Source organism: Nocardioides faecalis (assembly GCF_018388425.1).
In the GTDB taxonomy this organism is placed as follows: domain Bacteria; phylum Actinomycetota; class Actinomycetes; order Propionibacteriales; family Nocardioidaceae; genus Nocardioides; species Nocardioides faecalis.
This window is the reverse complement of record NZ_CP074406.1, coordinates 1,193,627-1,249,986: the sequence shown is the minus strand read 5'-3', so window position 1 is coordinate 1,249,986 and position 56,360 is coordinate 1,193,627. Positions and strand designations below refer to the sequence as shown.

Below are 56,360 nucleotides of genomic sequence, written 5' to 3'. Positions count from 1 at the left end.
CGGCGTAGCCGGCCCGCACCCCGCGCAGCTCGACGCGCCCGCGCACCGGCCGGGCGAGCACCGCGCTGCCCGCAGGCACGGTGACCGGCTCGTCGAGCAGGCCCAGGATGCGGGCGGTGGAGGCGCGGCCGCGCTGGTAGAGGTCGAGCACCTCCGCGACCGCGGTCATCGGCCACAGCAGGCGCTGGGTCATGAAGACCAGCACGGAGTACAGGCCGAGCTCCAGGTCGCCGTTCAGCGTGGCCCAGCCACCGAGCAGCAGGGTGCAGGTGAACCCGGCGAGGATCGCCATCCGGACCAGCGGCACGAACGCGGCCGAGGAGCGGATGGCCGCGACGTTGGCCTCGCGGTAGGCGGTGGAGAAGCCGGCGACCCGGTCGCGCTCACGGTCCTCGGCGGTGAACGCCTTGATGGTCGCGATGCCGGAGAGGTTGGCGCCGAGCGCGCCGGAGAGGTCGGCGACGGCGTCGCGGACCCGGGCGTAGAGCGGCTCGAGGCGACGCTGGAAGACCAGCGAGCCGAGCACCACCAGCGGGATCGGCAGGAACGCGTAGAGGGTGAGCTCCCACGACGCCGCCGCGAACACGGCACCGACCAGCACCACGTTGAGCGCGGTCTGCAGGATGGCGGGGATCCCGACGTCGAGCAGCCGCTCGAGCTGGTTGACGTCGTCGTTGAGCGTGGCCAGCGTGGAGCCCTGCGGCCGGGTCTCGTGCCAGCCCAGGTCGAGGTGCTGCACGTGGTCGTAGGCCTGCACCCGCAGGTCGTGCTGCAGCCCCTGGGCCAGGCCGCGCCACGTCACCGCGGCGGCGTACTCGGTGAGCGACTCCACGATCCAGACCACGACGTTGATGGCCGCGAGCCAGCCCAGCTGGGCGTGGCGGGACTCCACCCCCAGCAGCTCCCCGACGAACGAGTCCGCACCCCGGACCACGACGTCCACGGCCGCGCCGATGAGCAGCTCGGGCACGATGTCGGCGACCTTGTTGATCGTCGACAGCACGACCGCCAGCACGAAGCGGGAGCGGTAGCGCCGGTAACGCTGCCACAGCTCCCGCATGGGTCGATCAGATCGGGTCAACGGTGCTCCTCCAGAGTTTGTTAGGTTCACCTTAGTGATGCCGGACCGCTCTGCGATCCTCGGCCACCACCGCTCTCGGAGCGGCTACGTTGAGCCGCATGAGCCTCAACGACCTCTTCCGTCTGGACGGCAAGGTCGCCGTCGTCACCGGCGCCAGCTCCGGGCTCGGCGTCGACTTCGCCCGCGCCCTGGCCGAGGCCGGCGCGGACGTGGCGATCGGCGCCCGCCGCGTCGAGCGCCTGGCCGAGACCGCCGCACTCGTCGAGGCCACCGGGCGCCGGGTGGTCAGCGTCGCCACCGACGTCTCCGACCCCGCCTCGTGCCAGGCGCTCGTCGACGCCGCCGTGGCCGAGCTCGGCCGGGTGGACATCCTCGTCAACAACGCCGGCATCGGGACCGCGGTGCCCGCCACCCGGGAGACCCCGGAGCAGTTCCGCGAGGTCGTCGACATCAACCTCAACGGCAGCTACTGGATGGCCCAGGCGTGCGGGCGGGTGATGCAGCCGGGCTCCAGCATCATCAACATCTCCTCGATCCTCGGGCTCACCACCGCCGGGCTCCCCCAGGCCGCGTACTCCGCCTCGAAGGCCGCGATCATCGGCCTGACCCGCGACCTGGCCCAGCAGTGGACCGGCCGCAAGGGCATCCGGGTCAACGCGATCGCCCCGGGCTTCTTCGCCTCCGAGATGACCGAGCAGTACCCGCCCGGCTACCTGGAGTCGCAGCAGGGGCGCATCCCCGCCGGCCGCAAGGGCGACCCGCGAGAGCTGGCCGCGACCGCGGTCTTCCTGGCCTCCGACGCGGCCGGCTACATCACCGGCCAGACGATCGCCGTCGACGGCGGCATGACCATCACCTGACGACCACCCCACCCGCGCCGGACCTCTCCGCGGACCTCCGCGCCGGGTTCGCCCAGGACGCCCGAGGAGTGCCGTGAGCCCCCACGACCACCCGGCCGAGCGCCCGCTGCGCGAGGTCGCCCTGGTCTTCGGGCACCTGGGCGTCGTCGCGTTCGGCGGGCCCGCCGCGCACATCGCGCTCATGCGCGAGGAGCTGGTGCGGCGCCGTGGGTGGGTCGACGACCGCCGGTTCGTGGACCTGATGGGCGCCACGAACCTGCTCCCCGGGCCTAACTCGACCGAGCTCGCCCTGCACCTGGGCCACGAGCGCGCGGGGTGGCGGGGCCTGCTGCTGGCCGGGGTCTGCTTCATCCTGCCCGCGGCACTGATGGTCACCGCGCTGTCCTGGGCCTACGTCGAGCACGGCCAGGCGCCCGCGGTCACCGGGCTGCTGTACGGCGTGGTGCCGGTGGTCGTCGCGATCATCGCGTGGTCGGTGGTCGGGATGGCCCCGACCGTGCTGCGCTCACGCTGGCTCGTGCTGCTCGCCGTGGCCGGCCTGGCGGCGTACCTGGCCGGGGTGAACGAGCTGGTGGTGCTCTTCGGCGGCGCGGGGGTGGCGGCCGTGGTCCGGGCGGCCCGCTCACTGTACGAGCGCCGGGCCCGCGGCGAGCGGCTCGGCGCGCTCGGACTGCCGGTGCTGCTGGCGTCGGCGGTGCTGGGCGAGGCGAACGGCGCGCAGCTGACGCAGCTGTTCTGGACCATGTTGAAGATCGGCTCGCTGCTCTACGGCGGCGGCTACGTGCTGCTGGCCTTCCTGGAGGGCGACTTCGTCGACCGGCTGGGCTGGATCACCCAGCAGCAGCTGCTCGACGGCATCTCGCTGGGCCAGGTCACCCCCGGCCCGCTGTTCACCACCGCCACGTTCGTGGGATACCTGGTCGCCGGGCTGCCCGGCGCCCTGGTCGCCACCGTGGCGATCTTCCTGCCGTCGTTCGTGCTCGTCGGTCTGCTCACCCGGCTCGCCGGCTGGCTGCGCTCACGCACGTGGACCTCGGCGCTGCTCGACGGGGTGAACGCGACCGGGCTGGCGCTGATCGTCGGCGTCTGCGGCGAGCTCGCCGCGAACGCCCTCGTCGACCCGCTGACCCTCGCCCTGGCCGCGCTCACCCTGCTGGTGCTCTGGCGCACCCGGTGGAGCAGCACCTGGCTGATCCTGGCCGGCGCCGCGGTGGGCATCGCCCACGCGTTGGCGACCTGAGCGGCTCAGCGCACCGGGTGGTGGGAGGTGATCGAGACCCGGTTGAACGCGTTGATCGCGATCGCCGCCCAGCACACGGCCACGTAGGCCGCGTCGCCGAGCACCGCGCGGGCCAGGTCCTCGGCGTAGCGCCGCTCCTCGGGCTCGGGCAGCCGGGTGATCGACTCGGCGAGCAGCAGCGCCGCCCGCTCCTCCTCGGTGAACAGCTCGGTCTCGGACCAGGTCTCGAGCAGCAGCAGCCGGCGCTCCTCCTCACCGGCCTCGAGTGCCCGCGTCCGGTGCAGGTCCAGGCAGTAGGCGCAGCCGTTGATCTGCGAGACCCGGATGTTGACCAGCTCGAGCAGGACCCGACTGAGGCCGGCGGCCTCGGCCGCCGCGCCGACCGACTCGGCCAGCCGCCCCGCCGCGGCGTACGACGTGGGGTCGGCCTTGTCCAGGTAGAGCGGCCGGTGCTCGGGGACGCTCACGCCGGGAAGTCGGCGAGGTCGGCGTACTCGTCGTGCTTGCCGATCCACTTGGCGACGTAGCTGCAGTGCGGGATGGCGCGCTTGCCCTGCTGGCGCACGTCGTCGAGGGCGAAGCGGACGAGCTCGCCGGCCAGGCCGCGTCCGCCGTAGGACTCGTCGACCTCGGTGTGCACGAAGTCGAGGTGCTTCTCGTCGGGGACGCGGTACTCGGCGAAGCCGATGACCTCGTCGCCGTCACGGACCTCGTAACGGTGGGCCTGGGGCGCGTGGGCGTAGCTGATGGTGCTGTTGTCGACGGCGTCGCTCATGGCCCCATCCTGCCGGGCGCCTGGTGGAAAAGGCACGGAGGCCGCCCGTTGCCGGGCGGCCTCCGTGGTGGTGCGGTGGTGCTGCAGTGGCGCTGCGCTGGCTCAGGCCAGGTCGAAGCGGTCGGCCTCCATGACCTTGGTCCACGCGGCGACGAAGTCCTCGACGAACTTCTCCTGCGCGTCGTCGGCGGCGTAGACCTCCGCCAGGGCGCGCAGCTCCGAGTGGTGACCGAAGGTCAGGTCCACCGCGGTGGCGGTGGCGACGACCTCGCCGGAGACCCGGTCGCGGCCCTCGTAGACACCCTCCTCGTCCTTCGACACCTTCCACTCGGTGGACATGTCGAGCAGGTTGGCGAAGAAGTCGTTGGAGAGCACACCGACGCGGTCGGTGAACACGCCGTGCTTGGTGCCGCCGTGGTTGGTGCCGAGCACCCGCATGCCGCCGACCAGGACGGTCATCTCCGGCGGGGTCAGGTCCAGCATGTAGGCCTTCTCCACCATCAGGATCTCGGCCGGCACCTTGTCGCCCTCACGGACGAAGCTGCGGAACGCGTCGGCGCGCGGCTCGAGGACCTGGAACGACTCGACGTCGGTCTGCTCCTCGGTGGCGTCGGTGCGGCCCGGGTGGAACGGCACGGTGACCTCGACGCCGGCGTCGGCGGCGGCCTTCTCGACCGCCGCGTTGCCCGCGAGGACGATCAGGTCGGCCAGCGAGATCTTCTTGGCGCCGGCGTTGAACTCCGCACGGATGCCCTCGAGGGTGTCGAGGACCTTGCTCAGCTGGGCCGGGTTGTTGATCGCCCAGTCCTTCTGCGGGGCAAGGCGGATCCGGGCGCCGTTGGCGCCGCCGCGGTAGTCGGTCTTGCGGAACGTCGAGGCCGAGGCCCATGCCGTGCTGACCAGCTCGGAGACGCTCAGGCCGGACTCGAGGACCGCGGCCTTGAGGGCCGCCACGTCGGCGTCGTCGACCAGCTCGTGGTCGACGGCCGGCACCGGGTCCTGCCAGATCTGCGCCTCGGGCACCCAGGGGCCGAGGTAGCGGGTGACCGGACCCATGTCGCGGTGCAGCAGCTTGTACCAGGCCTTGGCGAACGCCTCGCTGAACTCCTCGGGGTTCTCCCAGAAGTGGCGCGAGATCTTCTCGTACTCCGGGTCGAACCGCAGCGCGAGGTCGGAGGTCAGCATCCGGGGCTCGCGCTTGGTCGAGGGGTCGTGCGCCATCGGCACCATGTCGGAGCCAGCGCCGTTCTTCGGACGCCACTGCTTCGCACCGGCCGGGGACTCGAAGAGCTCCCACTCGTAGCTGAACAGGATGTGGAAGAACTCGTTGTCCCAGCGGGTCGGGTGGTAGGTCCAGGTGACCTCCAGGCCCGAGGTGATCGTGTCGTCGCCCTTGCCGGTGCCGTACGTCGACTTCCAGCCGAAGCCCTGCTGCTCGATCGGGGCCGCCTCCGGCTCCGGGCCGACGTTGTCGGCGGGGCCGGCGCCGTGGGTCTTGCCGAACGTGTGGCCACCGGCGATGAGCGCCACGGTCTCGTAGTCGTTCATGCCCATGCGGCGGAAGGTCTCGCGGATGTCGCGGGCCGAGGCCTGCGGGTCCGGGTTGCCGCCCGGGCCCTCGGGGTTGACGTAGATCAGGCCCATCTGGACCGCACCCAGCGGCTCGGCCAGGTCGCGCTCACCGCTGTAGCGCTCGTCGCCCAGCCAGCTGTCCTCGGGACCCCAGAAGACCTCCTCGGCCTCCCAGACGTCCTCGCGGCCGAAGCCGAAGCCGAAGGACGGCAGGCCCATGTCCTCCATCGCGACGGTGCCGGTGTAGACCAGCAGGTCGGCCCACGAGATCTTCTGGCCGTACTTCTTCTTGACCGGCCACAGCAGGCGGCGGGCCTTGTCGAGGCTGACGTTGTCGGGCCAGCTGTTGAGCGGGGCGAACCGCTGCTGGCCGGTGCCGCCGCCACCGCGGCCGTCGTAGATCCGGTAGGTGCCGGCGGCGTGCCAGCTCATCCGGACGAAGAGGCCGCCGTAGTGACCGAAGTCGGCCGGCCACCAGTCCTGGGAGTCGCGCAGCACGGCGACGATGTCGGCCTTGAGCGCCTCGAGGTCGAGCTCGGCGAACTTCTCGGCGTAGGTGCCGGGCTCGACGGGCGCGCTGACCGGGGTGTTGGAGCGCAGCACGGACAGGTCGACCTGGTTGGGCCACCAGTCACGGTTGCTGTGCGGGCGCGGGGTGACCGGCTGCGGCGACGGGATCGCCGGGTTCTCGCTCTCGCTGCCGTGGGCGGCGGCGGAGTCGTGCATCACCGGGCAACCGCTCTCAGCCTTGCGGTCCATCCCCTGGGGGTCGCTTCCCTCGGTGGTGTTGTCGGTCATGTGTTTCCTTCCGGCGTGCGGTTGTACTTCTCAGGAACTCGTGGAGCAGTCGGGGCAGGTGCCCCAGTAGATGACCTCGGCCTCGTCGACGACGAAGCCTCGGGAGTCGGAGGCGGTCAGGCAGGGAGCGTGACCCACGGCGCAGTCGACGTCGCCGATCACGCCGCAGGAGCGGCACACGACGTGGTGGTGGTTGTCGCCGATCCGGGTCTCGTAGCGGGCCACGGAGCCGGCGGGCTTGATGCTGCGGATCAGCCCGGCCTCGGTCAGCGTGTGCAGCGAGTCGTAGACGGCCTGGTGCGAGACCTCCGGCAGGAGCTCGCGGGCGGTGGCGATCACGGTCTCGGTGTCGGCGTGCGGGGTGGCGTCCACTGCCTCCAGGACCGCCAGGCGGGGCCGGGTGACCCTCAGGGAGACGTCCCGCAACCTCTGTGGGAAGTCCGGTGTCTGCATACGGACAGTCTCCCCACTATTCTTGAATGAGTCAAGACTCGGGGACCGCGAGAGGTGCGGTGCGAGGCCGTTCGGTCCCAGCATCTACCGTCGCCCCATGGCAGTGACAACGAGGGTCCGTCGCGCGTTCGCGCGCAGCGTCCTGCGCCTGACGAGGTGGCGGCTGGTCGGCGAGGTGCCGCGCACCGGCATCCTGGTCGGAGCCCCGCACACCTCCAACTGGGACTGGGTCGCCACCCTGCTGATCGCCTGGGCCAACGGCGTCTCCCCGCAGGTGTTGATCAAGAAGAGCTTCTTCAAGCCCGGCATCGGGTGGGTGCTGCGCCGTACCGGCGGGATCCCGCTGGACCGCGCCGACCCCGGTGCCACCATCCGCGCCCTGCTGGCCCAGGCCGAGGCCGACGAGTCGTTCCTGCTGGTGATCGCCGCCGAGGGCACCCGCAGCAAGGGCAAGTACTGGAAGTCCGGCTTCTACCGGATCGCGCAGCAGACCGGCCTGCCCGTGGTGCTGGGCTTCGTCGACGGCCCGAGCCGGACCCTGGGCATGGGTCCGACCCTGCGCCCCACCGGCGACGTGCGGGCCGACATGGACCTGGTCCGGGCCTTCTACGCCGACAAGCGGGGCATCCGGCCGGAGAAGCGCACCGAGCCGCGACTGCGCGAGGAGGAGGCGCCGACCTCCTGAGGAGGTCGGCGCGGGGCGCCTCAGCCGTCGGCCGCGCGCGTGCCCTGGGACAGGGCGTGGTGCACGTGCTCCTCGGCGACCCGGCGCGCCCGGGCTCCGTCGCGAGCCTTGAGCGCCTCGATCAGCGCCTGGTGCTCCGCGTGCGCGGTGCGCCTGCGCTCGTCGTCGGCCACAGCATCGGTCCGGAACCGCTCGAAGGCCCCCTTGATGTCGTCGAGCATCCGCTCGAGGTGCCGGTTGCCGCTCGCGGCGGCGACCGCCCGGTGGAACTGTCGGTTGAGCCGGATCAGGGTCTCGTCGTCGCGGCGCTGCACCGCGACGTCCATCTCGTCGTAGAGGTCCTCGAGCTGGGCGATCGCCACGCGGGTCGAGCGCGCGGCGGCCGTCTCGGCGGCGAGCCCTTCCAGGACGGCGCGGATCTGGTAGAGGTCGTTGACGTCCTCGCTGCTCAAGGTGACGACGGCGTAGCCACCGCGCGGCAGCGCCTCGAGGAGCCCTTCGGCCTCCATCCGGTGCAGCGCCTCACGCACCGGGGTGCGGCTCATCTCCAGCACCCGCACCAGCCTCGCCTCGACCAAGGTCGCGTCGGGCGGGATCGAGCCGTCGTAGATCAGGGCACGGATCCGGTGGTAGGCCTCACTGGCCCGGGAGTCCCAGCGCCTCGCGCCGTTCGCGTCGAGACCTGCGATGTCATCCACCGCCGGAGAATACCACGTATCCCGTCCCTGGTCGGGCCTGCGAAAAGACGCCTTCGAGGTGGGCGGGAACGGCGAAGCTCCCCCTGGCCGGCGAGGCCAGGGGGAGCTCATGAGGAGGGCGGACGCCGTGGGTCACACGAGCGCCGAACCACCCATCCCCGACCACAGGGAGTCCAAGGACGGGGCCTCGTCGAGGTCGTCGATCGTGGACATGAGAGCGGCCGAGCGCTCCGCCCCGACCAGGTCCTGGGTCAGCTTGTCGAACTTGGCACGCAGCTCGTCCTCGGTCATCGGCCGCCGCGAGCTCCCCCGGGCGAAGGCGCGGTCGTCCGTCAGCACCCGGCCGTCGCGCAGGTGCACGGCGATCCGGGTGTGGTGGCGGCCGCCGTCGCCCTCGGCGTCGATGTCCGGCGCGATGGCGACGTGCACGCGGTGCGCGAAGGAGACCAGCTCGGGGTCGACGATCCGCTCCGGCGAGAACTGCCGGACGAACGCATCGCCGTCGGTGAGGACGGCCGCGGCGATGTAGCCCAGGTTCATCTGGGCCGTGGTGACGCTGCCGGGCGTGTACTCCCACCCGACGTGCGCCTTCGTCGCGGTCGAGGCCTCGATGCGGATCTCCCCGACCATCTCGGGCCGCAGGCCGTGCTCCTCCCGCATCGCCAGCAGCGCGTCGATGGTGGGGTGGCAGCTGCCGTTCGTGGAGTAGGGCTTGAACCCGACCAGGCGCGACTCCCACGTCTCCCCCAGCCCGCGGGTGAGCTCGGTGTCGTCGTACTCGGGCGACATCGTGGGGCCGTATCCGCCGTACTCGGCCTCGAAGAGGTTGTCGATCCCGGTGTAGCCGTTCGCCGCGAGGAGGGCACCGTAGACGCCGCTCTGCGCCGCGCGACCGGCGTGGAACCGCTTCACCATCGAGGAGTACTGCGCCGCCATCAGGCCGGCGGCCTGGGTGCCCGCGATGCCCATCGCGTGCACGGTCCGGTCCGCGTCGAGCCCGAGGATCGACGCCGCCGCGACCGCGGCGCCGATGGTGCCGTGGGTGGCGGTGGGGTGGTAGCCCTGCCGCAGGTGCGCCGCACCGACGGAGTTGCCCACCCGCGCCGAGACCTCGTAGCCGGCCACCAGGGCCGTCACCAGCTCCCGCCCGGTGACCCCGCCGCGCACGTCGGCCGCCGCCAGCGCCGCCGGCAGCACGACCGAGCCGGGGTGCACGATGGAGCGCGGGTGCAGGTCGTCGATCTCGAAGGCATGGATCGCGGAGCCGTTGACGAGGGCGGAGTGCGGAGCGCTGAGCAGTCCCTCCGCGCCCAGGAGCCTGCCCACGCCGGTCCCGTCGACCTCGAGCAGGGTGGAGCGCAGGATGCGGCTCCACTCCAACGAGGCGCCGTAGACCCCGCACCCGACGGTGTCGAGCACGCACCGCTTCATGTGGGTCACGAGGTCCGCGGGGATCGCGTCGAACGTCAGCCCGGCGGCGAACTCACCGAGCTCGGCGGTCAGCGGGCCTGCGGTGGTCTCAGCCACGGTCGGCACCCTCGGCGACCAGCAGGTCCATCAGCTCGTCGACGGAGTCGACCTTCTCGAAGGAGCCGACCACGCGGGCGATCTCGGCGAACCGGTCGGCGCCGACGACCGGCGCGCCCAGGGAGGTGCTCTTGGCGAGCAGGGCCTCGTCGTCGAGCGGGTTGGCCAGCGAGCCGCGGGGCGAGTCGACGACCGACTCGTGCACGGTGCCGTCCGTCAGCTCCAGCTGCAGGTGGCAGGAGACGCCTCGGGCCAGCGAGTCGTCGGGCTCGACCTCGACGATCGCCGACAGGTTCTGGACCCGCTCGTCCTCGAGGATGGGCGAGGAGAACTGGGCCGGCAGGGCCTGGCCCTCGATCAGCGCCACGGCGACCGCGTAGGGCAGGCTGACCTGCGCCTCGTGGAACGTCCGCGGGCGGCCGATCACGTGGTAGTGCGCCCAGTCCGGGTGCCGCTTGACCACGAGCCGCTTGATGTCGTCCAGGCGCCCCTGGACGTGCGGGCGGACCTCGAGCGCGCAGTCGATGGCGTTGTGGATCGGGCGGGCGCAGGAGTACGGCTTGTACTCCACGAACACGGGCACGTCCTCGCCGAGGCCGGCCGTCAGCGGCTCGGGGTCCAGGAAGCCGGCGAAGGACTGCGCGAACCCGCGCTCGCCGTCGATGATGGTGTCCGCGCCGGTGAAGCCGATCTTCGCCAGCTGCGCGGCGACGACGCCGTTGCGGGCGGCGGGCCCGGGGTTGAACCGCTTCTGCATGGAGGTGCCGTACATCTCCATCAGGCCCGACGCCTGGGCGCCGGCGAGGCCGAGGGCGCTGGTCAGCTGGTCGGCGTCCAGGCCGAGGAGGCGCCCGGCGGTGACGGTGGCGCCGAAGACACCGCAGGTCGGGGTGGTGTGGAAGCCCCGGTCGCGCAGCGCGGAGTTGGTGGCGCGGCTGAGCCGGGCCATCATCTCGGCGCCCGACAGCGCGGCCGAGAGCACCTCGGCACCGCTCGCGCGGGTGGCCTGGCCCACCGCCAGCGCGGTGGACATGATGACCGGCGCGTAGTGGAAGAGCGCCAGTTCGTCCACGTCGTCGAGCTCGACGCTGTGCTCGGAGATCGCGTTGGCGAAGGCGGCGTGCATCATCGGCACCCGGGCCCCGGAGCCGATCAGCGAGGCCTCCGGCGCTCCGCCCACCGAGGTGACGAACTGACCGACCAGCTGGCCGGTGTCGGCCTGCGAGCCGGCGAGTCCCACCCCGACGAAGTCGGTGAGGAGGCGCTTCATCTCGGCCAGCTTCGGCTCCGGCTGCGCCGGGGCCGCGGCGAAGTGCTCGGCGAGGATTCTTGCGAGGGGTTGGGGCACGTCACTGTCCTTGCTTGAGTGGGTGGGAATCGGTGGCGGCGTCGACGAAGCGCTGTTCGAGCGCCTGCATCGTCGACAGGCCGATCAGTTCTTGACGCTGCTCCCAAGTGAGCATCTTGGGCCACAGCTCCTTCGTGTCGCCGGTCTCCCGGAGGACGGCGAGCGCCTCCTGGGCGGCACGCATCGCGACGCGGAGGGTGGCGTTGGCGAACAGCGCCACGCGGAAGCCCAGCTCTTCGAGCTCCTCGGCGCTGCGCCAGGGGGTCTTGCCCCCCTCGACCATGTTGGCCAGGACGGGACCGTGCACCCGCGACGGCAGCACGGCGAGGTCCTCGGCGCTGCGGGGGGCCTCGACGAAGATCAGGTCCGCGCCGGCCGCCAGGTAGGCGTTGGCACGAGCGACCGCGCCCTCGAGGCCCTCGCTCTGGTAGGCGTCGGTGCGGGCGATGAGCACGAGTTCGGGGTCGCGCCGGGCGTCGACCGCGGCCGCGATCCTGCTCACCATCTCAGCCGACGACACGAGCGACTGGCCGTCGAAGTGACCGCAGCGCTTGGGGATCGCCTGGTCCTCGAGCTGGATCGCGGCGGCGCCGGCGTGCTCGAGCTCCTGGACCGTGCGGTGCACGTTCAGCAGGCCTCCGTAGCCGGTGTCCGCGTCGACGACGACCGGGATGCCGACCGCGCGGGAGACCCGCCGGACGTGCTCGACGACCTCGCTCATCGTCACCAGTCCCACGTCCGGCTGACCGAAGCTCGCGTTGGCGAACCCGGCTCCCGTGACGTAGACGGCCTCGAAGCCTGCGTCCTCGGCCAACCGCGCGGTCATCGCGTCCGCGACGCCCGGGAGGACGACGATCCGCTCCTGTGCCAACCGGCTTCGGAGCTGACTCTTGGTACTCATCTCAACGAACCTCACTCGTCCCGCGCCAGAGGGGCCCGGGATCGATCTGACCGGCCCTGTCGGCCGGAGGTGATCTACGTATACCAAGCATCCAGACGGCCTCTCACTGCCCTTGTGCCGACTAGCGGCACGCGGGCCGAGCACCTGCGGGACCCCAGGGTGGAGGCTTCAACTACGGCACGGCAGACCACGTCTGGCAACAGTCGTACACGTCGAGTGCGCCGTATACAGATGACCCGTCACGAGAGAGGGAGGGGCGGACATGTCTTCCCCCGCACCCACCACCACCCGCACCTTCGTCACCGAGCTGAAGGGCCTCCTGCCCGCCCCGGACGCCACGCGGTCGGCCGCGCGCGAGCTCGTGCTCGATGTCCTCGGGGTCGGCATCGCCGGCAGCCGGACCGAGGAGGGGCGCACGGTGCTGCAGACGATGTCGGCGCTGCGCTCGCCGGGCACCTCCCCCGTGATCGGCTCCGAGAAGCGGTTCGACGTCGCGACCGCCGCTCTGGTCAACGGCACGATGGCCTACAGCCTGGGGCTGACCGACACCCACTCGCAGTCCATCACCCACCCCGGCTGCTCGGTCGTGGCGACGGCGCTCGGGCTCGGCGCGGAGACCGATGCGGACGACGACGCGATCCTGGACGCGATCGTGGCCGGCGTCGAGATGGTCGTGCGGGTCGGCGGGGTGGTGAACCCCAGCCATCGCGCCCGCGGGTTCCACCCGACCGCGACCTGCAACCCGTTCGGCACGGCGTTGACCGCCTCGATGCTCCTCGGCGCGTCGAGCGAGCAGACCCTCGACGCGCTGGGCATCGCCGGCAGCAGCGCCGGCGGCCTCTACGAGTTCCGCAACGCCGGCGGCATGCTGATGGCGCTGCACGGCGGCCTGCCCGCGCACAGCGGGATCGTGGCCGCCCTCCTTGCGCGCGGGGGCTTCACCGGTCCCGACACGGTGCTCGAGGGCCCGGAGGGGTTCTTCGCCGCCTTCGCCGACGACATCCGCCTCGAACAGCTGGCCCTGCCCGGCGCCGGGGCGCCGATGGGCGTGCAGGAGCTGTCGTTGCGTCCCTACAACGCCTGCCGCTACGCCCACTCCGGGATCGACGCGTTGGCGGCCATCGAGGCCGCCCACGGCCGGGTCGACCCCGAGCAGGTCCACGCGCTCACGGTCTTCACCCACCGCGTCGCCGTCGAGCAGGAGTGCGAGCCGGCCACCCTGGTGGCAGCGAGGCTCAGCACCGCCTTCACCATCGCCTCGACGTACGTCAACGGCCCGAGCCTGACCGCGCTGAGCCAGGACGACCTCGCCGACGAGCGGATCCTGCGGCTCTACCAGCGGGTCGCGGTGCGCGAGGAGCCGCGGCTGACCGAGATGTTCCCCCGCGTCTGGGCCAGCCGCGTGGTGCTGGAGACCACCGACGGCCGGACCTTCGAGGCCGAGGTGCACACCCCCAAGGGTGAGCCGACCAACCCGCTCACCCGCGCCGACCTCGTCGACAAGTTCCGCCGGCTCGCCGAGCCGGTCCTCGGTGCCGCGCGCACCGACGAGGTGGTCTCGGCCGTCCTCGACGCAACCGCACCCCTGAGCGGTGTCCTGTCCACGCTGAGCACCTCAGCCCCCTCAAGCAAGGAAGCATGATGATGCATCGAATCGAGGACGAGCTCCTGGTCGGAGCGCTCGACCTGCACGCCCACGGCTACCCGGAGTTCACGCTGCGTCGCCGGCCCCGGGTGACCAACGTGGAGTGGGCCGAGGCCGCGGCCGCCGCCCAGATGCGCGGGTTCGTGATCAAGTCCCACTTCTTCCCGACCATGGCAGCGGCAGGCACCCTGCAGGAGCTGCACCCCGAGCTGGAGATCTTCGGCAGCATCACGCTGAACCCGCCGGTGGGCGGGCTGAACCCGACCACGGTCGAGATGGCCGCACAGATGGGTGCCCGCATCGCGTGGTTCCCCACCTGGTCGGCCAAGCAGGAGCCGCCCAAGCACAGCATCACCCTGGCGCGCATGGAGCCCTACCTCACGACGCTGGCGGCCGAGCGCGCGCAGACCGAGGACGCCGTCGCCGTCGTGGATGCCGACGGGGCGCTCACCGCCGACGCCCAGGCGGTCGTCGAGGTGTGCAGTGCCTACGGCGTCACGGTCGCGAGCGGGCACCTGCCTCCCGAGCACAGCCTGGTCCTGGCCGAGGCCGCGCAGCAGGCCGGCGCCCGGTTCGTCCTGACCCACCCGTGCAGCGGCTCGGTGGCCGCCACGATCGAGCACCAGCAGCGCATCGCCGAGCTCGGTGGCTACATCGAGCACGTGTTCATCGGGTGCATGCCGATGCACCAGCGCACCAACCCGCGCGAGCTCGCCGACGCCATCCGCGCGGTGGGACCCGAGCGGTGCATCATGTCCAGCGACGCGGGCGAGGCCTGGAACCCGCCGGCCCCCGAGGTGCTGCGGATGTTCATCGCCTCCATGCTGGACCTGGGGATCGACGCCGACGACGTCTACCGGATGACCCACGACAACCCGGCCCTCGCCCTGGGGCTCGACACCGCACCTGCTGCCGTCGCGTCCTCGCCGGCCCTGCCCGGTGATGAGGCCCAGGTCTGACGGACCTCGCCTGCACCACGGCCACCGGCCCCCACCCCCGTCGTAGGCGCGGGTGGGGGCCGGTGGCCGTTCGCGGTCTGCCTGGTCGCCACGTGCGAACGGCCCCGCGGGGTCCTCGAGGGACCGGCCGCGGGGCCGCTGACGCTCTGCCCGGATGAGGGCTCGGGCCTGGCGCAGGCTCAGGCTTGGAGCGCCGCCGCACGCTTCACGTCGTTGGAGATCAGCCGGGCCGCGCGCAGCGTGGCCGGCGCGGCCGCCTCGGGCTTGAACCGGCCGACGGGCCCGCACGCGGACACCGCCCCGATCGCCCGTCCGTCCGCATCGAGCACGGCGGCCGCCACGCAGGAGAGCCCGACCACCGCCTCCTGCCGGTCGAAGGCGACCCCGGTCTGGCGGGCCTTGCGCAGCTGGTCGGCCATCAGACCACGTCCCATGACGGTGTACGGCGTGCGACGCGGCCACCCGGCAGCGAGCGCCGCACCCACGGTGTCGTCGTCCTGGTGGGCGAGGATCACCTTGCCCAGCGCCGTGATCATTGCCGGCATGGTCGCCCCGACTCCGAACGGGGCGGTCGGGATCCGCACACCGCGGATCGTGTCGAGGTAGAGCACCTCGCCCGGCCCGTCCAGCACGGCAAGGTTCACCCCGAACCCCGTGTGCTGGAAGAGACCGGCCAGGTGAGGCGCCGCCACCTCGCGCAGGGGCACCTGATGGGGCACCACCACGCTGTTGCCGAGCCGGAACAGGTGCGAGCTGAGCTGGTAGCTGCGGCCCAGCCGGACGAGGTAGCCGCTCTCCGTCAGCTGGTTGACGATGCGGAACGCCGTCGACTTCGGCAGCGCCACGCGACGGGCGAGGTCGCTCAACGACATCGCCCGCTCCTCACCCATGAAGGCGTCCAGCACCTGCAGGGCCCGCGCGACGAGGATGGCGGGCGACGACTCGGACGGAGCAGCCTTGGCACTGGTCGGCGGCTCGGACATCTGCACGACACTCATGGGATCGCGTCCTCACTTTCCCGCTGCTGCGGAGGTGACGTCCGGCGCCGCCGGACGAGCGGGCGGGACGGACGAGGACGGCCGGGACTGCGGCGCCCTTCTCGGGCGCACCCACCGACCGCGGTACGTGTCCATTGTGTGGCGGAGGTTACACGCCCCGGAATGTCGCTGTGCCGCTCACCGGCACAAACGGCCTCGAGCTGCCGTGCCGGGACCTGTCGCGCCCGCCCGGCTCGCTCAGCCGTGCTCGATGAAGTCGGTCACCAGTCGGTTGAACTCGTCGGTGTGCTCGAGCTGGGCCCAGTGCCCGCAGCGGTTGAGCAGGACCAGGCGGGCGTTGGCGATCATCGGCAGGATGCGCAGCGAGTACTCGTAGTGCACCACGCGGTCGTCACGACCGTGGATGAGCAGCGTCGGCGCCTTGATGCCGGCGATCTCCTGGTGGGTCGCGCGGTTGCGCGCCGGGCCGCCCGTGGCGAGACCCTTGAGGAAGTTCTCCAGGTGCACCGGGTTCGCCAGCGCGTTGTCGAGCCGCTGCTGCGCCAGCTCCGGGGTGGCCTTGGCGGAGTCGAAGGTCATGATCTGGGCGACCTTCATCATGTTCTCCAGGGTCGGCTCCCGATAGGCCTGGAAGAGGATCTTGAGCCCTTCCGAGGGCCCGTCGCCGGCTCCGGACATGGTCGGGATGTCCATCAGCGATCCGGCGCCCATGGTGACCAGGTGGCTGATCCGGTCGGGGTAGCGGCTGGCGAAGGTGATCGCGGTCGAGCCGCCCAGCGAGTTGCCCACCAGCGCGGCGCGCTCGATGCCGAGGGCGTCCAGGAGCTCGAGCACGGCGTTGGGGTGGTCGTAGTCCTCGGGCAGGCCCGGCGACGAGCTTCCCCAACCCGGGGCGTCCAGGGCGATCACCCGGAACGACTTCGCCAGCGCCGGGATGTTGGGGGCGAAGTTGCTCCACCCGGTGGCTCCGGCGCCGCTGCCGTGCAGCAGGACGAGGGGGTGGCCGCTGCCGGCCTCGTTGTAGTGCAGGCGCCACGAGCGGGTGTCGACGTAGCGGCTGGTCGAGGCTTCGGTGAGGGTCTCTTCTGACATGGTCTTCTTCTCTCTGGGTCGTCGGGGCGCAGCAAGCAGGACGTCCGGGCGCGGTGCCCGGACGCCTTGTGCTGCGAGAGGTGGGAGGGCCTACCCGGCGGTCGGCTGGGGGTGCCGGCGCAGGATGCCGGGCGACTTCGCGGTGGGCTCGTCGGTGAGCTTGTGGCCCCAGGTGCTCGGGCGGCGGTACGTCGCCGGCACCCAGCTCTCGTCGACCTCGATCGCCCCGTACCCGTACTCGATGTGGAACGAGGATGGCGTCGTGAGGTAGAACGAGATCATCTGGTCGTTGGTGTGCCGGCCCAGCGTCTTGCGGATGGGCACGCCGCGCTCCACGCACAGGTCGTAGGTGGTGCCCACGTCGTCGATGTCCGGCACCTGCAGCATGATGTGGTTGAGCCCGACCGAGCCGGGGACCTCGGCCAGCGCCAGCGAGTGGTGCCGGCCGTTGCAGTGGTAGAAGCGGGAGTAGCCGCCGCCCGGCCGCGCGATCTTGTCCGAGAGCCGGAAGCCCAGCACCTCGGTGAAGAACTCGTGCCCGGCGGCCGCGTCGGGGAGGATCAGCACGGCGTGGCCCAGCCCCTGCTCCCCCGTCACGAAACCGGTGAGCGGGCGCCCGGGCCGGAACGTGCCCGGGTCGACGTACTGGCCCCAGGCCAGCTCGTGGCGGAAGCCCCAGGGGTCGATGAACCAGATCAGCTGGTCGACCGAGCGTGCCTCGGCCAGCTCGGCGCTGCCCTGCTGGACCTCGATGCCGGCCGCCGCCAGCCGTGCGGCGTACTCCGGCAGGTCGCGCTCGGACTCCACCGCCCAGCCCAGGTAGGCCACCTCGTCCTCCTCGCCCGGGTGGATCGCCAAGCGCCACTCCGCGTCGTCGATGCGGAGCCGCACCGCACCGTCCTCGCCGTCCGGGACGCGCATGCATCCCAGGACGTCGGGCCCGAGCTCCGCCCACTGGGCGAAGTTCGGGGAGCGGAAGCCGAGGTAGGCCAGCGATGTCAGCAAGGGGTCCTCCAGGGTGTGACGGATCAGGTGGGGGGCGGGGTGGTCAGGGTCAGTCGCTCGTCGGCGAGGCGCTGCTCGACCGACTGCGCCGCTTCCTGCAGCAGCGAGATCCAGGAGTGGACCTCGTAGCCGGATGCCTGACGGGGAAGCTCGTGCACGCGCAGCAGCGCGAGGGTCTCTCCAGCGGGCGAGCGCACCGGCACGCTCAGCGAGATGACGTCGTAGAGCTCGGTGTCGAGCAGCTCCTCCGGCTCGTGGTACGGCGCCATGGCACGGATCGCGGCGAGCAGCGCGGCCTCGTCGTCGGCCGTGTGCTCGGGGTTGGTGTAGTCGCTGACGAGCTGGTCCAGGTCGTGCACGCTCAAGGGGCCGTCGAGCATCAGCGACCAGCCGCGCTCGCGCACCCTGGCCAGCTGCTCGCGCACGAGGGCCGCCTCGGTCTGGCTGGCGGTGCCGAGCCGCGCCAGCCACTCCTCCTCGGTGACGCCGCTGCCGGGGCTGCCGACGAACTGGATGCCCAGCGGCGGGATGACCGGGATCCGGTAGCCGAGGCGGGTACGGCGCGCTGCCGGCGAGTGGTTCGCCACCGCCACCGAGACGGTGTGCCAGTCCTCGTAGGCGAAGACACCGCACTCGACCCGCAGCTCGCTGGCGAGCGCCTCGATCGGGCCCCGGGCCAGCTCGGCCACGCGGCGTGCCGGCTCGGGCCCCGAGGCGGGCGCCACCGACAGCAGGCCCGGCAGGAAGGCGCCGTACCCGCCCTGATAGCTGAGCATCGGGTGGGCGTTGGCGGCGAGACCGACATCGGTGGCGTTCGCCGAGACGAGGGTCAGCTCGCCGTCGACGACCGTCTGGGTGACCTCGCACTCGACCCAGCAGGCCGCGCCGTCGACGACGGGCAGCCCGGTCGGCGAGTGCTGCCAGGTCCCCTCGCCACCGACCTGTCCGGCGGCGCTGCGTCGCACGAGGTCCTCCTGGCCCTGGGCCAGCAAGGAGATCGAGCAGCGGGCCTGCTCGGCGAGCAGACCGGTCAGCGGGGAGCCGGTGTGCAGCACGAGGAGGACACGCGGTGCCTCGAGCGCGAGCGGTACGACGCCCACGGGCATCTCCGCGACGACGTCTCCCGCGGCGTCGGAGACGGCGCACACGTAGGCACCTCCGGGGAACTGGGAGAAGGCCTCGTGGAACCGGTCGGGGTTCCCCGCCGCGCCCGCCGCCGTCGGCGTCTGGCCCGGGGGCCGTCGTGGTGCGTGGGTCATGGCTCTCCTACCGTCGGCCTGTGAGCCGGGGGCTCAGTGGATCAGATCGTCCTATCGTCGAAGGAACCTCACCACGCGGACGTGCCGGAGATCGGCACGTCGCGCGGCGGGTTCAGTCGATCGTCAGGAACCTCTCGACGAGGTGCTCGAAGCGACGCGCGCGCTCGAGCGGCACCGACAGCCCCGCGCCCGAGTACAGGTGGAGCTCGGCGTCGGGGATCCTGCTGGCCAGGAACAGTCCGTGGTCGTATCCCTTGACCCGGTTCTCCCGGCCCCAGACCACGAGCGTGCGGGCGGCGATCCGGTCGGCCTCCTTCCACACCGCGTCGCTGGGGTGGCCCGGCGAGGGGCGGCCGGCGGCCTCCAGCACGGAGGGGCGCACGCTCTCGCGGTAGCGCTCGGCGACCAGGTCGTCGGTGACCAGGTCGGGGTCGCCGATGCTCGCCTCGAGGTAGCGGCGCATCTTCTCCGGCGAGGGGCCCGCGCCGCGGTAGTAGTCACGGATCGCCCGCAGGCCCTCGGTCGGGGCGGGCTCGAACATCGCCAGGCCGCCGGCGGAGCTCACCAGGACCAGCCGGTCCACCCGCTCGGGGTGGTCCAGGGCCATGCGCATCGCGACGGCTCCGCCCGAGCCCAGGCCCACCACGTGGGCCGACGGGACCTCCAGGCGCTCGAGCAGGCCGACGAGGACCGCGGCGTGGGCGCGCATCCTGCCCTCAGGAGTCGGCACCCACTCGGATCCCCCGAAGCCGGGCAGGTCGACGACGATCGTGCGGAAGCGGGAGGCCAGGAAGGGGACGTTCTGGCCGAAGTTCCCCCACCCGGTCGCGCCGGGTGCGCCACCGTGGACCAGCAGGAGCGCGGGGCCCGACCCGGACTCGTGGTAGGCGACGTCGGCGCCGTCCACGCGGACGGTACGGGGCGCTGCGGGATCGATCGCATCGTTCATGGCTCCATCGTGGTGGCGCCGCGAGCCGCATCGGTGTCCCAAGTGCCGCTGAGCGGCACGTCACCCTTCATAGGTTCCTCACACCGGCCCGAAGGTGGGTGCCGGACCACCGTCCCCCATGTCGGCCAGGAGCCGGAAGCACGCAAAGGAGTCACGCCATGTCAGCAGGTGCCACGCGTCTCGACGCAGGCAAGCCGACGCTTCTCGAGCGGGCACGCAAGCTCGCGCCCGCCATCTCCGCACGGGCGGAGGAGACCGAGGCGCTGCGCCACGTGCACGACGACAGCCTCCACGAGATGATCGACGCCGGTCTGACGCGCGCCCTGCAGCCCGCACGCTTCGGCGGCGAGGAGGCCAGCCCGGTCGACTTCTTCGAGGCCGCCACCGAGATCAGCAAGGCCTGCACGTCGACCGGCTGGATCCTCATGCTGCTCGGGGTGCACTCGTGGGAGCTGGCGCACATGTCGCCGGAGCTCAACGACGAGATCTTCGGCGCTGACCCGACGAACCTGATCTCCTCGTCCTACAACATGCAGGGCAACAAGGCCGTCCGGGTCCCCGGCGGGTTCCGGCTCTCAGGGTCGTGGAAGTCCTCCAGCGGCATCCACCACGCCGCGTGGGTCGTGGTCGGAGCGGACGTCCCGGGAGCGGAGTCGCCGTACAACTTCTACGTGCCCATCGAGGACACCACGGTCATCGACGACTGGCACACCCTCGGCCTCGCCGGCACGGGCAGCCGGACCGTCGCCGTCGACGACGTCTTCGTGCCGGACCATCGCGCCATCGACCGCGGCATCCTCTACAGCGGCTACGGTCCGGGGCTGAAGCACTTCACCTCGCCGCTCTACCGGATCCCGCACGTCCACATCTACACGACCGTCTCCGCGCTCCCCGCGCTCGGCACGGGCTGGCGCTTCTACGAGGAGTTCAAGGCCGCGTACACGAAGTCCGCCACGGTCTCGAGGTCGCTGAGCGGCGACCGGCTCATGCTCGTCCGGCTGGCCGAGGCGCGTGGCGCCCTGTCCGCGGCGGAGACCGTGACCCGGGCGCGTCTGGAGGAGGCGTACGACGCCGCGGTGCGCGGAGACTCGCTCAGCCCGGTCGAGATCGCCCAGGCGCAGTACGACATCGCACAGAACGGCAAGGCGGGGATGTTCGTCGCGAACACCCTGTTCCCGACGCTGCGTCCCAACGCCGTGTACCGCTCGAACCTGATGCAGCGCCTGTACCGCGACCTGATCGTGGCCCGCCAGCACGGCACCTCCAACAGCGACGCGCAGGCGGAGCCGCTGGCCATGATCGACCTCGGCCTGGCCGGCGGACACATCCTGTCCCCGCCCCCCGAGGAGCGCGCCGCAGCGAAGCGGCGTGCCGAGGAGCTCGGCTACCTCTGAGTCTCCTCGACCGACGCGACGGGGCCGTCAGCCACCAGGCTGGCGGCCCTGTCGCGCACCTGCACGTACCCGTCCCGCGGTGCCCGACCGAAAGGAATTCCCATGCCCCCCTCCCCCACGCCCCTCGAGCCGTCCCCGCGAGTGTGGAGCGCCGAGCTGTCCACGCTGGACCTCGGCGGCGTCTCCGTCACGTTCCTGCCCGACGGCGTGCACCACGTGGAGCCGACCAAGCACTATCCCGACGCGCCCGACGGCGTGTGGGACGAGCACCCGGAGGTGATCAACGACGAGGGCCTGCTGGTCATGAGCATCGGCGGCTTCCTGGTGCGCACCGGCACCCACGACGTGCTGGTCGACCTCGGCTTCGGGCCCCGCACGCTCGACATGACGGCGTTGACGGACGGGCGGATCCGCGGCGACATGATCGGCGGAGCCATGCTCGACAGCCTCGCGCAGATGGGCCTGCAGCCGGCCGACATCGACGCGGTGGTGCTCTCCCACCTGCACCTCGACCACGTGGGGTGGCTGGTGGATCCCCAGGCGCCGGGGCAGCCGATGTTCCCGCACGCCCACTACTACCTTAGCGAGACCGAGCTGGAGCACTGGGTCAACGAGACCGACCCCGTCGAGCCGGTCAAGGGTGTCCGGGGAGCCCCGTCAACCGAGCAGCTGGCCGTGATCCAGGGTGCGGCCCGGACGGTCGAGGAGCAGACCGAGATCCTTCCCGGCATCGTCGTGGTGCCCACTCCCGGCCACACCCGCGGTCACGTGTCGGTGCTCGTGACCGGCTCGTCGGCCCGCGCCCTGGTCATCGGTGACGCCCTGCACTGCCCCGTCGAGCTGCAGCACCACGGGATGACCTACTCCCACGACCAGGACCCCGTCGCCGCCACCGCGAGCCGCGAGCTCGTCCACGCGATCCTGTCCGAGCACGACACGTACTTCGCCGGTGGGCACTTCCCCGGGCGCGTGTTCGGCCGCCTGACCGAGGGCGACCGCAGCCACGCGCACGGCCTGCACTACGTCGCGGACTGAGCAGACGTCGTACGACGAAGAGGGCCTCGGCGGACGATCCGCCGAGGCCCTCTTCGTCGTGCCCGTCCCGTTCGCGTCAGGCGCCGGGCTCCACGTGCCGGTCGCACGCCGTGAGCTGCTCGGAGCACTCCTGCGCGGCGCGCTGCAGCTCCTCGATCCACGCGAGCACCTCGGTGCCCTTGACCCCGCCGGGCAGCTGGCTCAGCTTGAGCGTCAGCGCCGTGCGGCCACAGGAGTCCTGCACCGGGACGGCGATGTAGAGGACGTCGTAGACCTCGTCGGGCGAGATGGACTCCGGCTCCCGCTGGGGGGCCATCGCGGCCACCTTGCCGATGAAGTCGCGGTCGGACGCGGGGGTGCGTGGCTGCTGGGAGTAGCGGCGCACGGCGTCCTCGAGGTCGGCCTCGCACATCTCGCCCTGCAGGACCAGGGACCAGCCCCGCTCGCGGACGCGGGCGAGCTGCTCGATGGCCTGGCTGCGGGCCTCGGCGTCGAGCCCGGTCGCGGTCCACTCCTCCTCGCTCACCGTCGAGCCGTCCACCAGCAGCGGCTGGATGGGCGCGACGATGGGGAGCCGCGCACCGATCAACGTGCCGGCGGTGCGGCTGACGCCCCTGCTCGCGCTGAAGACGAGCACCCCTTCGCGCCCGTCGGGCACCGCCACGTCGCACTGGGCGCTGAACTTCCGGGCGAGCTCCTCCAGGCGGTCCCGGAGCAGCTCGGCGGACTGCACCGAGCGGATGAAGTCCACCCCGCCGGGCATCGCGAGCGACCCGTGGGTGAACCTGCCGTACCCGCCCTGGAAGAACAGCAGCGGCGGTGCCGGGTTCTGCACGCCCAGCGCCGTGGTGTCGCCCAGGACGATGTAGTGGTCTCCCCCGTCGAGCACCTCGCGCAGGGTGCACTCGATCCAGGCGACGGCTCCGGGCAGGATGGGCGCGCCACCGGGCGTGGGCGTCCACTCCAGGTCGGCGAACTTGTCGCCGCCGCCGCCGGCGAAGAGCCGGCACAGGTGCTCCTGGTCGGCCCCGAGCACGTTCACGCAGAAGGTCTCGGACTCCCGCAGCCGGGCGAAGCTCCTCGAGGTCTTGCTGGGCAGGTAGGCGACGATCGGCGGGTCGAGGGACACCGAGGTGAAGGACCCGATGACCATGCCCACCGGTGCACCGTCGTCGGCGATCCCCGTCACCACGACCACCCCGGTCGGGTAGTGCCCGAGCACCTCGCGGAACTTCATCGGGTCCAGGGCCGGGGCCTCTCCCCCGCCGACGCCCTGCACCGGCGCCGACGTCATCGTCGCGCCGCTCACAGGTAGCCCAGCTCTTCGGCGCGCTGGCGCGCGGACTCGCGGCGCTCCGGCGGGAGGAACAGGGTCAGCGAGCCGGGCAGGCCGAGGTCGGTCATCGCCAACGCCTCGCCACGCTCGTCCAGGTTGGCCGTGCCGTGGTTCCGGGCGACCAGCAGGTCGCGGTAGAGCCGGGACATGACGCTCGACTGGTACACCGCATTCGGCCGCAGCGTCGGGAAGAGGTTGGCCGCGTTCTCGATCATCAGCTTGCCGTTGCGGGAGATGTCGTAGATCGCCTGGATCGTCTCCAGGTCGCTCATCTGGCGCCCGGCCACCGCGGCGTCGTACCCCTCGTTGAGCCGGCGCTGGGGCACGGTGCTGGCCACCGAGAGGTTGCCCCTCGCCTCGGCCAGGCGGACGAGCATCAGCCTGTCCCCGTCCAGGGAGCGCGAGACCGTGGCGGACTTGCTGAAGGCCGACTTGAACTCCTCGTAGAAGCGCCAGCCGGCACCGAGGGCAGGTGCGGAGGACACCGAGGTGTAGATGAGGCCCTGCTGGACCCGGTAGAGCGGCCCGAGGTTGTCCTTCAGCCCCGGGCCGAAGCCCGAGCGGAGGACGTCGCGGTCGATGGCGCGGTGGTCGGGGACGAAGAGGTCGTCGACGACGACGCTCCGGCTGCCCGTGCCGACCAGGCCGAGCACGTGCCAGTCGTCGATGACCTTCACGTCCTTGACCGGCACGACGAAGTTGAAGGCCGCCGGCTCGCCGGGCACGTTCGCGCCCAGTGCCACCCAGCCGGCGTGGTGGATGCCGCTGGAGGACTTCCACGACCCGGACAGCCGGAACCCTCCGGGGACGCGGGTCGCGGTGTTGCCCTGCATGTTGTACGAGGAGGAGATCAGCGTGGTGGGGTCCTCGCCGAAGATCTCGTCGTTGAGCTCACGCGACATGTGGGCCATCTCCCAGGTGTGCACACCCAGGACCATCAGGATCCAGCCGGTGGAGGTGCAGGCCCGCGCGACCTCGGCCACGGCGCCGTAGAACTCGGCGGGGTTGGCCTCCTCACCGCCGTAGATCGACGACTGGAGGGCACGCGTCAGACCAGCGTCGATGAGCTCGGCGATGCTGTCGTCGTGGACGTGCCGCTGCGCCTCGACCTGTGGGACACGCTCGGCGATGGCCGGGTACAGCTTTTGGGCGCGCTCGACGAGGGACGGTCGAGATGCAGGGTTCGCGCTGGTCATGATTCCTCCCGGGGTGGGTTTGAGGAGTGAGGGGTGGCTGGTCGCTAGCTGGTCGGCACCGGGTCGGGCACCTCCACCAGCGAGGGCAGGGGCGGACGCCGGTCCGAGATCCCGGCGCGCTGGCTGGTCTCCCACGACACGCGACCGTCCCGGAAGAACTCCAGGAAGACGTCGTTGAACAGCTCGGGCTGGTCGGTCTGTCCCTGGTGACCCGTGTCGTCGGGGTAGAAGAACTGGATGTTGGGCAGCCGGTCCTCCATGAGGTGCCCGGCCTCGACGCGGAAGACCACGTCCTGGCGTCCGTAGAGGTAGATCGCCGGGATGTCGAGCTCGTTGAGCCGGTCCCGGGTGCGCAACCGCACCTTCTCGTTCACGTCGACGGGGTTGATCATGCGGCGCAGGTTGCCGTCGTAGGTGTCGGCGTGGCGGTTCGCCGCCTCCGTGCGCATGGTGACGAGCTCCTCGCTGATGAGCGAGGGGTCGAGGATGATCTGCTCCAGCATGTGCCGCATGCTGGCCTCGGTGCCGTCGAAGACGATCTTGGGATACTCCTCCGGGCGGCGACCGTCAGCCTTGCGGACCTCGTCCAGCGGGACGATGTCGCCGATCGTGCCGGCGATCAGCGCCATGCTCTTGACCTGCTCCGGGTGCGCCATCGCGTACTGGACGGTGTTGGCACAACCCATCGAGTTGCCAGCGAGGTGGAACTCGTCCACGCCGATCTGGCGCACGAAGTCGTGGATGAAGTCGACGTGGCCGCCGCGGCCGTAGCCGTAGTAGTTGTGCGGGTCGTCGGTCAGACCGTAGGAGGGCATGTCCGGGGCGTAGACCCGGAACCCGTGCGCGCCGAGGAAGGGCGCCATGAAGCGCCATCCGGCCGTCCCCGACGAGCCGTTGATGCCGCCGTGCAGCAGGACCACCGCGGGGCCCGTCTCGCCGGAGGTCATGTAGTGCACCTTGACCCCGGTCGACAGCCGGACGTAGCGGCTCAGCATGCCGGGTACGTGGACGATTCCCTCTTCGGTCAGTGCCATCTGCAGGTTCCTTCTCGTCGTGACGCGGACGTGGTGTCCGGCGCCTCGGATGACTGGTTCTCGGCCGCCCCCAACTTCGGTCACCGGCGGCATCGACGACAACGGCACGGTCCCGCTCACCGGCACAGCGACGGACAGCCGCGAAGGGGCCGCGAACGGGGCGCCGGACCGGGCGAGGGCATGGCCTCACGCCCGGTCTGGCAGGGCCCGTGGGGCCGCGCCGCCGGGTGCGCAGGGACGCCGTCGGCTCAGTCGAGCTGCCGCACGATGCCCGGCGACGGCTTGGTCACCCCGGCGGGCAGGACGTGGCCCCAGATGCTGGCGCGGTCGAACGTCTTGGGCGTCCAGTCGTCGTCGATCTCCACGCCACCGAACCCGTACTCGATGTTGAACGAGGACGGAGTGGTCAGGTAGAAGGAGATCATCTGGTCGTTGGTGTGCCGGCCGAGGCTCTTGACGATCGGCAGCTCGCGCTCGACGCAGTGGTCGTAGGCGACACCGACGTCGTCGATGTCGCGCACCTGCAGCATCAGGTGGTTGAAGCCGGTGACGCCGTCGGGCAGACGACCGAGGGCGAGCGTGTGGTGGCGCCCGTTGACGTGGTAGAAGTTCGCGTTCATCCGCTCGCTCATGATGCGGTCCGACAGCTCGAACCCCAGGACGCGGGTGAAGAAGTCGTGGGCGCGCTCCAGGTCGGGCATGCCGATCACGACGTGGCCCAGCCCCTGCTGGCCGGTCACGAACCCGCTGAGCGGGCGGCTGGGCCGGAACGAGTGCGGGCGCATGTACTGGCCCCAGATCAGCTCGTGCCGGTAGCCCCACGGGTCCACGAACCAGTGCAGCTCGTGCACCGCGCGCGCAGCGGTGAGCTCGGCGTCTCCCTGGTGCACCTCGATGCCCTCGGCCTCGAGCCGAGCGCGCAGCGTCTGCAGGCTGGCCTCGTCGGTCACCGCCCACCCGAAGTACTCGACCGCGTCGATGTCGCCGGGGTGGACCTGGATCCGCCAGAGCGCGTCGTCGACGCGTAGGCGGACCGCGCCGTCGTCCCCGGGGTCGGCGACCATGCAGCCGAGCACCTCGCTGGCGAACGACGGCCATGCCTCGACGGCCGGCGAAGAGATCCCAACGTACGCGAGCGAGTGCAGCATTCTGCGGTCCTTTCGTGGTCCTCGGATCGCCCGGCGCACAGGACGGCGGCCGGACCACCACACCTTGTGGCGCCGGCCCGCGCCCAACCAGCGACAGGTGCCGTTAGCCGGAACGCGACGGTCGCAGCCGGGCGGTGGCAGGCGGTGGCAGGTGGTGGCGAGAGCCACAACTCGCCCCTTTTCTGTTCCGAAGAGCGAAACATGACCCTGGTCACACCGGGGCCCTGACGCGACGGTGGTGCATGACTCGAGGGACTGCGGGGCCACAGACCGCCGCCCGTGCCGTGCTCCACGGCAGCGAGTCGCGCGGCTGACCAGTCGAGCCCCACCCGCGCAGCGCGTCGTGCGCTGCGGCACTCAGGAGAAGGACGAGAAAACGATGAAGAACAAGCGACGTCGTGTCGGAGCAGTTGCCATGATCGCAACCGCCGCGCTGGCCCTCGCGGCGTGCGGTGGCTCCGAGGCCGCGGGCGGCGATGGCTCGCTCCGGGTCGGGGTGAACCACTGGGTGGCGAAGGCCGCGATCAACCTCGGCACGGAGAACGACCGGTTCGCCGACGAGGGCATCGACGACATCAAGCTCGAGACCGTGGGTGCCGCACCGGCGGTCATCGCCGCGCTGCAGAGCAACAAGGTCGACATCGCGGTGCTGCCGACGACGTCGTACCTGGACGCGCTCAGCAAGGGGATCAAGCTGACCGCGGTGGCCCCGCTGACGGGCTTCCCCTCCGACGGTGAGGACCAGCAGAAGTACGACGGCTTCGACTTCTTCGTGCAGCCCGAGGCGAAGATCGAGCGGCCGCGCGACCTGGAGGGCAAGACGGTCGCCGTCGGTGCCCGCGGCGACCTGGTGGAGATGTCGATCAGCTACCTCATGACCGAGGACGGGGGCGACCCCAAGAAGGTCGACTGGATCCAGCTGGTCGCAGCGCCCGCCCTCGAGGCGTTCAAGGCCAAGCGGCTCGACGCTGCAGCCTTCGCCCTGCCCTTCGCCGACGGCGCCCAGACCGCAGGCGGCGAGATCCTGACGCGGCTCACCTGGCCGCTGCTCGACGGTGCGCCGATCCTGATGTGGATCGGCAGCCCCGACCTGGCCAAGGACGCCGAGCGGCTCAAGACCGTCCAGCGTGCGCTGCTCAGCACCAACGAGACCGCCAACGCCGACCCCGAGGGCACCCTCGCGGCCGCGGCGAAGGAGGCCGGCATCTCCGTGGAGACGATGAAGGCACGCCCCGAGGCGTTCTACTTCCCCACCTCCTACGACAAGGCCGAGCTGGAGGCGCTGGCCCAGAAGATGTCCGACATGGGCTTCCTCAAGAACATGCCCGACATCGACGCCTCGTTCGCGACGCTCCCGGACGCCAAGTGACCAAGATCCGTCCGCTGCTCCTCGGAGCGACCGGGGCAGCGGCAGCCGTCGTCGCCTGGGCGGTGAGCTCCAGCCGACTCTCGTCCGTGGCGACCCCACGCGAGACGGTGCTGGCGCTCGGGGACCTCGTGGGCGACACCGAGTTCTGGAACGCGATGCTCGCGACCATCGCGGTCGCCCTGGTCGGCCTGGCGGCCGCCATGGCGGCCGCGCTGGTCCTCGGCATCCTGATCGGCTGGTTCCCCGCGGTGCGGCGCGCTCTCCGCGTCCCCCTGGAGTTCCTCAAGCCGATCCCACCGATCGTGGTCATGCCGGTCGCGATCCTGATCCTGGGACCGACCACCTCGATGGCCGTGTTCCTCGTCTTCTACGGGTGCTTCCTGATGTCTGTCTCCCAGATCGCCAGCGGGGTCGCCGAGACCGACCCCGTCGCCATCGACACCGCACGGTCCTACGGCTTCGGCCGCCGGGAGGTGCTCACCCACGTGGTGCTTCCCAGCACCCTGCCGTTCGCGGCGACGGCGTTCCGGATCACGTTGCCGATCGCCCTGGTCGCCTCCGTGATCGCCGGCCTGCTCGGCGGGGCGGACGGCCTGGGTCTCGCGGTGAACCTCGCGACCCAGGGCGCCCGGACCGACCTCGTCTTCGCCCTGGTGTTCGTGCTCGGACTCCTGGGGCTGGTGTTCAACGCCGTCGGCGCCCAGGTCGAGCGACGCCTCCTGCACTGGCACCCCTCCCACCGGGAGGTGCTGCGATGAGCACGCGTCGTCGTGTCTGGCACACCGCCCTCGAGGTCGGTGTCCCCGTCCTGATCGTGGCCCTGTGGTGGGTGTGGAGCGAGAACGCCCAGGACCCCTTCTTCCCGCCGCTCTCGGACATCCTCACCCGTTTCCGCGAGCTGTGGCTGTTCGCCCACCTGACCAGCGACATCCTGCCCAGCCTGGCGATCGTCCTCGTGGGGTTCGGCTGTTCGGCCACGCTCGGCGTGGTCACGGGCGTCCTCCTGGCTCGGGTGCGCCCGATGCGCGAGCTGCTCGAGCCGCTCCTCACGTTCCTGCGTGCGGTCCCGATGGTGGCAGCGATCCCAGTGATCGTGGCGACGATGGGCTTCGGCGACGGTGTCCGGCTCCTCATCATCGTCGTGGCGGCCACACCACCCATGCTGATCGCCACGATGGACGGCGTCTCCAGCCTCGATCCCGTCCTGAAGGACGTGATGCAGACCTTCAGGCTGAGCCGGTGGGACCAGCTGATGCGCGTCTACGTCCCTCAGGCCGGCGCGCAGATCTTCAGCGGTCTGCAGGTCTGCCTGCAGTACTCGTTCGTCCTGATGATCGCCTCAGAGATGCTCGGCGCCACGCGCGGCATCGGCTACATGACGCTGCTCGCCCAGCAGACGTTCGTGAGCGTCGACATGTGGGCGGGGATCCTGCTGCTCGGCGCCGTCGGCTACCTCGCCAACCTGTCGCTGACGCTGGTCCGCAAGCGGGTGCTGCGCTGGTACGACGGAGCGCACGCCGTGGAGCTGCGCGGATGACCGGCCCCCGCACCGCACCGCCGACCCAAACCTCCAAGACAAGGAGACTCGAATGTCCCTGACCAACACGCAGCCCGGTGACGTGCGTCCCGACGAGGTCGCCGCGCCCGTCCCGGCCGTCCTGGGCGTCCACGGGATCACGAAGCGCTACGCGCCGGGCTCGAAGCCGGTGCTGGAGGACCTGACCTTCGAGGTCCAGGCCGGCGAGATCGTCTGCATCGTCGGCCCTTCGGGCATCGGCAAGACGACGCTGCTGAAGTCGATCGCCGGTCTCCACCCGGTCACCTCGGGCCGCATCGAGATCGACGGCGTCCCGATCAGCGGTCCGCCCCGCCAGATGGCCCTGGTCTTCCAGGACTACAGCCGCTCGCTGATGCCATGGCTGACGGTGCCGAAGAACGTGGAGATGCCGCTGCGCCGTCTCAAGCTCGGCAAGAAGGAGACCGTCGAGCGCCGGCGCGCCGCCCTGGAGGCGGTCAACCTGGCCGATGCCGACAAGAAGTACCCCTGGCAGCTCTCCGGAGGCATGCAGCAGCGGGTCGCGATCGCGCGGGCCCTGGCCTACCAGCCGGAGGTGCTCATCATGGACGAGCCCTTCGCGTCGGTCGACGCCCAGACCCGGTTCGACCTCGAGGACCTGACCCTGTCGATCCGCGACAACTACAACATGACGATCGTCGTCGTCACCCACGACATCGACGAGGCGGTCTACCTGGCCGACCGGGTCATCGTCCTGGGCGGATCGCCAGCCCGCGTCCAGACGACGATCGAGGTCGACCTGCCGTCGCCGCGCACCCAGGTCACGACCAGGGCCGACCAGCGGTTCACCTCCTTGCGGACCGAGGTCCTCGAGGTGATCTCGCGCGCCCGTCCAGGCACCGACCTGCCTGGGTGACCCACGATCGGTGAGCCGTCCCCCAGACGGCTCATCGCGGCCTGTGACCTCCCCCACCGCAGGCCGAGCACCATGTCCCGCGTCACCGCACGGTGGCGCGGGACGCTCGCTTTTCCATCGAGGCGCCATCGGATCGAGGTGCCCTGCAAGGGCGAAAGGTGCCAACGACAACCGGGGCCGCCCGGCCTCCGCTCGCGGCGAAAGGTCGGACGACCCCGGCTGGTCCAGGTCGGTGTCGGGGCTGCTCAGCCCATCACGCGCTCCAGCACCGCACGCATGCTCGTCGACGAGGCGATGCCCTCGAGGTCGGCGAGCAGGGCGGCTGCGCCGTCGGCGCCGAGACGCGGACCGGTCAACGCCAGGAACTTCTGCCGGACCCCGACGGGCCCCAGCTCCACTCCCCGGTTGAACGCCCACGCCGTCCGCGTGGAGCCGTCCTCCATCCTCGCCACGAGCGCGGCCCAGTTGCAGTCCTCGACGGGTGGCCGCACGTCGGCGGTGTCGAGGAAGCCGGGCTCCACCCGGGTCTCGATGCGGTCGAGGAGCCCGGCGCTGCGGATCCTGTCGTACGTCGCGTCCTCGTAGGAGGTCACGGTGACCTCGCCGTCGAGCCAGGCGGCGGCGACGCCGTACGGGAGGCTGTACTTGCCCTGCAGCCCGTTCTCAGGGCTCACCCGGAAGGTGGCTCCGCGCTCCGGGTCCGCGGGGACGACGATCTCGAAACCCGCGACGCGTCCACGGTCGAAGTCGGGCTGGCCCAGCAGGCTGAACATCGCGGTCAGGACGGCGTTGTTGCCTCCGCAGGCCGGCCACGGCTTGAAGCTGGGGCCGCGGCGCAGGTTCGGTCCACCGCGCAGCTGGTCGATCGGTGCGCCGAGCCCGAGCCGGGACAGGTCGGGCTCGGCGCCCGAGTGCCGGATCGGGAAGGAGTCCGAGTCCAGCGGGCTGCCCGCGGCGAGGTCCTCGGGGACCCGGACGATCCAGAACTCGCCGCCGTTGCCGGGGAACGCCTCGGTGCTCGCCTCGGGGTCGCAGTACGCCGCCAGGAACCCGTGGCGCCCGTCGAGCGCCGCTGGGTCGGACGTGCCGCCGGCGGCTGCCAGCTTCGCTGCCGTGAAGCCCGCCTCCGCCGCGCGGCCGGCGTGCAACGCCTTCGCGAACGTGCCGAAGTTCTGCGTGAGCCCACCGGACATCGAGGCGGCGATGCCGAGGGCGTGGGCCGTCTGGCGGCGGTCGAGCCCCAACAGCTTCGCCGTCACCGCCGCCGACCCGAGGGCCCCGACCGTGCCGAGCGGGTGGTGCGGGCGACCGTGCGCCAGCATCGCGGTGATCCGGGAGGCGACCTCGAAACCGGCGACGATCGCGGTGAGGAGCTCCTCGCCGGTGACGTCGTGGTCCTCGATCAGCGCCACCGCGGGCGGCAGCTCCACCGCGGCGAAGTGGGGGATGTCGTCGAACTCCAACGCCTGGATCAGCGTCCCGTTCGACGTCACGGCCGTGCGGGAGTCGACGCAGCCACCCAGGCCGAGGAGCCGGTGCGGCCCCTGCGCGTCAGCGGCCCACTGCGCCAGGGTGCGCGCGATCGAGCTGTCGGCCGCTGCGATGCCGCAGCCGAGACCGTCGATGACCATGTCCCGGGCCATGGCGACCACCTGGGCATCCAGGTCGCGGTACTGCAGCCCGACGATGAAGTCGGCGCATGCTTGGGCGAAGGTCTCTGTCGCCGGCAACCGGTTGGACATCTTTGCTCCTCATCTGGGGACGTCAGGATGAACGAACGTATGACGTCGTCCCCGAAGCCGGTACGGTCCGGTTTCACCGTCCGGCACACACCGTCTCAGCCTCCAGCGAACGCCTCGTCGACGAGGCGGACCCCCAGGGCGGTGCCGCTGATGCCGAGCGCGCTGGTCAGCTTGATGACCTCCATGAGCTCGCTGATCGTGGCGCCGGCCGCCAGCGCGTTGCGCACGTGCAGACGCGCTCCTGGAGCGAAGAGATGGGTCGAGGAGACGTCGAGGGCGACGATGATCAGCTCGACCAGCTTGGGCTCGAGGACGCCCGCGGACACGACGGTCCGCGACAGCGTGCGGTAGGCGTCGAGGAAGCCGGGATCGAGTCGCAGCAACGGTTCGAGGTCCTCGGGCAGCACCCCACGGTGGGCGACGAACCGCTCCCCCGCTCGGGTTCCTTCCTCGCTCACCTCCTCGTCCAGTGCGTGCCCGGCCCGCTCCGCCTCCTCCACCAGGACCGACAGCGCCAGCGGCATGGTGTGGATCCCGAGCAGGGTCGAGAACTGGCACACGTGGACGAGCTCGGCCCGGGTGGCCCCGAGCCGTGCCGCCTCCCGGATGTGGACCGCCGCCCCGTCCCGGTCCAGGTGGGTGGTGGCGACCGCGAGCGCGACCTGGATGAGCTGCCTGTCCTTGGGGGTGAGCGCCGACCCTGCTGCCGCGGAGCGGGAGAAGTCGAGGAAGGCATCGACGAAGTCGGGGGCCTCGAGCCCCAGCAGGTCGAAGGCCGGGTGCCAGGCCACACCCGCCCGGTGGAACCGCTCCCGGGTGCGCGCGAGGTCGTCCATGGACGGCTCGGAAGGTGTCATGCCCGGGTCTCTCGCCTCAATGATGTCGCCGCCGCGGGTCGGGGCCGACGCTGGCCTCACCCTCGCCCTCACCGTCGGGCTCGACCCAGGACGTCGTGCCGCTGAGCGGAACCCACCCGAGGCCTTCGGCGACGGCCGGCCCCGTCCGTCGCATCCCGGGAACGACGAAGGCCGGTCCCCCGAGGGGGACCGGCCTTCGTCTTGTCCGGTGGAGCTGAGGGGACTCGAACCCCTGACCCTCTGCATGCCATGCAGATGCGCTACCAGCTGCGCCACAGCCCCGAACCGTTTCTCCGCCGGGGCGGATCAACGAGAGGGAATACTAGCCACACGGTCCCTCGGAGGTGAAATCCGGGGTGCCTTGAGCCCGCTCAGAGGTTGTACGACGCCAGCGACCAGCCGCCGTCCTCGCGCTCGACGAGCAGCACCCGGGCGCAGTTGCCCAGCGGCACCAGGTCCCGGGCGACCTGCAGCGGCCAGCCGAGGAACGACACGAGCCCGGCGCGGGTGGCCGAGCCGTGCGAGACCGCGACGCCGGTCTCGCCCGGCGCCAGCGCCGCCGCGAGGTCGCGCAGCGCGTGCGCGTGGCGGCGCGCCACGTCGGCGGGTGCCTCCGCTCCGGGGATGCCGTCCCACTCCCCGCGCAGGAACCGCTGGAAGCCTTCGGGGTCACGCTCGGCGAGCTCGGTGTGGGTGAGGCCCTCGTAGGAGCCGAGCCCGAACTCGCGCAGGCGAGGGTCACGCACCGGCGTCAGGCCGGTGACCTCGGCGATGGCCTCGGCGGTGTGCCGGGCGCGGGAGAGGTCGCTGGTCCACAGCAGCACGGGCTTCAGCTCGGCGACCAGCGGCGCGACGGCCCGGGCCTGGGCCTGGCCCACGTCGTCGAGCGGGGAGTCCTGCTGTCCCTGGATCCGCGGCAGGGCGTTCCAGGAGGTGCGGCCGTGTCGCACCAGCACGAGGCGGCGGCCGGTGGCGGCACTCACTCCGCGTCGGGCTGCGGGTCCGTCTCGTCGCCGCCGCTCTCCCGCGCCGCGGGGGCGCCGGCGGGGCCGTGCACCTCGGCGGGCAGGTCGATGGCCGGGCAGTCGCGCCACAGCCGCTCGAGGGCGTAGAACTCCCGCTCCTCGGAGTGCTGCACGTGGATGACCACGTCGCCGTAGTCGAGCAGCACCCAGCGGCCGTCGCGGTGTCCCTCGCGGCGGATCGGCTTGACACCGAGCTCGCGCAGCTTGTCCTCGACCTCCTCCACGATGGCGCGGACCTGGCGGTCGTTGGCGCCGGTGGCGAGCAGGAACGCGTCGGTGATGGCGAGCTGCTCGGAGACGTCGAAGGCGAGCTGGTCGGTGGCGAGCTTGTCGGCGGCGGCGAGCGCCGCGGTCTGGACGATCTGGACGGCGTGGTCGGTGGCGGTCATGACTCTCCGGATGGGTCCTGGGCGGGCACGGGCGCCGAGTAGAGCCCGTGCTTGGTGATGTACTGAACCACCCCGTCGGGCACCAGGTACCAGACCGGTTGACCGGCCCGCTCCCGTTCCCGGCAGTCGGTGGAGGAGATGGCGAGGGCGGGGATCTCGACCATCGTGATGCGGTCGTCGGGGATCTTGGCGAGCGTGGCCGGGTCGACGTCGGCCCCTGGGCGGGTGCAGCCCACGAAGTGGGCCAGCGAGAACAGCTCGTCGGCGTCGCGCCAGCTGAAGATGTCGGTGAGCGCGTCGGCGCCGGTGATGAAGTAGAGGTCGGCCTCGGGCCGGATCGCGTGCAGGTCGCGCAGCGTGTCGATCGTGTACGTCGGCCCGCCGCGGTCGATGTCGACGCGGCTGACCGTGAACCGGGGGTTGGCCGCGGTGGCGATGACGGTCATCAGGTAGCGGTGCTCGGCCGGGGAGACGGCGCGCTCCGCCTTCTGCCACGGCTGCCCGGTGGGCACGAAGACGACCTCGTCGAGGTCGAACCAGCCCTGCACCTCGGAGGCGGCCACGAGGTGGCCGTGGTGGATCGGGTCGAAGGTGCCGCCCATCACGCCCAGGCGTAGACGCCGCCTGGGCTCAGCTGTCGGCACCGGCACCTCAGCTGTGGTCGCGGCCGCCACCGAAGCCGACGAGGCCGACGAGCAGCAGCAGCAGGAAGGCCAGGACGACGCCGCCCACGAGCCACGGGTTGACGGCGGGTTCCCCCTGCTCCGCCGAGGCGCTGACGACGGTGAGGGCGGAGAGGCTGATCGCGCTGAGCATGCTCGGATCCTACCGAACCCCCGCCGAGTACCGTCCGGCGCGGCCCCGCTCAGTGCAGGGCGAGGTCGACACCGAGGAAGAGCGCGGTGAAACGGATGGTGCGACCGACGAACACCGCCGGCACGAACGCCCACAGCGGCATCTTGAGGATGCCGCCCACGGCGGCCATGGCGAGCAGCGGCGGGACGCCGAGCGTGGCCGCGACGAACATGATGGCGACGCCGTACCAGGGACGACCGCGCATCCGCTCGGTCCACTTCTCGTAGCTGGCCCGGACCTTGGGCTTGGAGAGCTTCTTCTGGGCCCAGGCGGAGTCGATGCCCCGCCGTGCGGCCTCGTACCAGATGATCTTGCCGATGGTGGCGCCCGCGCCGGCCGCGGCGCCCAGCACGAGGGCCTCGGCGAACCCGCGGTCGCTGGAGGCGGCACCGACGATGTAGACCTCGATCGGCAGGAACGGCAGGAGCGCGGAGGCGATGCTGAAGACGAACGTCGTCAGCACGAGGATCATGCGACCGGCGCCCCGTCGGCCGTCCGGACCGGGACCGGCACGCCCAGCTGCAGCAGCCAGCGCAGGGACACGCACTTGAGGACCAGCAGTGCCACCGCGATCACGATGCCCAGCCACACCCAGCCGGTGACCAGCAGGATCACCGCGAAGGCACCGGAGTTGGCCGCCTTGCCCACCCGGGACCAGTTCCACAGGTAGATGCGTCGGTCCACGACGCCGAAGTAGTTGGGGCTGCGGATCGGCCAGGCGAGGAAGGCCAGCGACAGGTACATGTCGATGACCATGAACTCGAACAGGTAGATCGCGATCGGGATGCCGATCCACGTCATCGGCCCGTCACTGATCCAGCCGGAAGGCTGCAGCCAGATGAGGCCGACGTACAGCGCGCCGCAGCTGAGCCGGTCGCACATCATGTCGACGACCGCGCCGATCCGGGTCTCGCAGTCACGCCAGCGCGCCCACTCCCCGTCGATGCTGTCACCCACCCAGTACACGACGAGGCCGACCACCAGCAGCGTCAGGCTGCTCTCATAGGCACCCCACACCGCGATCGCCAGGGTCATCACCGTGCGGACGAACGTGATCACGGTGGCTCCGGTGAGGAGCCTTTCGGTGGACGGATCAGCGTAGATCCGGTCCGCAGAGCCTGCCATGACTCGCAACCTATCGCGGGACGTGCGCCGTACGGCGATCCGGGCGGGGCCCGGCCGGCCGTGCGCGTCTCAGCGGATGTGGCCGTCGCCGATGACGACGTACTTCGTCGAGGTCATCTCCATCAGGCCCATCGGGCCGCGGGCGTGCAGCTTCTGGGTGCTGATCCCGATCTCCGCGCCGAAGCCGAACTCGCCGCCGTCGGTGAAGCGGGTGGAGGCGTTGACCAGCACGGCGGCGGAGTCCACCTCGGCGACGAACCGGCGCGCGGCGCCCTGGTCCTCGGTGACGATGGCGTCGGAGTGGCCGCTGGAGTAGGTGCGCACGTGCTCCAGCGCCGCGTCGAGGTCGGGTACGACGCGAGCGGCGATGTCCAGCGAGAGGTACTCGGTGCCCCAGTCCTCCTCACTCGCGGGGAGGACGCCGTCGAGCGCGGCGAACGCCTCGTCGCCGTGGATGGTCACGCCCTCGGCCTGCAGCGCGGCGCCGACGCGGGGCAGGAACTCCTCGGCGACCTCGGCGTGCACGAGCAGCGACTCGGCGGCGTTGCACACGCTGGTGCGGTGCGTCTTGGCGTTCAGCACGATGGCCAGCGCCTTGTCGAGGTCGGCGGCCGCGTCGACGTAGACGTGGCAGTTGCCCACCCCGGTCTCGATGACCGGCACCGTGGACTCCTCCACGACGGAGGCGATCAGCCCTGCTCCCCCGCGCGGGATGAGCACGTCGACCAGGCCGCGGGCGCGCATGAGTGCCTTCACGCTGTCGTGGCTCTCTCCGGGCACGAGCTGCACGACGTCGGCGGGCAGGCCCGCGGCCACCACGGCGTCGCGCAGCACGGCGACGATGGCGGCGTTGCTGGAGCGGGCCGAGGAGCTGCCGCGCAGCAGGACCGCGTTGCCGGACTTCAGGCAGATGCCGGCGGCGTCCGCGGTGACGTTGGGGCGGGCCTCGTAGATCATCCCGACCACGCCGAACGGGACCCGGACCTGACGCAGCTCGAGGCCGTTGGCGAGCACGCCGCCGCGGACCACCTCGCCGACCGGGTCGGCCAGGCCGGCGACCTCGCGCAGGCCGGCGGCCATGCCGGCCAGCCGGCCTTCGTCGAGCCGCAGCCGGTCGATGATGTTGGCCGGCGTGCCGCCGGCCTGCGCGCGGTCGACGTCCTCGGCGTTGGCAGCCAGCACCTCCGCGGAGCGGGCGAGCATCGCGTCCGCCATCGTCCGCAGCGCGGCGTCCTTCTTGGCCCGGGTGGCCAGGGCCAGCGCACGGCTGGCGGCCCGGGCGCGCCGGGCGACCTCGCGGACCTCGGCCTCGATGGTCAGGGGGACCTCGGCAGTCATGGGCACAGGATAGGACTGGGCACCGGCACGGCTCACGCCCGGCCCGGCAGCGGCCGGAGGCTCAGCGAGCCTGCGAGGAACTCAGGCGCAGGGCCGCTTGATCGGCTCGATCCCCGGCGCGTGCGTGATCTGGTTGTTCTTCCACATCTTGTACCAGTGCTTGTTGTAGGCGGCGAGCACCTTGCGGTCGTGGATCTCGAAGGTGACCTCGTCACTGCTCAGGCCGGGACCGGACCAGTTCTCCGAGCCCGTCCAGACCATCTTGGTGTTGCGGCCGCGGAACTTGCCGTCGACCGTGACGTACTTCAGGTGCGCGTAGCAGCGGGCGCCGTACACCCGGCCCTTGCCGCTGGTGGCGTCCTTCATGCCCCAGTCCCAGTCCGCCACGCGGACCGGGATCCCGGCCCGCTGCAGGATGCGGACGACGGAGTCGCCGACCACGGAGCCCACCACGTGGATCTTGCAGCCGTGCTTCGCCATCGTGGCCACCCGCTTGGCCAGCCGCTCGCCGCGCTTGCCGTACCAGGCGTACATGTTGATCCGGACCTTGGTCCGGCCGCCGGCACCGAAGCCGGGCGCGGTCTTGCAGGAGACCTGCTTGAGACGCGCGTACTGCTGGTCCCCGCTGGCGGGGGTCAGGGCGACGCTGCGCGCCTGGCGCTGGAACTGCGCCCACACGGTCTCCGACTGGTAGACGAGCTGACGGGGCTTGGCCGAGCGGTCCTTCTTCAGCTGGGTGAACACCTGGGTCCAGGCGTTGTACAGCGAGGCGTCGCCGACGACGCTGAACGCGTCGTTCCACTGGCCGGCGGCGGCGCCGTAGGTCAGGTTGCCGGAGGTGGAGATCACGACGTGCTTGGCCGCGCCGCTGCGCGAGAACGACGCGATCTTCATGTGCTGGTTGCCGCCTGGGTGCGGGCTGCGGCACGCGGCCTTGCAGATCACCAGGAAGTTGCGGCGCTTGGGGTTCTTGCCGAGCTTGTTCTGCAGGTCGACGATGACCGGGTTGATCAGGTTGTCGTTGACCACGATCTGCACCGCGACGCCGCGCTTGCGCGCCCGCATCAGGAGCTTGGCGGTGTTGCGGCGGTCCAGGTTGTAGGTGGCGATCCGGATCGTGGAGCCGCGGGGGGTGTTCCGGATGGCGTCGTGGATCCGGTCGTGGACCCGGTCACGGGAGGCCTTGCGGCCCAGCGGGTTGTTGAACGTGGCGCCGGCGGGAGGCTTCCAGGTGCTGCTCTTCTTGCGGTCGTCCTTCTGCGCCAGCCCACCGCCCGGGGCGGCTGCCGCGACGGCGGTGCCCGGGTCGGCGACGGCCTGGGCCGGGACCGAGAGCAGGGGCAGGAGCAGCGCAAGGAGCGTCACCGAAAGCAGTCTCACCAGCGCAGGTTAACGGACGAAACGTCTTTCCTTGGCCCCCACCCTGGGTAACGCGCGAGAAAACGACCGCGGGACGCCGTGCCGGAGCACGACGTCCCGCGGGGGCGGACCGGAGTCGGCGATCAGCCCTTGCGCTTCTCGACCTCCGCGGTGACCGCGGGCAGCACGCTGTGCAGGTCGCCGACGACGCCGAAGTCGACGAGCTCGAAGATCGGCGCCTCCTCGTCCTTGTTGACGGCGACGATCGTCTTCGACGTCTGCATGCCGGCGCGGTGCTGGATCGCACCCGAGATGCCGTTCGCGACGTACAGCTGCGGCGAGACCACCTTGCCGGTCTGACCGACCTGGAAGGTGTGCGGCTTCCAGCCGGAGTCGACCGCGGCGCGGGAGGCGCCGACCGCGGCACCGAGCGCGTCGGCGAGGCCCTCGACGGCGGTGAAGTCGCCGCCGGTGCCACGGCCGCCGGAGACCACGATGGCGGCCTCGGTCAGCTCGGGACGCCCGGTCGCCTGGCGCGGCTGGGCCGCGACGATCTGGGCGGTCTTGGCGGCATCCGAGATCGTCGGCGCGAACTGCTCGACCGCACCCGCGCCGGCACCCTCCTCGGGCGCCGCGGCGTTGGGCTTGACCGCGATGATCGGGGTGCCCTTGGTGACCTTGGCCTCGACCGTGTAGCTGCCGGCGAAGACCGACTGGGTGGTGACGATGGTGTCGCCGTCGACCTGCACGTCCACCGCGTCGGTGATCAGGCCCGAGGAGAGCTTGATCGACAGGCGGGCGGCGATCTCCTTGCCCTCGGCCGAGGCCGGGATCAGGATCGCGGCCGGGGACGCCTTCTCGGCGAGCTGCTGCAGCACCTCGGCCTTCGGGGCCACCAGGTAGCCCTTGATCTCCGCGTCGTCGACGACGTAGACCTTCTCCGCGCCGTAGCCCTTCACGGCCTCGGCGGCGGCGTCGGCCTTGTCGGCGCCGCCGATGAAGACGGCCGAGGGCTCGCCAATCCGCTTGGCGATGGCGAGGAGCTCATAGGTGGGCTTGCGGACGGCACCGTCGACGTGGTCGACGAGAACGAGAACTTCAGACATGTCTTCCGGCTCCTCAGATGAACTTCTTCGACGCGAGGAAGTCGACCAGCGCCGTGGCGCCCGAGCCGTCCTCGTCCTTGACGATCTCGCCGGCGGTCCGCGGGGGACGCTCGGTGACCGAGGCGACCTGGGTCCACGCGGCGTCCAGGCCGACCTCGCTGGCGTCGACGCCGATGTCGCTCAGCGACAGGCTCTCCAGCGGCTTCTTCTTCGCGGCCATGATGCCCTTGAAGGAGGGGTAGCGCGCCTCGCCGGACTGGTCCGTCACCGACAGCACCAGCGGCAGCGTGCCGCCGATGACCTCGGTCGCGCTGTCGCCGTCGCGCTTGATCCGGACCTGGTCGCCCTGGGTCTCGACCACGGAGGCGAGGGTGACCTGCGGCAGGCCGAGACGCTCGGCCAGCATCGCCGGGACGACGCTCATGCCGGCGTCGGTGGAGGCGAGGCCACCGATGACGAGGTCCGGCACACCGATCTTCTCGAGCGCCTTGGCCAGCACCAGCGAGGTTGCAGGGGCGTCGGAGCCCGCGATCGCGTCGTCCTTCACGTGCACAGCCTTGTCGGCACCCATCTGCAGCGCCTTGCGGACGGCGGCCTCGGCCTCGGCGGGACCGACGGTCAGCGCGGTGACGGTGATCTCCTCGTCGCTGCGCTTCTCCTTGATCTGCAGGGCCTGCTCGACGGCGTACTCGTCGAGCTCCGAGAGCAGGCCGTCGACGCCGACGCGGTCGACGGTGTTGTCCGCCTCGAACTTCCGGTCACCCGTCGCGTCGGGGACGTACTTCACCAGAACGACAATGTTGGAGAGAGTCATGGTTGTGGCCGGACCGGCCCCTTCCTGTGCTACGTGAGCCCCGCGACGTAGTCGGCGCGGGGAACAGCTGAGGTCCGCAATCGGACAGCGTGGGCAGGCTACCGTCCAGTTCCACAGGTCGGAAACCTGGTGGTAGTGGACTACCTCACATCCCGATCCCCCGGCGCGAGGGTCGCTGCGCGCCGAGGAACGCGGGGTGGTTCACGGGTGGTTCACGGGTGCTTCAAGGGTGCCTCAGGGGCGGATGACGCGCTCCAGCACGCGCCCGAGGACGAGATAGACGACCGCGGCGATGCCGTAGTTGAACAGCGCCGTCTTGACCAGCGCGTTCTTCCCGTCGAACTCCTTGACCGGGTTGTCGAGGTCGAAGAAGCCCATGTCCACGGTGTCCGCGACGTCGCGGATCAGCGTGACCAGCCCGTTGTCGCCGTTCGCCTCGAGGGCGAACGTGAACGCCGCCGCCGCGAGCACCAGCGCCAGCGTCGCGCACACCGCCCACACCGCCCGCGCGACGCGGTCGCGCCACCGGGCGACGGCCAGCGCGCGGCTGCGTCCGCCCGGGGCCTCAGCAGTCTCCGCCTTGACCTTGGAGTCCTCAGCCATTCAGATCACCGTCCTTCGAAGGTGGCTTTACCCGGTCCGCTCTCGATGAACGAGCGCATCCCGGTGGTGCTGTCCTCGGTGGCGAAGGCCGCCGCGAAGTGCTGGCGCTCGATCTGCAACCCGGTCTCCAGGTCGGCCTCCAGCCCGCGGTCGACGGACTCCTTGATCGCGCGCAGGGCGTACGGCGCCGCGTTCACGAACCTCGCGGCCCAGGCGAGCGCCTCGGGGTAGACGTCCGCGGCGGGCAACACCCGGTCGACCAGGCCGATCGCGAGCGCCTCGTCCGCCTTGACGAAGCGGCCGGTGAAGAGGAGGTCCTTCGCCTTGCTGGGCCCCACCAGTCGGGGCAGCCGCTGGGTGCCGCCGGCACCGGGGATGATGCCGAGCAGGACCTCGGGCTGGCCGAGCACCGCGTTCTCGGCGGCGAAGCGGACGTCGGCGGCCATCGCCAGCTCGCACCCGCCGCCCAGGGCGTAGCCGTTGACCGCGGCGACGACCGGCTTCGGGATCCGTGCGATCGCGGTCACCGCGCCCTGCACGCCCTCGACGTGGTCGACCATGTCGGTGTAGGACATGTCGGCCATCTCCTTGACGTCGTTGCCGGCGGCGAAGACCTTCTCCCCGCCCCACAGCACGACGGCGCGCACGTCGGAGCGCTCGCTCACCTCTGCCGCCACGGCGCGCAGCTCTGCCTGGACCTGGAGACTGATGGCGTTCATCGCCTTGGGCCGGTCGAGACGGATGGTGGCGACGCTGTCGGCCACCTCCAGCTGCACGAACTCGCTGCTCATCAGGTGCTCTCCTTGCGACGCATGGGCGGTCTCGGGGTGCATTGTGCCGCAGGACACCTCCGATCGGTCACAGCAACCCGGGACTCGGACCCCACCCTCGCTCCGTGCGGGCACAATGACGGGGTGACCCCTGGCATGTGGCGCTCGCTCGGCGAACGGTCCGCGGTGTGGCCGGGACGGAACTGGCCGCTCGGCGCGACGTGGTCGCCGGAGTCGACCAACTTCGCCGTCCACGCCCCCAACGCGACCGCCATGTGGCTGTGCCTGTTCGACGACGGGCCGGGCGAGGGCGAGCGCCGCTTCGAGCTGACCGAGCGTTCGCTGGGCATCTGGCATGGGGCGCTGCCCGGCGTCGCCCCCGGCACCCGCTACGGCTTCCGGGCCGACGGACCGGACGAGCCGGAGGCGGGCCTGCGCTTCGACGCGGGCCGGGTGCTGCTGGACCCCTACGCCCTGGCCACCGCCGGTGACGTGCACACCGCACGCAGCGTCGTGGTCGACGGCTCCTTCGACTGGTCCGGCGACACCCCGATGCGCCGACGCTGGCGCGACACGGTCATCTACGAGCTGCACGTCAAGGGCTTCACCAAGCTGCACGACCGGATCCCCGAGGAGCTCCGGGGCACCTACGCAGGGCTGGGCCACCCGGTGGTCACCGAGTACCTGCAGGACCTGGGTGTCTCCGCGGTGGAGCTGTTGCCGATCCACCAGTTCTTCTCCGAGCCGGCGCTGACGGCGCGCGGGTCGGTGAACTACTGGGGCTACAACCCGATCAGCTACTTCGCTCCCGACGCCGCCTACAGCTCCTCAGGCGACCGCGGCGGGCAGGTGCGCGAGTTCAAGCAGATGGTCAAGGACCTGCACGCCGCTGGCATCGAGGTCATCCTCGACGTCGTCTACAACCACACCGCGGAAGCGGGCCGGGACGGGCCGACGTACTCCTTCCGCGGGCTCGACGACCGCGGCTTCTATCGTCGCGTCCCGCCCGGCGCCGACGGCGCGTACGACGACACGTACTGGGACGTCACCGGCTGCGGCAACACCGTCAACACCGAGGACCCGCTCGCGCTGCGGCTGATTCTCGACTCGCTGCGCTACTGGGTCACCGAGATGCACGTCGACGGGTTTCGCTTCGACCTGATGTCGGCGTTGACCCGCACGGCGGGGCCCGAGGCGATCCGGGTCGACATGGCGTGCAAGCTCCTCGTGGCGATCGGCCAGGACCCGGTGCTGCGCCACGTCAAGCTGATCGCGGAGCCGTGGGACACCTCCATGGACGGCTACCTGGTGGGCGGGATGCCGCCGCCGTGGGTGGAGTGGAACGACCAGTACCGCGACACGATCCGCGACTACTGGCGCGGGCAGACGCCCGGGATGCACGCGGTGGCCACGCGGCTGGCCGGCTCCTCCGACCTCTACGCCGACGACGGTCGCTCGGCGTACAACTCGGTCAACTTCGTCACCGCCCACGACGGGTTCACCGTGCGGGACCTGGTCTCCTACGACCGCAAGCACAACGAGGCCAACGGCGAGGACAACCGGGACGGCACCGACAACAACCGGTCGTGGAACCACGGCGTCGAGGGCGAGACCGACGACCCGGCGATCGTTGCGCTGCGGCGCCGGCAGGCGGCCAACCTGATGGCGACGCTGTGCCTGTCCAACGGGGTGCCGATGCTGACCGCCGGCGACGAGCGGGGCCGGACCCAGCGGGGCAACAACAACGCCTACTGCCAGGACAACGAGATCTCCTGGGTCGACTGGCGCGTCGACGACGCGTGGCTCGACGTCTACGAGGTGACCCGTGCCGCGCTGCGACTGCGCCGCGAGCACCCGGCGCTGCGCCAGCGGCACTGGTTCGAGGGCCGGCCCACCATCGTCGGCGGTCCCAAGGACCTCGCCTGGCTGCACCCGAGCGGACGGGAGATGACCTCGGCCGACTGGCACGACACCGGCCTGCACACGGTCGGGATGTTCCTGTCCGGCAAGCCACTGCGTGCGCCGGGCCCGTGCGGGGAGCAGCAGCTCGACTCGTCCTTCCTCGTCTGGTTCCACGCCGGGCCCGCGGAGGTCGAGGTGCTGCTGCCGGACAACGACTGGGTCGCCAACGGCTGCGTCGTGCTGAGCACCGACGCCTCGCTGCCGATCGGCACCGAGGTCGTCGTCGGCACCGAGCTGCGGATGGGTGCGCGCAGCGTGGTGGTGCTCCGCGAGTCCTGAGCGCCCGGCCCGCCCACCCCGGGGCAGTCCGGCCGCCGTGGCCGGGGCCGGGGGCCGGGTCGCCGGGCCTCAGGCGAAGGCGACGACGCCCAGCTCGGCGGGTGCGACCAGCAGTGGGTGGGTCGGCAGCACCCGGACGGTGTAGCCGAACGGGCCGGAGCGCGCGAGCGCGACCGTGCCGTCGAAGCGGTGCCGGTTGCCGTCGTAGGACTCGACGAGGGTGAGCGGCGTGACGCTGGGCGCCACGAGCGCATCCTCGGCGTCGACCCGGCCGTGCACCAGCTGCACCTCGACGTCGGCGGGCGACAGGTCGCCCAGCGCGACGTAGGCGTGCACCTCGATCTCGCTGCCGACCTCGGCGGCGTCACCCACGCCGTGCGGCTCGACGTGCTCGACCCGCACGCCCGACCAGCCGGCGCGGACCCGGGCCTTCCAGTCCGCCAGCTCCGCCGCTCCGCGGCCGGTGGCGGCCAGGGCCCGGGCGTTGCCCGCCGCCGGGGCGTAGAGCTGCGCGACGTAGTCGCGCACCATCCGGGTGGCGAGCACCTTGGGGCCGAGGGCGGCCCAGGTGTGGCGCAGCATCTCGACCCAGCGTCCGGGCACGCCGTCGGCATCGGTGTCGTAGAAGCGCGGCGCGATCTCGGTCTCGATGAGGTCGTAGAGCGCCGCGGCCTCCAGGTCGTCGCGGCGGTCGGGGTCGCCGGCCAGGGCGGGCGACTCCGCGGACGGGATGGGCCAGCCGAACTCCGGCTCGTACCACTCGTCCCACCAGCCGTCGAGGATGGAGAGGTTGAGCCCGCCGTTGAGCGCGGCCTTCATCCCGGAGGTGCCGCAGGCCTCATAGGGCCGCAGCGGGTTGTTCAGCCACACGTCGCACCCGGGGTAGAGCGGCAGCGCCAGGGAGATGTCGTAGTCGGGCAGGAAGACGATGCGGTGCCGCACGTCCTCGGCGTCGGCGAAGCGCACGAGCTCCTGGATGAGCCGCTTGCCGCCCTCGTCGGCGGGGTGCGCCTTGCCCGCGACCACCAGCTGCACCGGCCTGGCGGGGTCGAGCAGCAGCGCCTTGAGCCGGGCGGGGTCGCGCAGCATCAGGGTGAGGCGCTTGTAGGAGGGGACCCGGCGGGCGAAGCCGATGGTGAGCACGTCGGGGTCCAGCGCCTCGGCGATCCAGCCGAGCTCGGCCGGCGCGGCCCCGCGCTTGTCCCAGGACTCGCGCAGCCGGCGACGGGCGTCGGCGACGAGCCGCTCGCGCAGCAGCCGCTTCGTGCGCCAGACTTCCTGAGCGGGCGCCTGCGCGAGCGCCGCCCAGAAGCTCGCGTGGTCGTCGTCGTCGGGGTCGCCGCCCTGTGCGGCGGCCAGCGCGGACAGCTCGGGGGCCACCCAGGTGGGGGCGTGCACGCCGTTGGTGATCGAGGTGATCGGCACCTCGGCCTCGTCGAAGGCCGGCCACAGCCCGTTGAACATGCCCCGGCTCACGTGCCCGTGCAGCTGGGAGACGCCGTTGGCGCGCTGGGCGAGGCGGAACCCCATCACCGCCATGTTGAAGACGCCGGGGTCGCCGCCCTCGTAGTCCTCCGCACCGAGCGCGAGGACCTGCTCGACCGGGACGCCCGGGACGGCCACGCTCAGGTGCTGCTCCACCAGGTGGCGGGGGAACCTGTCGATGCCGGCCGGCACCGGGGTGTGGGTGGTGAAGACCGTGGAGGCGCGACCGGCCTCCAGCGCGGTGGCGACGTCGGTGTCGCCGGCATCGACCAGCTCACGGATCCGCTCCACGCCGAGGAACCCGGCGTGGCCCTCGTTGGTGTGGAACACCTCGGGCTCGGGGGCGCCGGTGATCCGGGAGTAGGCCCGCAGCGCACGCACGCCACCGACGCCGAGCAGCAGCTCCTGGCGCAGCCGGTGCTCGGTGTTGCCGCCGTAGAGCCGGTCGGTGACCATCCGGTAGTGCTCGGGGTTCTCCTCCAAGTCGGTGTCGAGCAGCAGCAGCGGCACCCGGCCCACCGAGGCGACCCACACGTGGGCGTGCAGCTCGGCCTCGGGCAGCCGGATCGAGATCGTGGTCGCCTCCCCCGACGGCTCGCGCAGCAGCGACAGCGGCAGTCCGTCAGGGTCGAGCACGGGGTAGCTCTCCAGCTGCCACGCGTCGCGCGAGAGCGACTGCTTGAAGTAGCCGTGCCGGTAGAACAGGCCGACGCCGAGGATGGGCACGCCCAGGTCGCTGGCCGCCTTGAGGTGGTCGCCGGCCAGGATGCCCAGGCCGCCGGAGTACTGCGGCAGCACGGCCGTGATGCCGAACTCCGGGGAGAAGTAGGCGACCGAGCGGGGCCAGGTGCCTTCGGGGTCCGCGGCGGCGGCGCGCTGGTACCACCGCTCGCCGGTCAGGTACGACGTCAGGTCGGCGCGCAGCTGCGCCAGTCGGGCAGCGAACTGCTCGTCCGCGGCCAGCTCGGCCCACCGCTGCGGGCTCACCTCGCCGAGGAGCCGCACCGGGTCGTGGCCCACCGCGTCCCAGCGCTCGGGGTCGACGGCGGCGAACAGCTCCTGCGTCGGTGCGTGCCACGACCAGCGCAGGTTGGCGGCGAGCTCGCCGAGCGCGGCGAGCCCGTCGGGGAGGACGGGGCGGACCGTGAACCTTCGGATCGCTCGCATGGTGCCGACCGTAGCCAATCTCGACTTGAACGTTCCAATCATCCGCTTCGAAACCGGCCGTAACCAAGGCGGCGCAGCGCGGTTGAGCAAAACGCGGGCGAGGTGGGTCATGGGGGCTACCTCGCCCGCGTATCTTTTCTAGGCTGGCCGCGATGAGCACCTCACTGCGCACCGTCGCCGAGCACCAGCAGCACGTCGCCGGCCTCCTCGTGCCCGACGGCCCGGCCGCCTCCGGGCCCGGCCGACCGCCCACCGAGACCGTCGACCTGGACGCGGCGCGGGGACGGGTGCTGGCCGCGCCGGTCCACGCCCCCGAGCCGCTGCCGGCCTTCGACAACTCCGCGATGGACGGCTACGCGGTGCGGGCCGTCGACGTGGCGGGCGCCACCGCGCAGCAGCCCGTGACGCTGCCTGTCGCCGGGGACGTGCCGGCCGGCGCCGCGCTCACCGACCTGGCGCCCGGCACCGCGCTGCGGATCATGACCGGAGCCCCGGTGCCCCGCGGGGCCGACGCGGTCGTGGAGGTGGAGGTCACCGACGGGGGCACCGACGTGGTGCGGATCGACGCCGCACGCGAGGCCGGTCGCTTCGTGCGGCCCGCCGGCTCCGACGTCTCCGCCGGGCAGCAGGTGCTCGCCGAGGGTGCCCTGCTCGGACCGGCCCAGGTCGGGCTGCTGGCCGCGCTCGGCATCACCCGGGTCGTCGTACGACGCCGGCCGCGGGTGCTGGTCGTGTCCACCGGCTCGGAGCTGGCCGAGGACCCGGTGCCCGGCGCCGGGCAGATCCGCGACGCCAACGGGGCGCTGCTGGCCGCCGCCGTCGCGGAGGCCGGCGGGGTCGCGGTGCGCCGGCTGTGGGTGGCCGACGACGTGCCGGCCTTCCTGGCGCTGCTGGACTCCGAGCTCGCCGGCGGCGACGTCGACCTCGTGCTCACCTCGGGCGGCGTCAGCGCCGGGGCCTACGAGGTGGTCAAGGAGGCGCTGGGCCCGCGCGGCGTCGAGTTCGTCAAGGTCGCCATGCAGCCGGGGATGCCGCAGGGCTCCGGCCTCGTCGGCGGCGTCCCGGTGGTCTGCCTGCCGGGCAACCCGGTCAGCGCGCTGACCTCCTTCGAGGTGTTCGTCCGGCCCGCGCTGCGCCGGGCCCACGGCCACCCCGTGCCGCACCGGCCGGTGCTGCGCGTCGCACTCACCGAGCCGCTGGTCCCGTTGGCCGGCAAGCGCCAGCTGCGCCGTGGCCGGCTCGACCGGGCCGCGGGCACCGTCACCCCCTGGGGACCGGCCGGATCGGGCTTCCTGGGCTGGTTCGCAGGCGCCGACGCGCTCATCGACCTACCACCCGCTGGCGCCCCGCTGAACGTCGGGGACGAGGTGGAAGTGTGGGATTTGGCCTCCGGCTAAGTTCTGCGCATGGTCGGACGCATCCCCGTGATCGACGTGACACCCGTGCTCGAAGCCGGTCCCGCAGGGGGCCGGCTTCCCGCTAAGGCGAGCCTCGGCGAGCCGCTGCCGGTACGAGCCACGGTGTTTCGTGAAGGACACGACAAGCTCGGCGCGGAGGTGGTCCTCGTCGCCCCGGACGGCTCGCGACGCGACCCGGTCCGGATGCGGTTGCTGCCGGTGACCGACCGGCACTCGGTGGACCGCTACGAGGCCTGGGTGCAGCCCGACAGCACCGGCCCCTGGGCCTTCGAGGTGCACGCCTGGTCCGACCCCGTCGCCACCTGGCAGCACGCCGCCGGCATCAAGATCCCCGCCGGGCTGGACGTCGAGCTGATGTTCGCCGAGGGCGCCCTGCTGTTGGAGCGGGTGCTCGCCGGGGTGCCGAAGCGCACCAAGGCCGGCAAGGCCGACGCCGAGATCCTCAAGGCCGCGCTCAGCGCCGCCCGCGACACCGACCGGCCCGTGGAGGCCCGGCTGGCGCAGCTGGAGTCGCCCGAGCTGCAGGCGGTGCTCACCGCCCGCCCGCTGCGCGACCTGCTCACCGTCGAAGGCCCCTTCGAGCTGTACGTCGACCGGCAGCGCGCGCTGTTCGGCAGCTGGTACGAGTTCTTCCCGCGCTCGGAGGGAGCGCGGCTCGACCCGGAGACGGGTGCGGTCGTCTCCGGCACGTTCCGCACCGCCGCCGAGCGGCTGCCGGCCGTGGCGCAGATGGGTTTCGACATCATCTACCTGCCTCCGATCCACCCGATCGGGGAGGTCAACCGCAAGGGACCCAACAACGCCGTGCTCGCCGCGGGCGAGCCCCTGCCCGCCGACTGGGCGGGATCGCCGTGGGCGATCGGCAGCCGCTTCGGCGGCCACGACGCGATCCACCCCGACCTCGGCACGCTCGCCGACTTCGACGCGTTCGTGGACCGGGCCCGCGGCCTCGGCCTGGAGGTCGCCCTCGACCTGGCACTGCAGGCCGCGCCGGACCACCCCTGGGTCGCCGCGCACCCGGAGTGGTTCACCACCCGCGCCGACGGCTCCATCGCCTACGCCGAGAACCCGCCGAAGAAGTACCAGGACATCTACCCGGTCAACTTCGACGCCCACGACTACGACCACCCCGAGTCCCTCGCGACCGAGGTGCTGCGCGTCGTACGGCACTGGATGGACCACGGGGTCCGGATCTTCCGGGTGGACAACCCGCACACCAAGCCGCCGGCCTTCTGGCAGTGGCTGCTGGCCAAGGTGCGCGAGTCCGACCCCGACGTGCTGTTCCTCTCCGAGGCGTTCACGAAGCCGCCGATGCTGCAGACGCTCGGCGCGATCGGGTTCCACCAGTCCTACACGTACTTCACCTGGCGCGTGACCAAGGAGGACCTCGAGGAGTACCTGCTCGAGGTCTCCCACGAGTCCGCGCACCGGGTGCGCCCCAACTTCTGGGTCAACACCCCCGACATCCTGCACGAGTTCCTGCAGTACGGCGGTCCGGCGGCGTTCCGGATCCGCGCGGTGCTCGCCGCGACCGGCTCGCCCAGCTGGGGCATGTACGCCGGCTACGAGCTGTGCGAGCACCTCGCGGTGCGTCCGGGCAGCGAGGAGTACCTGGACTCGGAGAAGTACCAGGTCCGGGTGCGCGACTGGAGCCGGGCGGAGGAGACCGGGCACGGCCTGCCGTCGTACGTCACCCGGCTGAACCGGGTGCGCCGCGCGCACCCCGCCCTGCAGCTGCTGCGCAACCTCACCGTGCACGCCACCGACTCCGAGCACGTGCTGTGCTTCAGCAAGAGCGCCGGTGAGGACCGGGTGATCGTGGTCGTCAACCTCGACCCGCACCAGGCCCGGGAGACGATGGTGCACCTGGACCTGCCCGCCCTCCGGCTGGCGCCGGGCGGCTCCTTCGTGGTGCGCGACGAGATGACCGGGTCGGCATGGACCTGGGGTGAGCACAATTACGTCAGGCTGGACCCGGCTCAGCCGGCCCACGTCCTGACCGTGGAGGGGAGCGCATGAGCGAGGTCTCGATCGGTTCGAGGAGCGGCGACACGACGGGCGGGGGCGGGGTCTCGAACTCCCCCACCGGCCGCAAGATGGTGCTCAACACCGAGCCCGAGTGGTTCCGCACCGCGGTGTTCTACGAGGTGCTGGTGCGCTCGTTCCGCGACTCCAACGGCGACGGCACCGGCGACTTCCGCGGCCTGACGGAGAAGCTGGACTACCTGCAGTGGCTCGGCGTGGACTGCCTGTGGGTGCCGCCGTTCTTCACCTCGCCGCTGCGCGACGGTGGGTACGACGTCGCGGACTACACCGGGATCCTGCCCGAGATCGGCACCACCGAGGACTTCCACGCCTTCCTCGACGCCGCGCACGAGCGGGGCATCCGGGTGATCATCGACTTCGTCATGAACCACACCAGCGACGCGCACCCGTGGTTCCAGGCCTCCCGCAGCGATCCCGAGGGTCCCTACGGCGACTTCTACGTGTGGTCCGACACCGACGAGCTCTATTCGGACGCCCGGATCATCTTCGTCGACACCGAGCCGTCGAACTGGACGTGGGACCCGGTGCGCCAGCAGTACTACTGGCACCGGTTCTTCCACCACCAGCCCGACCTCAACTTCGACAACCCGGCCGTCCACGACGCCATGATGGAGGCGATGGCGTTCTGGCTCGACATGGGCCTCGACGGCTTCCGCCTCGACGCGGTCCCCTACCTCTACGAGCGGCCCGGCACCAACGGCGAGAACCTGCCGGAGACGCACGAGTTCCTCAGGAAGGTGCGCCGCTTCGTCGACGAGAAGTACCCGGGCCGGGTGCTGCTGTGCGAGGCCAACCAGTGGCCGGCCGACGTGGTGGAGTACTTCGGCGACCCGAGCGTGGGTGGCGACGAGTGCCACATGGCCTTCCACTTCCCGGTGATGCCGCGCATCTTCATGGCGGTGCGCCGCGAGTCGCGGTTCCCGATCTCGGAGATCATGGAGCAGACGCCGCAGATCCCGGACGGGTGCCAGTGGGGCATCTTCCTGCGCAACCACGACGAGCTCACCTTGGAGATGGTGACCGACGAGGACCGCGACTACATGTGGGGCGAGTACGCCAAGGACCCCCGGATGAAGGCCAACATCGGCATCCGGCGACGGCTGGCCCCACTCCTCGACAACGACACCAACCAGATCGAGCTGTTCACCGCGCTGCTGCTGTCGCTGCCGGGCTCGCCGGTGCTCTACTACGGCGACGAGATCGGGATGGGCGACAACATCTGGCTCGGTGACCGCGACGCGGTCCGCACGCCGATGCAGTGGACTCCGGACCGCAACGCCGGGTTCTCCTCCGCCACCCCGGGCAAGCTGCACCTGCCGACCATCCAGGACCCGGTCTACGGCTACCAGAGCGTCAACGTGGAGGCGCAGCTGGAGAACCCCTCCTCGCTGCTGCACTGGACGCGGCGGATGATCCACATCCGCCGCCAGCACGACGCCTTCGGCCTGGGCACCTTCACCGACCTGGGCGGGTCGAACCCCACCGTGCTGTCCTACCTGCGCGAGCTGCCCGATCCCGAGGGCGGCGAGGACGACCTGATCCTGTGCGTGAACAACCTGTCCCGCTTCCCCCAGCCGGTGGAGCTGGACCTGCGCCGCTTCGAGGGCCGGGTGCCGGTCGAGCTGCTGGGCGGCGTCCCGTTCCCCGCGATCGGCGAGCTGCCGTACCTGCTCACCCTGAGCGGCCACGGGTTCTACTGGTTCCGGCTGACCGACCCCCACACGACCGGAAGGCCGGTGCTGTGATGGCCACCGCCAGCGAGCTGCTCACCCACGTCGACCACGAGGCGCTGCACGCCTACCTGGACCGGGCCCGATGGTTCGGCAGCAAGGGCCGCGGGTTCACCGTGAGCGAGGTCCACGTCCTGGGCGAGGTGGCCCCGCCGCCCGGCGAGGCGGCCGCGAGCCCGGCGCCCACCGACCACAGCACCCGGCCGGCCGAGGCCGCCCGGGAGCCGCGGGTCGTGGTCGCGCTGGCCGAGGTGGCCTTCGACGACGGCGGCGAGCCGGAGCGCTACCAGCTCCCGCTGGCGCTGTACGACGAGCCGCAGGAGCGTCTCGACCACGCGTTCGTCGGCCGCTGGCCCGCCCCTGACGGTGCCGCGACCGGTACCGCGACGGACGCCGGCGCCGAGGTGGTCGCCTACGACGCGGTGCAGGACCGGGCCGCCATGGCCCTGTACCTGCGCTCGTTCGAGACGGGCAGCGGCAGCGCGATCGGGTTCGTGCGCCTCGGTGGCCACGAGCTGGACCTCACCGCCCCGGGCAGCCCGTTCACCGGGGAGCAGTCGAACTCCTCTGTCTTCTTCGGCGAGGACTCGGTGCTCAAGCTGTTCCGCAAGGTGACGCCCGGGGAGAACCCCGACGTGACCACCCACCGGGTGCTGACCGAGGCCGGCTCCACGCACGTGGCACACCTGTACGGCTGGATCGAGCACGACGAGACCCACCTCGGCATGCTCCAGCAGTTCCTGCGCACGGCCAGCGACGGCTGGGGCATCGCACTGGCCAGCGTCCGCGACCTGTTCGCCGAGGCGGACCTGCACGCCGAGGAGGTCGGCGGCGACTTCGCCAGCGAGGCGGCGCGGCTCGGCGAGGCGCTGGCTGAGGTGCACGCCCAGCTGCGGGAGGCCTTCCCCACCGACACCGTCGACGCCGCTCACGTCGCGCAGGTGATGACCGACCGGCTCGAGGCAGCCATCGAGGTGGTGCCGCAGCTGGCCGAGCACGCGGACGCCGCGCGGGCGGTGTTCGCGGCGATGGCCGGGCTCGGCGAGCTGCCGGTGCAGCGCGTGCACGCCGACCTGCACCTGGGGCAGACGCTGCGCACGGTCGGCGGCTGGAAGCTCGTCGACTTCGAGGGCGAGCCAGCCAAGACCATGGACGAGCGGGTGCGCCCGGACAGCCCGTGGCGTGATGTCGCGGGGATGACCCGGTCCTTCGACTACGCCCCGCACGCGGTCGCCGCGTCAATGCCCGAGCAGGACCCCGACGTCCTGCACCAGCGTGCGATCCGCGCCGGCGAGTGGGCCCGGCGCAACCGCAAGGCGTTCCTGGCGGCGTACTGCGGCGACGCCGGGTTCGGTGCCGAGGACCGCACCCTGCTCACCGCCTACGTGGTGGACAAGGCGATCTACGAGTGCGTCTACGAGGCCCGCAACCGGCCGACGTGGCTGTCGATCCCGCTGGAGGGCGTCGCCCGGCTGACGAGCGACTGACGAGCGACTGACGACCGACCGCCCCGGGCGCTCAGGGCTCGCCGTCGGGCACGTACTCCAGCAGGTCGCCGGGCTGGCACTCCAGCACACGGCACATCGCCTCGAGCGTGGAGAAGCGGACGGCCTTGGCGCGCCCGTTCTTCAGCACCGCGACGTTGGCCGGGGTGAGCCCGACTCGCTCGGCGAACTCGCCCACGCCCATCTTGCGGCGGGCGAGCTCGAGGTCGATGCGGACCACGATCGGCATCAGATCACCGAGTCCAGGTCCGAGCGCAGGTCGGTGGCCTGGCGCAGCAGCTCCCGCATCACCACGACCAGCAGGCCGAGCGCTCCCCCGGCGAGGAGAAGCAGGATGATCAGCAGCGGCCCCGCGGGATCGTCCCAGTAGCCGGCCAGGCCGAGCAGGATCCCGGCGAGCAGGAGCCAGCCGACGCCGATCGCGGCGATGATCGCGTCCACCCAGCGCAGCGAGGCGGCAGTGAAGATGCGGTCGCGGGCGACCATCGTCAGCAGGCGCCAGGTGCACACGATCACCACCTGGACGCATCCGATCACGAGGATCGCCACGATCGTCAGGGGCCAGCGCAGCTCGGCGTCCTCGGGGTTCTCCTCGGCCATGTGCCGGAACTGACCGGGCATCGAGAACACCTGGAGCAGCACCAGCATCGCGAAGCTCGCCACGAGCGTCGCGCGAAGCGGGAGGACCGCTCGACGTACGACAGTCATGAGTCGAGCATCGCTCGGAATCTATCGAAGATCAATAGATCGGCACGATCGGCCCCTCAGGAAAGCTCGGCCGGGCTGCCAGCCGCTGCCCGGCGCACCGCGCAGTCGCGGTCCTCGAGCACGCAGTGCCACAGCCAGAGGAGCTGGCCGGCCACCACGCCCACCCCTGCCGCGGCCGCGAACGCCAGCGCGGAGCCACCCAGGTGCGGGGTGAGCGCGGTGGCCGCGACGGCGTTGAGCGCCAGACTGAGGAACATCGACAGCGAGGCGACCGCACCGAGCCGGTCCAGGAACAGGTCCAGCATCACCAGCTGCAGCGTCGGGTAGGTCATGCCGTTGCCCAGGGCCAGCAGGCCCAGCCCCACGACCGCCCACGGCAGCCGGGTGCCGGCCGGCGTCGCCGCCACCACCACGCCCACCACGCCGCCGAGCAGGGCGACGGCGCAGCCGATCGAGGTCAGCCGCCGCGCCGTCATCCGTCCCGCGGCGCGCCCGCACAACCACGAGCCGAACGACATCGCGCCGATCATGGGCACGAAGAGCTTCCAGTAGTCGAGCTCGCCCTGGCCCAGGATGTCGACGACGAAGATCGAGGCGCCACCGATGTAGAGGAACTGCGCGCCGAAGATCAGTGCCGTCGCCCAGGCCAGCCGTTGGAAGGCCGCGACGCGGGCGACGTCGCGCAGGCTGGCCAGCACCGCCCTCACCCGCAGCGCGGAGCGTCGCTCCACCGGCAGCGACTCCGGCAGCAGTGTCAGCACCGCGACCGCCAGGGCGATGCCGAGACCGACCTGGAAGCAGAAGACGGCCGGCCACTCCCCCAGGCGCAGCATCGCGCCGCCCAGCACCGGCCCGATCGCCGGCGCGATCCCGAAGATCACCGCGACCCGGCTCATCAGCCGCTGGGCGGTCGCACCGGTGAACAGGTCGCGGATCACGGTGCGGCTGACGATGGTCGCCCCGCCGGCGCTGAGCCCTTGCACCGCCCGGCCCACGAGCAGCCAGCCGAGGGTGGGCGCCACCGCGCAGCCCACCGACGCCACGACGTACACCGTGAGGGAGGCCAGCATCACCGGCCGCCGGCCGAGGGCGTCGGAGATCGGGCCGTGCAGCACGGACATCAACGCGAAGCAGCCCAGGTAGACCGAGACGACCAGCTGCAGCTCCGCGGCGCTCGCACCGAGGTCCGCGCCCATCTGCGCGAAGGCGGGAAACGGGGTGTCGATGCTGAACGGCCCGATCATCGACAAGAACGCCAGCACGGCCGGGACGACGACCATCAGCCGCC

Annotated in this window: 52 protein-coding genes and 1 tRNA gene (2 of these 53 running past the window's edge); 16 read left to right on the top strand and 37 right to left on the bottom strand. The window is 71.5% G+C overall.

Features of this window, described 5'->3' with window-relative positions; genetic code table 11:
* Positions 1-1,060, bottom strand: partial view of an ABC transporter ATP-binding protein gene (locus KG111_RS05780; protein ID WP_205291639.1) — the 5' portion only. Its footprint begins 695 nt before the window's first position; 1,060 of the gene's 1,755 nt are visible here — the first part of the coding sequence; the start codon lies at positions 1,058-1,060; its stop codon lies beyond the left edge, outside the window.
* A gap of 119 nt (positions 1,061-1,179) precedes the next feature.
* Here KG111_RS05780 and KG111_RS05775 point away from each other — a divergent pair, with 119 nt between their 5' ends.
* Both KG111_RS05775 and chrA read left to right on the top strand, forming a co-directional pair.
* The gene (locus tag KG111_RS05775) at positions 1,180-1,941 is read left to right on the top strand and encodes an SDR family NAD(P)-dependent oxidoreductase (RefSeq protein WP_205291640.1); all 762 of its coding nucleotides are present in this window, start codon (positions 1,180-1,182) and stop codon (positions 1,939-1,941) included.
* A gap of 73 nt (positions 1,942-2,014) precedes the next feature.
* On the top strand, positions 2,015-3,181 hold the full coding sequence (gene chrA, locus KG111_RS05770) for a chromate efflux transporter (protein ID WP_249666315.1): 1,167 nt from the start codon (positions 2,015-2,017) through the stop codon (positions 3,179-3,181).
* A gap of 5 nt (positions 3,182-3,186) precedes the next feature.
* Here the strand turns inward: chrA and KG111_RS05765 are convergent, their stop codons facing one another.
* The 4 genes from KG111_RS05765 to KG111_RS05750 form a co-directional block, all read right to left on the bottom strand.
* The gene (locus KG111_RS05765; RefSeq protein ID WP_205291641.1) at positions 3,187-3,648 is read right to left on the bottom strand and encodes a carboxymuconolactone decarboxylase family protein; all 462 of its coding nucleotides are present in this window, start codon (positions 3,646-3,648) and stop codon (positions 3,187-3,189) included.
* Entirely contained in the window at positions 3,645-3,956 is a 312-nt protein-coding gene (locus KG111_RS05760; RefSeq protein WP_205291642.1) for a GNAT family N-acetyltransferase, read from the bottom strand. Before KG111_RS05760 ends, KG111_RS05765 begins: the two co-directional genes overlap by 4 nt.
* Before the next feature lie 102 nt (positions 3,957-4,058).
* Positions 4,059-6,326: a catalase/peroxidase HPI gene (katG, locus tag KG111_RS05755; RefSeq protein ID WP_205291643.1), complete on the bottom strand. Its 2,268-nt coding sequence runs from the start codon at positions 6,324-6,326 to the stop codon at positions 4,059-4,061.
* A gap of 30 nt (positions 6,327-6,356) precedes the next feature.
* Complete coding sequence (locus KG111_RS05750; RefSeq protein WP_205291644.1) at positions 6,357-6,779, bottom strand: Fur family transcriptional regulator; 423 nt, start codon at positions 6,777-6,779, stop codon at positions 6,357-6,359.
* A gap of 97 nt (positions 6,780-6,876) precedes the next feature.
* Here KG111_RS05750 and KG111_RS05745 point away from each other — a divergent pair, with 97 nt between their 5' ends.
* On the top strand, positions 6,877-7,464 hold the full coding sequence (locus tag KG111_RS05745; RefSeq protein ID WP_205291645.1) for a 1-acyl-sn-glycerol-3-phosphate acyltransferase: 588 nt from the start codon (positions 6,877-6,879) through the stop codon (positions 7,462-7,464).
* Between the two features lie 20 nt (positions 7,465-7,484).
* Here KG111_RS05745 and KG111_RS05740 read toward each other — a convergent pair whose 3' ends face one another.
* The 4 genes from KG111_RS05740 to KG111_RS05725 form a co-directional block, all read right to left on the bottom strand.
* The gene (locus KG111_RS05740; RefSeq protein ID WP_205291646.1) at positions 7,485-8,162 is read right to left on the bottom strand and encodes a GntR family transcriptional regulator; all 678 of its coding nucleotides are present in this window, start codon (positions 8,160-8,162) and stop codon (positions 7,485-7,487) included.
* 132 nt (positions 8,163-8,294) lie between these two features.
* Positions 8,295-9,689: an MmgE/PrpD family protein gene (locus tag KG111_RS05735; protein WP_205291647.1), complete on the bottom strand. Its 1,395-nt coding sequence runs from the start codon at positions 9,687-9,689 to the stop codon at positions 8,295-8,297.
* Positions 9,682-11,037, bottom strand: coding sequence for an MmgE/PrpD family protein (locus tag KG111_RS05730; protein ID WP_205291648.1), 1,356 nt, complete (start codon positions 11,035-11,037; stop codon positions 9,682-9,684). The genes KG111_RS05735 and KG111_RS05730 overlap by 8 nt, the downstream gene beginning before the upstream one ends.
* Before the next feature lies 1 nt (position 11,038).
* Positions 11,039-11,938 (bottom strand): isocitrate lyase/PEP mutase family protein, encoded by a 900-nt coding sequence (locus KG111_RS05725; protein ID WP_205291649.1) that lies wholly within the window; start codon positions 11,936-11,938, stop codon positions 11,039-11,041.
* A 262-nt stretch (positions 11,939-12,200) separates the two neighbouring features.
* On the opposite strand from KG111_RS05725, the gene KG111_RS05720 reads away from it, so the two are divergent.
* Entirely contained in the window at positions 12,201-13,580 is a 1,380-nt protein-coding gene (locus tag KG111_RS05720; protein WP_205291650.1) for an MmgE/PrpD family protein, read from the top strand.
* On the top strand, positions 13,577-14,542 hold the full coding sequence (locus tag KG111_RS05715) for a DUF6282 family protein (RefSeq protein ID WP_205291651.1): 966 nt from the start codon (positions 13,577-13,579) through the stop codon (positions 14,540-14,542). Before KG111_RS05720 ends, KG111_RS05715 begins: the two co-directional genes overlap by 4 nt.
* 179 nt (positions 14,543-14,721) lie before the next feature.
* Here the strand turns inward: KG111_RS05715 and KG111_RS05710 are convergent, their stop codons facing one another.
* From KG111_RS05710 to KG111_RS05690, 5 genes are all read right to left on the bottom strand, one after another.
* The gene (locus tag KG111_RS05710) at positions 14,722-15,540 is read right to left on the bottom strand and encodes an IclR family transcriptional regulator (RefSeq protein WP_205291652.1); all 819 of its coding nucleotides are present in this window, start codon (positions 15,538-15,540) and stop codon (positions 14,722-14,724) included.
* A 237-nt stretch (positions 15,541-15,777) separates the two neighbouring features.
* Positions 15,778-16,632 (bottom strand): alpha/beta fold hydrolase, encoded by an 855-nt coding sequence (locus KG111_RS05705; protein ID WP_205291653.1) that lies wholly within the window; start codon positions 16,630-16,632, stop codon positions 15,778-15,780.
* A gap of 90 nt (positions 16,633-16,722) precedes the next feature.
* Positions 16,723-17,637 (bottom strand): VOC family protein, encoded by a 915-nt coding sequence (locus KG111_RS05700; RefSeq protein ID WP_205291654.1) that lies wholly within the window; start codon positions 17,635-17,637, stop codon positions 16,723-16,725.
* 23 nt (positions 17,638-17,660) lie between these two features.
* A complete protein-coding gene (locus KG111_RS05695; RefSeq protein ID WP_205291655.1) occupies positions 17,661-18,896 on the bottom strand; it encodes a flavin reductase family protein in 1,236 nt (411 codons plus the stop codon).
* A 112-nt stretch (positions 18,897-19,008) separates the two neighbouring features.
* On the bottom strand, positions 19,009-19,845 hold the full coding sequence (locus KG111_RS05690) for an alpha/beta fold hydrolase (RefSeq protein ID WP_205291656.1): 837 nt from the start codon (positions 19,843-19,845) through the stop codon (positions 19,009-19,011).
* Positions 19,846-20,003: 158 nt separating this feature from the next.
* Between KG111_RS05690 and KG111_RS05685 the strand changes: the two genes are divergently transcribed.
* Positions 20,004-21,239, top strand: coding sequence for an acyl-CoA dehydrogenase family protein (locus tag KG111_RS05685; RefSeq protein WP_205291657.1), 1,236 nt, complete (start codon positions 20,004-20,006; stop codon positions 21,237-21,239).
* A gap of 102 nt (positions 21,240-21,341) precedes the next feature.
* Positions 21,342-22,274, top strand: coding sequence for an MBL fold metallo-hydrolase (locus tag KG111_RS05680; protein ID WP_205291658.1), 933 nt, complete (start codon positions 21,342-21,344; stop codon positions 22,272-22,274).
* A 76-nt stretch (positions 22,275-22,350) separates the two neighbouring features.
* Here KG111_RS05680 and KG111_RS05675 read toward each other — a convergent pair whose 3' ends face one another.
* The 4 genes from KG111_RS05675 to KG111_RS05660 all read right to left on the bottom strand — a co-directional run bounded on the left by KG111_RS05675 (position 22,351) and on the right by KG111_RS05660 (position 26,988).
* Positions 22,351-23,583, bottom strand: coding sequence for a flavin reductase family protein (locus KG111_RS05675; RefSeq protein WP_205291659.1), 1,233 nt, complete (start codon positions 23,581-23,583; stop codon positions 22,351-22,353).
* The gene (locus tag KG111_RS05670) at positions 23,580-24,806 is read right to left on the bottom strand and encodes an acyl-CoA dehydrogenase family protein (RefSeq protein WP_205291660.1); all 1,227 of its coding nucleotides are present in this window, start codon (positions 24,804-24,806) and stop codon (positions 23,580-23,582) included. The genes KG111_RS05675 and KG111_RS05670 overlap by 4 nt, the downstream gene beginning before the upstream one ends.
* Positions 24,807-24,850: 44 nt before the next feature.
* Entirely contained in the window at positions 24,851-25,840 is a 990-nt protein-coding gene (locus KG111_RS05665; protein WP_205291661.1) for an alpha/beta fold hydrolase, read from the bottom strand.
* Positions 25,841-26,088: 248 nt separating this feature from the next.
* A complete protein-coding gene (locus KG111_RS05660; protein WP_205291662.1) occupies positions 26,089-26,988 on the bottom strand; it encodes a VOC family protein in 900 nt (299 codons plus the stop codon).
* A gap of 415 nt (positions 26,989-27,403) precedes the next feature.
* Between KG111_RS05660 and KG111_RS05655 the strand changes: the two genes are divergently transcribed.
* From KG111_RS05655 to KG111_RS05640, 4 genes are read left to right on the top strand one after another with little or no spacing between them, the layout of a single operon-like run.
* Positions 27,404-28,357, top strand: coding sequence for an ABC transporter substrate-binding protein (locus KG111_RS05655; protein WP_205291663.1), 954 nt, complete (start codon positions 27,404-27,406; stop codon positions 28,355-28,357).
* Complete coding sequence (locus tag KG111_RS05650) at positions 28,354-29,115, top strand: ABC transporter permease (RefSeq protein ID WP_213450025.1); 762 nt, start codon at positions 28,354-28,356, stop codon at positions 29,113-29,115. The genes KG111_RS05655 and KG111_RS05650 overlap by 4 nt, the downstream gene beginning before the upstream one ends.
* The gene (locus KG111_RS05645; RefSeq protein WP_205291665.1) at positions 29,112-29,894 is read left to right on the top strand and encodes an ABC transporter permease; all 783 of its coding nucleotides are present in this window, start codon (positions 29,112-29,114) and stop codon (positions 29,892-29,894) included. Before KG111_RS05650 ends, KG111_RS05645 begins: the two co-directional genes overlap by 4 nt.
* Positions 29,895-29,946: 52 nt before the next feature.
* Positions 29,947-30,789, top strand: coding sequence for an ABC transporter ATP-binding protein (locus KG111_RS05640; RefSeq protein WP_205291666.1), 843 nt, complete (start codon positions 29,947-29,949; stop codon positions 30,787-30,789).
* A 245-nt stretch (positions 30,790-31,034) separates the two neighbouring features.
* Here KG111_RS05640 and KG111_RS05635 read toward each other — a convergent pair whose 3' ends face one another.
* The 15 genes from KG111_RS05635 to KG111_RS05565 all read right to left on the bottom strand — a co-directional run bounded on the left by KG111_RS05635 (position 31,035) and on the right by KG111_RS05565 (position 42,793).
* A complete protein-coding gene (locus KG111_RS05635) occupies positions 31,035-32,531 on the bottom strand; it encodes an MmgE/PrpD family protein (protein WP_205291667.1) in 1,497 nt (498 codons plus the stop codon).
* A gap of 95 nt (positions 32,532-32,626) precedes the next feature.
* A complete protein-coding gene (locus KG111_RS05630; protein WP_205291668.1) occupies positions 32,627-33,367 on the bottom strand; it encodes a carboxymuconolactone decarboxylase family protein in 741 nt (246 codons plus the stop codon).
* A gap of 230 nt (positions 33,368-33,597) precedes the next feature.
* Positions 33,598-33,670: transfer RNA gene (locus KG111_RS05625), tRNA-Ala, on the bottom strand.
* A gap of 89 nt (positions 33,671-33,759) precedes the next feature.
* The gene (locus tag KG111_RS05620; protein ID WP_205291669.1) at positions 33,760-34,371 is read right to left on the bottom strand and encodes a histidine phosphatase family protein; all 612 of its coding nucleotides are present in this window, start codon (positions 34,369-34,371) and stop codon (positions 33,760-33,762) included.
* Positions 34,368-34,802, bottom strand: a complete 435-nt coding sequence (gene rsfS / locus KG111_RS05615; RefSeq protein ID WP_205291670.1) for a ribosome silencing factor — start codon at positions 34,800-34,802, stop codon at positions 34,368-34,370. The genes KG111_RS05620 and rsfS overlap by 4 nt, the downstream gene beginning before the upstream one ends.
* A complete protein-coding gene (gene nadD / locus KG111_RS05610; RefSeq protein ID WP_283770598.1) occupies positions 34,799-35,446 on the bottom strand; it encodes a nicotinate-nucleotide adenylyltransferase in 648 nt (215 codons plus the stop codon). Before nadD ends, rsfS begins: the two co-directional genes overlap by 4 nt.
* Before the next feature lie 7 nt (positions 35,447-35,453).
* Positions 35,454-35,618, bottom strand: a complete 165-nt coding sequence (locus tag KG111_RS05605; RefSeq protein ID WP_205291672.1) for a hypothetical protein — start codon at positions 35,616-35,618, stop codon at positions 35,454-35,456.
* 49 nt (positions 35,619-35,667) lie between these two features.
* Positions 35,668-36,129 (bottom strand): VTT domain-containing protein, encoded by a 462-nt coding sequence (locus tag KG111_RS05600; protein ID WP_205291673.1) that lies wholly within the window; start codon positions 36,127-36,129, stop codon positions 35,668-35,670.
* The gene (locus tag KG111_RS05595; protein ID WP_205291674.1) at positions 36,126-36,782 is read right to left on the bottom strand and encodes a CDP-alcohol phosphatidyltransferase family protein; all 657 of its coding nucleotides are present in this window, start codon (positions 36,780-36,782) and stop codon (positions 36,126-36,128) included. Before KG111_RS05595 ends, KG111_RS05600 begins: the two co-directional genes overlap by 4 nt.
* A 69-nt stretch (positions 36,783-36,851) precedes the next feature.
* Positions 36,852-38,120 carry a glutamate-5-semialdehyde dehydrogenase gene (locus KG111_RS05590; RefSeq protein WP_205291675.1) on the bottom strand — a complete coding sequence of 423 codons (1,269 nt, stop codon included), beginning with the start codon at positions 38,118-38,120 and terminating at the stop codon, positions 36,852-36,854.
* Between the two features lie 81 nt (positions 38,121-38,201).
* Positions 38,202-39,500: a phospholipase D-like domain-containing protein gene (locus KG111_RS05585; RefSeq protein ID WP_205291676.1), complete on the bottom strand. Its 1,299-nt coding sequence runs from the start codon at positions 39,498-39,500 to the stop codon at positions 38,202-38,204.
* A gap of 122 nt (positions 39,501-39,622) precedes the next feature.
* Entirely contained in the window at positions 39,623-40,585 is a 963-nt protein-coding gene (locus KG111_RS05580; protein ID WP_205291677.1) for an electron transfer flavoprotein subunit alpha/FixB family protein, read from the bottom strand.
* Between the two features lie 13 nt (positions 40,586-40,598).
* Entirely contained in the window at positions 40,599-41,372 is a 774-nt protein-coding gene (locus tag KG111_RS05575) for an electron transfer flavoprotein subunit beta/FixA family protein (protein WP_432806875.1), read from the bottom strand.
* Between the two features lie 261 nt (positions 41,373-41,633).
* Entirely contained in the window at positions 41,634-42,002 is a 369-nt protein-coding gene (locus KG111_RS05570; RefSeq protein WP_240195757.1) for a hypothetical protein, read from the bottom strand.
* 5 nt (positions 42,003-42,007) lie between these two features.
* Positions 42,008-42,793 carry an enoyl-CoA hydratase/isomerase family protein gene (locus KG111_RS05565; protein WP_205291679.1) on the bottom strand — a complete coding sequence of 262 codons (786 nt, stop codon included), beginning with the start codon at positions 42,791-42,793 and terminating at the stop codon, positions 42,008-42,010.
* A 123-nt stretch (positions 42,794-42,916) separates the two neighbouring features.
* Between KG111_RS05565 and glgX the strand changes: the two genes are divergently transcribed.
* Positions 42,917-45,013, top strand: coding sequence for a glycogen debranching protein GlgX (gene glgX, locus KG111_RS05560; RefSeq protein WP_205291680.1), 2,097 nt, complete (start codon positions 42,917-42,919; stop codon positions 45,011-45,013).
* 69 nt (positions 45,014-45,082) lie between these two features.
* Here the strand turns inward: glgX and glgP are convergent, their stop codons facing one another.
* The gene (gene glgP / locus KG111_RS05555; RefSeq protein ID WP_205291681.1) at positions 45,083-47,665 is read right to left on the bottom strand and encodes an alpha-glucan family phosphorylase; all 2,583 of its coding nucleotides are present in this window, start codon (positions 47,663-47,665) and stop codon (positions 45,083-45,085) included.
* A gap of 152 nt (positions 47,666-47,817) precedes the next feature.
* Here glgP and KG111_RS05550 point away from each other — a divergent pair, with 152 nt between their 5' ends.
* The 4 genes from KG111_RS05550 (at position 47,818) to KG111_RS05535 (ending at position 54,346) form a co-directional block, all read left to right on the top strand.
* Positions 47,818-49,062, top strand: coding sequence for a molybdopterin molybdotransferase MoeA (locus KG111_RS05550; protein ID WP_205291682.1), 1,245 nt, complete (start codon positions 47,818-47,820; stop codon positions 49,060-49,062).
* 9 nt (positions 49,063-49,071) lie between these two features.
* On the top strand, positions 49,072-51,102 hold the full coding sequence (locus tag KG111_RS05545; protein ID WP_205291683.1) for an alpha-1,4-glucan--maltose-1-phosphate maltosyltransferase: 2,031 nt from the start codon (positions 49,072-49,074) through the stop codon (positions 51,100-51,102).
* Positions 51,103-51,179: 77 nt separating this feature from the next.
* The gene (gene treS / locus KG111_RS05540; RefSeq protein WP_240195796.1) at positions 51,180-52,874 is read left to right on the top strand and encodes a maltose alpha-D-glucosyltransferase; all 1,695 of its coding nucleotides are present in this window, start codon (positions 51,180-51,182) and stop codon (positions 52,872-52,874) included.
* The gene (locus KG111_RS05535; RefSeq protein ID WP_205291685.1) at positions 52,874-54,346 is read left to right on the top strand and encodes a maltokinase N-terminal cap-like domain-containing protein; all 1,473 of its coding nucleotides are present in this window, start codon (positions 52,874-52,876) and stop codon (positions 54,344-54,346) included. Before treS ends, KG111_RS05535 begins: the two co-directional genes overlap by 1 nt.
* 31 nt (positions 54,347-54,377) lie before the next feature.
* Here the strand turns inward: KG111_RS05535 and KG111_RS05530 are convergent, their stop codons facing one another.
* The 3 genes in view from KG111_RS05530 to KG111_RS05520 are tightly spaced (at most 56 nt apart) and all read right to left on the bottom strand, a layout consistent with a single transcriptional unit that may run on beyond the window.
* Positions 54,378-54,593 (bottom strand): helix-turn-helix domain-containing protein, encoded by a 216-nt coding sequence (locus KG111_RS05530; protein ID WP_205291686.1) that lies wholly within the window; start codon positions 54,591-54,593, stop codon positions 54,378-54,380.
* Positions 54,593-55,072 (bottom strand): DUF2975 domain-containing protein, encoded by a 480-nt coding sequence (locus tag KG111_RS05525; RefSeq protein WP_205291687.1) that lies wholly within the window; start codon positions 55,070-55,072, stop codon positions 54,593-54,595. The genes KG111_RS05530 and KG111_RS05525 overlap by 1 nt, the downstream gene beginning before the upstream one ends.
* A gap of 56 nt (positions 55,073-55,128) precedes the next feature.
* On the bottom strand, positions 55,129-56,360 hold the 3' portion of the coding sequence (locus KG111_RS05520; protein ID WP_205291688.1) for a multidrug effflux MFS transporter. Its footprint extends 31 nt past the window's final position; 1,232 of the gene's 1,263 nt are visible here — the last part of the coding sequence; the start codon falls outside the window, past its right edge; it ends in the stop codon at positions 55,129-55,131.

Excerpts from the sequence above, each read along its gene's own strand:
- KG111_RS05635 (WP_205291667.1), bottom strand. The coding sequence starts at position 32,531 with ATGTCCAACCGGTTGCCGGCGACAGAGACCTTCGCCCAAGCATGCGCC.
- KG111_RS05750 (WP_205291644.1), bottom strand. The coding sequence starts at position 6,779 with ATGCAGACACCGGACTTCCCACAGAGGTTGCGGGACGTCTCCCTGAGG.
- KG111_RS05685 (WP_205291657.1), top strand. The coding sequence starts at position 20,004 with ATGTCAGCAGGTGCCACGCGTCTCGACGCAGGCAAGCCGACGCTTCTC.
- KG111_RS05660 (WP_205291662.1), bottom strand. The coding sequence starts at position 26,988 with ATGCTGCACTCGCTCGCGTACGTTGGGATCTCTTCGCCGGCCGTCGAG.
- glgP (WP_205291681.1), bottom strand. The coding sequence starts at position 47,665 with ATGCGAGCGATCCGAAGGTTCACGGTCCGCCCCGTCCTCCCCGACGGG.
- KG111_RS05565 (WP_205291679.1), bottom strand. The coding sequence starts at position 42,793 with ATGAGCAGCGAGTTCGTGCAGCTGGAGGTGGCCGACAGCGTCGCCACC.
- KG111_RS05655 (WP_205291663.1), top strand. The coding sequence starts at position 27,404 with ATGATCGCAACCGCCGCGCTGGCCCTCGCGGCGTGCGGTGGCTCCGAG.
- KG111_RS05695 (WP_205291655.1), bottom strand. The coding sequence starts at position 18,896 with ATGACCCACGCACCACGACGGCCCCCGGGCCAGACGCCGACGGCGGCG.
- KG111_RS05680 (WP_205291658.1), top strand. The coding sequence starts at position 21,342 with ATGCCCCCCTCCCCCACGCCCCTCGAGCCGTCCCCGCGAGTGTGGAGC.
- KG111_RS05760 (WP_205291642.1), bottom strand. The coding sequence starts at position 3,956 with ATGAGCGACGCCGTCGACAACAGCACCATCAGCTACGCCCACGCGCCC.
- KG111_RS05690 (WP_205291656.1), bottom strand. The coding sequence starts at position 19,845 with ATGAACGATGCGATCGATCCCGCAGCGCCCCGTACCGTCCGCGTGGAC.
- KG111_RS05590 (WP_205291675.1), bottom strand. The coding sequence starts at position 38,120 with ATGACTGCCGAGGTCCCCCTGACCATCGAGGCCGAGGTCCGCGAGGTC.
- KG111_RS05600 (WP_205291673.1), bottom strand. The coding sequence starts at position 36,129 with ATGATCCTCGTGCTGACGACGTTCGTCTTCAGCATCGCCTCCGCGCTC.
- KG111_RS05775 (WP_205291640.1), top strand. The coding sequence starts at position 1,180 with ATGAGCCTCAACGACCTCTTCCGTCTGGACGGCAAGGTCGCCGTCGTC.
- KG111_RS05545 (WP_205291683.1), top strand. The coding sequence starts at position 49,072 with ATGGTCGGACGCATCCCCGTGATCGACGTGACACCCGTGCTCGAAGCC.
- KG111_RS05640 (WP_205291666.1), top strand. The coding sequence starts at position 29,947 with ATGTCCCTGACCAACACGCAGCCCGGTGACGTGCGTCCCGACGAGGTC.
- KG111_RS05570 (WP_240195757.1), bottom strand. The coding sequence starts at position 42,002 with ATGGCTGAGGACTCCAAGGTCAAGGCGGAGACTGCTGAGGCCCCGGGC.
- KG111_RS05710 (WP_205291652.1), bottom strand. The coding sequence starts at position 15,540 with ATGAGTGTCGTGCAGATGTCCGAGCCGCCGACCAGTGCCAAGGCTGCT.
- KG111_RS05745 (WP_205291645.1), top strand. The coding sequence starts at position 6,877 with ATGGCAGTGACAACGAGGGTCCGTCGCGCGTTCGCGCGCAGCGTCCTG.
- KG111_RS05630 (WP_205291668.1), bottom strand. The coding sequence starts at position 33,367 with ATGGACGACCTCGCGCGCACCCGGGAGCGGTTCCACCGGGCGGGTGTG.
- KG111_RS05595 (WP_205291674.1), bottom strand. The coding sequence starts at position 36,782 with ATGGCAGGCTCTGCGGACCGGATCTACGCTGATCCGTCCACCGAAAGG.
- KG111_RS05670 (WP_205291660.1), bottom strand. The coding sequence starts at position 24,806 with ATGACCAGCGCGAACCCTGCATCTCGACCGTCCCTCGTCGAGCGCGCC.
- KG111_RS05530 (WP_205291686.1), bottom strand. The coding sequence starts at position 54,593 with ATGCCGATCGTGGTCCGCATCGACCTCGAGCTCGCCCGCCGCAAGATG.
- rsfS (WP_205291670.1), bottom strand. The coding sequence starts at position 34,802 with ATGACCGCCACCGACCACGCCGTCCAGATCGTCCAGACCGCGGCGCTC.
- katG (WP_205291643.1), bottom strand. The coding sequence starts at position 6,326 with ATGACCGACAACACCACCGAGGGAAGCGACCCCCAGGGGATGGACCGC.
- KG111_RS05715 (WP_205291651.1), top strand. The coding sequence starts at position 13,577 with ATGATGATGCATCGAATCGAGGACGAGCTCCTGGTCGGAGCGCTCGAC.
- KG111_RS05580 (WP_205291677.1), bottom strand. The coding sequence starts at position 40,585 with ATGTCTGAAGTTCTCGTTCTCGTCGACCACGTCGACGGTGCCGTCCGC.
- KG111_RS05550 (WP_205291682.1), top strand. The coding sequence starts at position 47,818 with ATGAGCACCTCACTGCGCACCGTCGCCGAGCACCAGCAGCACGTCGCC.
- treS (WP_240195796.1), top strand. The coding sequence starts at position 51,180 with ATGGTGCTCAACACCGAGCCCGAGTGGTTCCGCACCGCGGTGTTCTAC.
- KG111_RS05605 (WP_205291672.1), bottom strand. The coding sequence starts at position 35,618 with ATGCTCAGCGCGATCAGCCTCTCCGCCCTCACCGTCGTCAGCGCCTCG.
- KG111_RS05725 (WP_205291649.1), bottom strand. The coding sequence starts at position 11,938 with ATGAGTACCAAGAGTCAGCTCCGAAGCCGGTTGGCACAGGAGCGGATC.
- KG111_RS05705 (WP_205291653.1), bottom strand. The coding sequence starts at position 16,632 with ATGTCAGAAGAGACCCTCACCGAAGCCTCGACCAGCCGCTACGTCGAC.
- KG111_RS05535 (WP_205291685.1), top strand. The coding sequence starts at position 52,874 with ATGGCCACCGCCAGCGAGCTGCTCACCCACGTCGACCACGAGGCGCTG.
- KG111_RS05665 (WP_205291661.1), bottom strand. The coding sequence starts at position 25,840 with ATGGCACTGACCGAAGAGGGAATCGTCCACGTACCCGGCATGCTGAGC.
- KG111_RS05720 (WP_205291650.1), top strand. The coding sequence starts at position 12,201 with ATGTCTTCCCCCGCACCCACCACCACCCGCACCTTCGTCACCGAGCTG.
- KG111_RS05645 (WP_205291665.1), top strand. The coding sequence starts at position 29,112 with ATGAGCACGCGTCGTCGTGTCTGGCACACCGCCCTCGAGGTCGGTGTC.
- KG111_RS05525 (WP_205291687.1), bottom strand. The coding sequence starts at position 55,072 with ATGACTGTCGTACGTCGAGCGGTCCTCCCGCTTCGCGCGACGCTCGTG.